General features: G+C 43.1%; 55 protein-coding genes, 1 other RNA gene and 1 pseudogene (2 of these 57 running past the window's edge). 31 read left to right on the top strand and 26 right to left on the bottom strand.

The annotated features are described in order from the left end of the window. On the top strand, positions 1–1,737 hold the 3' portion of the coding sequence (locus TI10_RS07445) for an oxidoreductase (protein ID WP_049582673.1). 282 nt of this gene lie to the left of the window's left edge; only the last 1,737 of its 2,019 coding nucleotides appear in the window; its start codon lies beyond the left edge, outside the window; it ends in the stop codon at positions 1,735–1,737. Between the two features lie 132 nt (positions 1,738–1,869). On the opposite strand, the gene sstT is transcribed toward TI10_RS07445, so the two are convergent. Further along, the gene (sstT, locus tag TI10_RS07450) at positions 1,870–3,117 is read right to left on the bottom strand and encodes a serine/threonine transporter SstT (RefSeq protein WP_049582674.1); all 1,248 of its coding nucleotides are present in this window, start codon (positions 3,115–3,117) and stop codon (positions 1,870–1,872) included. A gap of 416 nt (positions 3,118–3,533) precedes the next feature. Then, a complete protein-coding gene (locus tag TI10_RS07455; RefSeq protein ID WP_049582675.1) occupies positions 3,534–4,496 on the bottom strand; it encodes a TerC family protein in 963 nt (320 codons plus the stop codon). Between the two features lie 89 nt (positions 4,497–4,585). Between TI10_RS07455 and TI10_RS24900 the strand changes: the two genes are divergently transcribed. The 6 genes from TI10_RS24900 (at position 4,586) to TI10_RS07480 (ending at position 7,521) form a co-directional block, all read left to right on the top strand. Then, positions 4,586–4,735: a hypothetical protein gene (locus TI10_RS24900; RefSeq protein ID WP_162202228.1), complete on the top strand. Its 150-nt coding sequence runs from the start codon at positions 4,586–4,588 to the stop codon at positions 4,733–4,735. Positions 4,736–5,079: 344 nt separating this feature from the next. Next, on the top strand, positions 5,080–5,751 hold the full coding sequence (locus TI10_RS07460) for a DedA family protein (protein WP_049582676.1): 672 nt from the start codon (positions 5,080–5,082) through the stop codon (positions 5,749–5,751). A gap of 194 nt (positions 5,752–5,945) precedes the next feature. After that, the gene (locus TI10_RS07465; RefSeq protein ID WP_046396985.1) at positions 5,946–6,251 is read left to right on the top strand and encodes a DUF883 family protein; all 306 of its coding nucleotides are present in this window, start codon (positions 5,946–5,948) and stop codon (positions 6,249–6,251) included. Between the two features lies 1 nt (position 6,252). After that, on the top strand, positions 6,253–6,654 hold the full coding sequence (locus tag TI10_RS07470) for a phage holin family protein (RefSeq protein WP_049582677.1): 402 nt from the start codon (positions 6,253–6,255) through the stop codon (positions 6,652–6,654). Further along, on the top strand, positions 6,647–6,901 hold the full coding sequence (locus TI10_RS07475; protein WP_049582678.1) for a YqjK-like family protein: 255 nt from the start codon (positions 6,647–6,649) through the stop codon (positions 6,899–6,901). The genes TI10_RS07470 and TI10_RS07475 overlap by 8 nt, the downstream gene beginning before the upstream one ends. Positions 6,902–7,125: 224 nt before the next feature. Continuing rightward, on the top strand, positions 7,126–7,521 hold the full coding sequence (locus TI10_RS07480; protein WP_049582679.1) for a DoxX family protein: 396 nt from the start codon (positions 7,126–7,128) through the stop codon (positions 7,519–7,521). Between the two features lie 1,399 nt (positions 7,522–8,920). On the opposite strand, the gene TI10_RS07485 is transcribed toward TI10_RS07480, so the two are convergent. After that, positions 8,921–9,817: a LysR family transcriptional regulator gene (locus tag TI10_RS07485; protein WP_049582680.1), complete on the bottom strand. Its 897-nt coding sequence runs from the start codon at positions 9,815–9,817 to the stop codon at positions 8,921–8,923. Positions 9,818–9,927: 110 nt separating this feature from the next. Here TI10_RS07485 and TI10_RS07490 point away from each other — a divergent pair, with 110 nt between their 5' ends. Further along, positions 9,928–10,629: a pirin family protein gene (locus TI10_RS07490; protein WP_049582681.1), complete on the top strand. Its 702-nt coding sequence runs from the start codon at positions 9,928–9,930 to the stop codon at positions 10,627–10,629. Positions 10,630–10,681: 52 nt separating this feature from the next. Here TI10_RS07490 and rnpB read toward each other — a convergent pair. After that, an RNA gene (gene rnpB, locus TI10_RS23140) (RNase P RNA component class A) lies at positions 10,682–11,058 on the bottom strand. Positions 11,059–11,135: 77 nt separating this feature from the next. Beyond that, complete coding sequence (gene rsmI / locus TI10_RS07495; RefSeq protein ID WP_049582682.1) at positions 11,136–12,002, bottom strand: 16S rRNA (cytidine(1402)-2'-O)-methyltransferase; 867 nt, start codon at positions 12,000–12,002, stop codon at positions 11,136–11,138. A 63-nt stretch (positions 12,003–12,065) separates the two neighbouring features. Between rsmI and TI10_RS07500 the strand changes: the two genes are divergently transcribed. The 4 genes from TI10_RS07500 to dolP all read left to right on the top strand — a co-directional run bounded on the left by TI10_RS07500 (position 12,066) and on the right by dolP (position 15,467). Then, on the top strand, positions 12,066–13,808 hold the full coding sequence (locus TI10_RS07500; RefSeq protein WP_049582683.1) for a penicillin-binding protein activator: 1,743 nt from the start codon (positions 12,066–12,068) through the stop codon (positions 13,806–13,808). 77 nt (positions 13,809–13,885) lie between these two features. Continuing rightward, complete coding sequence (locus tag TI10_RS07505) at positions 13,886–14,266, top strand: YraN family protein (RefSeq protein WP_049582684.1); 381 nt, start codon at positions 13,886–13,888, stop codon at positions 14,264–14,266. A 24-nt stretch (positions 14,267–14,290) separates the two neighbouring features. After that, positions 14,291–14,881, top strand: coding sequence for a DnaA initiator-associating protein DiaA (gene diaA, locus TI10_RS07510; protein WP_036780324.1), 591 nt, complete (start codon positions 14,291–14,293; stop codon positions 14,879–14,881). Between the two features lie 10 nt (positions 14,882–14,891). Continuing rightward, positions 14,892–15,467 (top strand): division/outer membrane stress-associated lipid-binding lipoprotein, encoded by a 576-nt coding sequence (dolP, locus tag TI10_RS07515; RefSeq protein ID WP_049582685.1) that lies wholly within the window; start codon positions 14,892–14,894, stop codon positions 15,465–15,467. Positions 15,468–15,600: 133 nt separating this feature from the next. Here dolP and mtgA read toward each other — a convergent pair whose 3' ends face one another. From mtgA to arcB, 3 genes are all read right to left on the bottom strand, one after another. After that, positions 15,601–16,326, bottom strand: a complete 726-nt coding sequence (gene mtgA / locus TI10_RS07520) for a monofunctional biosynthetic peptidoglycan transglycosylase (RefSeq protein WP_049582686.1) — start codon at positions 16,324–16,326, stop codon at positions 15,601–15,603. 4 nt (positions 16,327–16,330) lie between these two features. After that, positions 16,331–16,984: an isoprenoid biosynthesis glyoxalase ElbB gene (gene elbB / locus TI10_RS07525; RefSeq protein ID WP_049582687.1), complete on the bottom strand. Its 654-nt coding sequence runs from the start codon at positions 16,982–16,984 to the stop codon at positions 16,331–16,333. 237 nt (positions 16,985–17,221) lie between these two features. Next, positions 17,222–19,567 (bottom strand): aerobic respiration two-component sensor histidine kinase ArcB, encoded by a 2,346-nt coding sequence (gene arcB / locus TI10_RS07530; protein WP_049582688.1) that lies wholly within the window; start codon positions 19,565–19,567, stop codon positions 17,222–17,224. 744 nt (positions 19,568–20,311) lie between these two features. Between arcB and gltB the strand changes: the two genes are divergently transcribed. The 3 genes from gltB to TI10_RS07545 all read left to right on the top strand — a co-directional run bounded on the left by gltB (position 20,312) and on the right by TI10_RS07545 (position 26,942). After that, positions 20,312–24,769 (top strand): glutamate synthase large subunit, encoded by a 4,458-nt coding sequence (gltB, locus tag TI10_RS07535; RefSeq protein WP_049582689.1) that lies wholly within the window; start codon positions 20,312–20,314, stop codon positions 24,767–24,769. Positions 24,770–24,778: 9 nt separating this feature from the next. Beyond that, on the top strand, positions 24,779–26,197 hold the full coding sequence (locus TI10_RS07540; RefSeq protein ID WP_049582690.1) for a glutamate synthase small subunit: 1,419 nt from the start codon (positions 24,779–24,781) through the stop codon (positions 26,195–26,197). A 238-nt stretch (positions 26,198–26,435) separates the two neighbouring features. Continuing rightward, positions 26,436–26,942 carry a hypothetical protein gene (locus tag TI10_RS07545; protein ID WP_049582691.1) on the top strand — a complete coding sequence of 169 codons (507 nt, stop codon included), beginning with the start codon at positions 26,436–26,438 and terminating at the stop codon, positions 26,940–26,942. Positions 26,943–26,992: 50 nt separating this feature from the next. On the opposite strand, the gene sspB is transcribed toward TI10_RS07545, so the two are convergent. The 5 genes from sspB to zapE form a co-directional block, all read right to left on the bottom strand. Then, complete coding sequence (sspB, locus tag TI10_RS07550) at positions 26,993–27,508, bottom strand: ClpXP protease specificity-enhancing factor (protein WP_049582692.1); 516 nt, start codon at positions 27,506–27,508, stop codon at positions 26,993–26,995. A gap of 3 nt (positions 27,509–27,511) precedes the next feature. Further along, the gene (sspA, locus tag TI10_RS07555) at positions 27,512–28,153 is read right to left on the bottom strand and encodes a stringent starvation protein SspA (protein ID WP_049582693.1); all 642 of its coding nucleotides are present in this window, start codon (positions 28,151–28,153) and stop codon (positions 27,512–27,514) included. Between the two features lie 348 nt (positions 28,154–28,501). Then, entirely contained in the window at positions 28,502–28,894 is a 393-nt protein-coding gene (gene rpsI, locus TI10_RS07560; RefSeq protein WP_011148146.1) for a 30S ribosomal protein S9, read from the bottom strand. 15 nt (positions 28,895–28,909) lie between these two features. Then, the gene (gene rplM, locus TI10_RS07565) at positions 28,910–29,338 is read right to left on the bottom strand and encodes a 50S ribosomal protein L13 (RefSeq protein ID WP_011148147.1); all 429 of its coding nucleotides are present in this window, start codon (positions 29,336–29,338) and stop codon (positions 28,910–28,912) included. Positions 29,339–29,719: 381 nt separating this feature from the next. Continuing rightward, positions 29,720–30,850, bottom strand: a complete 1,131-nt coding sequence (gene zapE / locus TI10_RS07570) for a cell division protein ZapE (protein ID WP_049582694.1) — start codon at positions 30,848–30,850, stop codon at positions 29,720–29,722. 218 nt (positions 30,851–31,068) lie between these two features. On the opposite strand from zapE, the gene zapG reads away from it, so the two are divergent. The 3 genes from zapG to degS all read left to right on the top strand — a co-directional run bounded on the left by zapG (position 31,069) and on the right by degS (position 36,203). Further along, entirely contained in the window at positions 31,069–31,473 is a 405-nt protein-coding gene (gene zapG, locus TI10_RS07575) for a Z-ring associated protein ZapG (RefSeq protein WP_049582695.1), read from the top strand. Positions 31,474–31,711: 238 nt separating this feature from the next. Further along, positions 31,712–33,088, top strand: coding sequence for a serine endoprotease DegQ (degQ, locus tag TI10_RS07580; protein ID WP_049582696.1), 1,377 nt, complete (start codon positions 31,712–31,714; stop codon positions 33,086–33,088). A gap of 2,053 nt (positions 33,089–35,141) precedes the next feature. Beyond that, complete coding sequence (gene degS, locus TI10_RS07585) at positions 35,142–36,203, top strand: outer membrane-stress sensor serine endopeptidase DegS (protein ID WP_049582697.1); 1,062 nt, start codon at positions 35,142–35,144, stop codon at positions 36,201–36,203. A 165-nt stretch (positions 36,204–36,368) separates the two neighbouring features. Here degS and murA read toward each other — a convergent pair whose 3' ends face one another. From murA to mlaF, 7 genes are all read right to left on the bottom strand, one after another. Then, positions 36,369–37,634: a UDP-N-acetylglucosamine 1-carboxyvinyltransferase gene (murA, locus tag TI10_RS07590; RefSeq protein WP_049582698.1), complete on the bottom strand. Its 1,266-nt coding sequence runs from the start codon at positions 37,632–37,634 to the stop codon at positions 36,369–36,371. 51 nt (positions 37,635–37,685) lie between these two features. Beyond that, complete coding sequence (ibaG, locus tag TI10_RS07595) at positions 37,686–37,940, bottom strand: BolA family iron metabolism protein IbaG (protein WP_011148158.1); 255 nt, start codon at positions 37,938–37,940, stop codon at positions 37,686–37,688. A 394-nt stretch (positions 37,941–38,334) separates the two neighbouring features. Then, positions 38,335–38,628 carry a lipid asymmetry maintenance protein MlaB gene (gene mlaB, locus TI10_RS07600; RefSeq protein WP_049582699.1) on the bottom strand — a complete coding sequence of 98 codons (294 nt, stop codon included), beginning with the start codon at positions 38,626–38,628 and terminating at the stop codon, positions 38,335–38,337. Between the two features lies 1 nt (position 38,629). After that, on the bottom strand, positions 38,630–39,259 hold the full coding sequence (mlaC, locus tag TI10_RS07605; protein WP_049582700.1) for a phospholipid-binding protein MlaC: 630 nt from the start codon (positions 39,257–39,259) through the stop codon (positions 38,630–38,632). A 33-nt stretch (positions 39,260–39,292) separates the two neighbouring features. Then, positions 39,293–39,799 carry an outer membrane lipid asymmetry maintenance protein MlaD gene (mlaD, locus tag TI10_RS07610; protein ID WP_049582701.1) on the bottom strand — a complete coding sequence of 169 codons (507 nt, stop codon included), beginning with the start codon at positions 39,797–39,799 and terminating at the stop codon, positions 39,293–39,295. A 4-nt stretch (positions 39,800–39,803) separates the two neighbouring features. Then, the gene (gene mlaE / locus TI10_RS07615) at positions 39,804–40,586 is read right to left on the bottom strand and encodes a lipid asymmetry maintenance ABC transporter permease subunit MlaE (protein ID WP_049582836.1); all 783 of its coding nucleotides are present in this window, start codon (positions 40,584–40,586) and stop codon (positions 39,804–39,806) included. Between the two features lie 10 nt (positions 40,587–40,596). Then, positions 40,597–41,400, bottom strand: a complete 804-nt coding sequence (mlaF, locus tag TI10_RS07620; protein ID WP_049582702.1) for a phospholipid ABC transporter ATP-binding protein MlaF — start codon at positions 41,398–41,400, stop codon at positions 40,597–40,599. A gap of 228 nt (positions 41,401–41,628) precedes the next feature. Between mlaF and TI10_RS07625 the strand changes: the two genes are divergently transcribed. From TI10_RS07625 to rnk, 12 genes are all read left to right on the top strand, one after another. Then, positions 41,629–42,603, top strand: coding sequence for a calcium/sodium antiporter (locus tag TI10_RS07625; protein WP_049582703.1), 975 nt, complete (start codon positions 41,629–41,631; stop codon positions 42,601–42,603). 23 nt (positions 42,604–42,626) lie between these two features. Next, positions 42,627–43,595 (top strand): arabinose-5-phosphate isomerase KdsD, encoded by a 969-nt coding sequence (kdsD, locus tag TI10_RS07630; protein WP_049582704.1) that lies wholly within the window; start codon positions 42,627–42,629, stop codon positions 43,593–43,595. Between the two features lie 17 nt (positions 43,596–43,612). Beyond that, the gene (kdsC, locus tag TI10_RS07635; protein WP_049582705.1) at positions 43,613–44,176 is read left to right on the top strand and encodes a 3-deoxy-manno-octulosonate-8-phosphatase KdsC; all 564 of its coding nucleotides are present in this window, start codon (positions 43,613–43,615) and stop codon (positions 44,174–44,176) included. 20 nt (positions 44,177–44,196) lie between these two features. Beyond that, positions 44,197–44,775 carry an LPS export ABC transporter periplasmic protein LptC gene (gene lptC, locus TI10_RS07640; RefSeq protein WP_049582706.1) on the top strand — a complete coding sequence of 193 codons (579 nt, stop codon included), beginning with the start codon at positions 44,197–44,199 and terminating at the stop codon, positions 44,773–44,775. Beyond that, positions 44,756–45,289 carry a lipopolysaccharide ABC transporter substrate-binding protein LptA gene (gene lptA, locus TI10_RS07645; protein ID WP_049582707.1) on the top strand — a complete coding sequence of 178 codons (534 nt, stop codon included), beginning with the start codon at positions 44,756–44,758 and terminating at the stop codon, positions 45,287–45,289. The genes lptC and lptA overlap by 20 nt, the downstream gene beginning before the upstream one ends. A gap of 6 nt (positions 45,290–45,295) precedes the next feature. Continuing rightward, positions 45,296–46,021 carry an LPS export ABC transporter ATP-binding protein gene (gene lptB, locus TI10_RS07650; protein ID WP_049582708.1) on the top strand — a complete coding sequence of 242 codons (726 nt, stop codon included), beginning with the start codon at positions 45,296–45,298 and terminating at the stop codon, positions 46,019–46,021. Between the two features lie 27 nt (positions 46,022–46,048). Then, positions 46,049–47,488 carry an RNA polymerase factor sigma-54 gene (rpoN, locus tag TI10_RS07655; RefSeq protein ID WP_049582709.1) on the top strand — a complete coding sequence of 480 codons (1,440 nt, stop codon included), beginning with the start codon at positions 46,049–46,051 and terminating at the stop codon, positions 47,486–47,488. A gap of 23 nt (positions 47,489–47,511) precedes the next feature. Then, on the top strand, positions 47,512–47,799 hold the full coding sequence (hpf, locus tag TI10_RS07660; RefSeq protein ID WP_036775988.1) for a ribosome hibernation promoting factor: 288 nt from the start codon (positions 47,512–47,514) through the stop codon (positions 47,797–47,799). Positions 47,800–47,924: 125 nt separating this feature from the next. Beyond that, entirely contained in the window at positions 47,925–48,392 is a 468-nt protein-coding gene (gene ptsN, locus TI10_RS07665) for a PTS IIA-like nitrogen regulatory protein PtsN (protein WP_049582710.1), read from the top strand. Positions 48,393–48,466: 74 nt separating this feature from the next. Then, positions 48,467–49,318, top strand: coding sequence for an RNase adapter RapZ (rapZ, locus tag TI10_RS07670; RefSeq protein WP_049582711.1), 852 nt, complete (start codon positions 48,467–48,469; stop codon positions 49,316–49,318). Positions 49,319–49,321: 3 nt separating this feature from the next. Further along, positions 49,322–49,594, top strand: coding sequence for a PTS phosphocarrier protein NPr (gene npr, locus TI10_RS07675; RefSeq protein WP_049582712.1), 273 nt, complete (start codon positions 49,322–49,324; stop codon positions 49,592–49,594). Between the two features lie 188 nt (positions 49,595–49,782). Continuing rightward, complete coding sequence (gene rnk, locus TI10_RS07680; protein WP_049582713.1) at positions 49,783–50,193, top strand: nucleoside diphosphate kinase regulator; 411 nt, start codon at positions 49,783–49,785, stop codon at positions 50,191–50,193. Between the two features lie 53 nt (positions 50,194–50,246). Here the strand turns inward: rnk and pmbA are convergent, their stop codons facing one another. Further along, entirely contained in the window at positions 50,247–51,587 is a 1,341-nt protein-coding gene (pmbA, locus tag TI10_RS07685) for a metalloprotease PmbA (protein ID WP_049582714.1), read from the bottom strand. Positions 51,588–51,788: 201 nt separating this feature from the next. Between pmbA and yjgA the strand changes: the two genes are divergently transcribed. Then, complete coding sequence (yjgA, locus tag TI10_RS07690) at positions 51,789–52,328, top strand: ribosome biogenesis factor YjgA (protein WP_049582715.1); 540 nt, start codon at positions 51,789–51,791, stop codon at positions 52,326–52,328. 30 nt (positions 52,329–52,358) lie between these two features. Here yjgA and TI10_RS07695 read toward each other — a convergent pair whose 3' ends face one another. The 5 genes and pseudogenes from TI10_RS07695 to yhdP all read right to left on the bottom strand — a co-directional run. Next, the gene (locus TI10_RS07695; protein WP_049582716.1) at positions 52,359–52,628 is read right to left on the bottom strand and encodes a barstar family protein; all 270 of its coding nucleotides are present in this window, start codon (positions 52,626–52,628) and stop codon (positions 52,359–52,361) included. Between the two features lie 4 nt (positions 52,629–52,632). Further along, positions 52,633–53,097, bottom strand: a complete 465-nt coding sequence (locus TI10_RS07700; RefSeq protein ID WP_049582717.1) for a ribonuclease domain-containing protein — start codon at positions 53,095–53,097, stop codon at positions 52,633–52,635. Between the two features lie 41 nt (positions 53,098–53,138). Beyond that, a pseudogene (tldD, locus tag TI10_RS07705) lies at positions 53,139–54,583 on the bottom strand (metalloprotease TldD). Between the two features lie 5 nt (positions 54,584–54,588). Beyond that, a complete protein-coding gene (nit1, locus tag TI10_RS07710; protein WP_049582718.1) occupies positions 54,589–55,446 on the bottom strand; it encodes a deaminated glutathione amidase in 858 nt (285 codons plus the stop codon). Then, positions 55,443–57,671: the 3' portion of an AsmA2 domain-containing protein YhdP gene (yhdP, locus tag TI10_RS07715; protein WP_049582719.1), read on the bottom strand. Its footprint extends 1,584 nt past the window's final position; only the last 2,229 of its 3,813 coding nucleotides appear in the window; its start codon lies beyond the right edge, outside the window; the stop codon is at positions 55,443–55,445. The genes nit1 and yhdP overlap by 4 nt, the downstream gene beginning before the upstream one ends.

Genomic DNA, 57,671 nt, shown 5'->3' on the forward strand with positions numbered 1-57,671 from the left:
GGTGGAAAAATTGCAATGCAAATCTTACACACCGGCCGTTACAGCTATCAACCAAACCTTGTTGCTCCTACTTCCATTCAGGCACCGATTAATCCATTCATGCCTCGTGAAATGACAGAAGAAGACATTCAGCAAACTATTGCTGACTTCGCTCACTGTGCTCAACTGGCACAACAAGCAGGTTATGATGGCGTAGAAATCATGGGTTCTGAAGGTTATCTGATTAACCAGTTCCTGACCGCTCGTACCAACCACCGCCAAGATAGATGGGGCGGAAGTTTCGAAAATCGAATGCGCTTTGCCGTAGAGGTTGTTAAAGCTGTCCGCCGAGCAACTGGACGAGAATTTATTCTAATCTACCGGCTTTCAATGCTAGATTTAGTAGAAGAGGGATCTAATTGGCAGGAAATCGAGCAACTCGCTGTTGCTATTGAGCAAGCGGGATCATCTATCATCAACACCGGTATCGGCTGGCACGAAGCACGAATCCCAACGATTGCCACTATGGTTCCCCGCGCCGGATTCAGTTGGGTAACGCAAAAGCTGATGGGGAAAGTTTCTATCCCATTGATTACAACAAACAGAATTAATGATCCTAACATTGCAGAGCAAGTGCTGGCGCAAGGTTGTGCCGATATGGTTTCTATGGCGCGACCTTTTCTGGCTGATGCTGAACTTGTTATGAAAGCCCAACAGGGACGAACCGATGAGATTAACACTTGTATTGGTTGTAATCAGGCATGTCTGGATCAGATTTTTGTCGGTGAAATCGCCTCTTGTTTAGTCAATCCTCGTGCCTGTCACGAAACAGAAATGACTGCCGAACCTGTTACCATGCCTAAAAAACTGGCGGTTGTTGGCGCAGGGCCTGCCGGATTGTCATTTGCAGTGACCGCTGCCAGTCGTGGTCATCATGTCACTCTGTTTGAACGTGCCGAACAGATTGGCGGACAATTTAATATTGCCAAGCAGATCCCAGGTAAAGAAGAATTCCATGAAACATTACGTTATTTTCAGCGTCAGCTAGCAATCCATCATGTTGATGTACGGCTGAATCAGACCGCCACAACAGAAGCACTTTCTGATTTTGATGAAGTGATTATCGCCAGCGGCATCGTACCTCGCCAACTCACGATCGATGGTATCCATCACGAAAAGGTACTGAGCTACTTAGATGTATTAAGGGATAAGAAAAATGTCGGTCAACGTGTCGCTATCATTGGCGCAGGTGGTATCGGTTTTGATACCGCAGAATATCTGAGTCAACCAGGAAAAAGTACTAGCCTTGATAGCACCGCTTTCAACGAAAAATGGGGTATTGACCATAATCTGACACATCGTGGTGGTTTATCTCCTGAAGGCCCTAAACCAAAACCTTCTCCCCGAAAAATTTATCTATTACAACGTAAACCGACAAAAGTGGGTGAAGGATTAGGTAAAACAACAGGTTGGGTGCACAGAACCAATCTACACTTGCGTGGTGTGAAAATGCTCAACAATATGCAATATTTGAAAATAGATGATCAAGGATTACACATTAGCAGCAATGGAGAACAGCGCTGTCTTGCCGTAGATAACATCGTTATTTGCGCCGGACAAGAGCCACTAAGAGAATTGTATCAGCCGTTACAGCAAGCGGGAAAAACTGTGCACCTCATTGGTGGAGCTGATGTTGCTGCCGAATTGGATGCTCGACGCGCTATCGATCAAGGTACTCGGTTAGGTCTTAAAATTTGATGATGAATAATAGCAGTCACAGACAATCGTAAAACAGAATAAATCCTCCAGCCGCGCCATTCCTGGCGCGGACATTGTTACTCTTTCTACCTACTTATCTGTATTTTTATTAAACCTGAATACTTAAATCAATTAATTACGCCGGGCTAGCTGATCCGACTCCAGACGGTGATCCTCAGCCTGGCAAACAGCGGCAGTGAACAATACATCGGTAGAAGAGTTCAGACTCGTTTCCGCAGAATCCTGTATTACACCAATAATCAAACCGACCGCCACAACCTGCATAGCAATCTCATTGGAAATGCCAAACATACTACAAGCCAGAGGGATCAACAGTAAGGAACCACCAGCCACACCAGAAGCGCCACAGGCACAAATTGCAGCAACCACACTCAGTAATAATGCAGTAGGCAGATCAACCGGCATACCAAGCGTACTGACCGCTGCCAGAGTCAATACCGTAATAGTCACCGCAGCGCCCTCCATATTAATGGTTGCTCCCAGCGGGATAGACACTGAATAAGTATCTTCATGTAGATTCATACGGCGGCACATCGCCATATTCACTGGAATATTGGCAGCCGAACTGCGAGTGAAAAATGCAGTTACGCCACTTTCACGCAGGCAAGCAAATACCAGTGGATAAGGATTACGACGAATTTTCCAGTAAACAATCAATGGGTTTACAATGAGTGCCATAACCAACATACAACTCAGTAATACCACCAACAATTGGACATATCCCAGTAAGGCGCCAAATCCCGTTTCTGCAATCGTTGAAGACACCAGACCAAAAATACCAATCGGCGCCAAACGAATGACCACTCGAACAATCTGAGTAACCGCTTCAGACATATCATGAATCAGAGATTTAGTTGAGTCTGTTGCATGACGCAAGGCGATACCCAAACCAATAGCCCAGGCAAGAATACCAATATAGTTACCATTCAGTAGTGCGTTTACTGGATTAGCGACGACATTGACCAGTATTCCTTTAATCACCTCCATAATGCTTTCAGGTGGAGACATCTGAGCATCATTGACAGCTAGCACCAGTTGTAACGGGAATATAAAACTACCGGCCACGGCAACCAGCGCAGCAAAAAATGTACCCAAGATATAGAGGATAAGAATTGGACGAATATTGGTTTTCTGACCTTCTTTATGGTTAGCAATAGAAGACATAACCAGAATCCATACCAATACTGGGGCTACTGCTTTTAAAGCGCCAACGAACAATGTCCCAAGCAAACCGACTGATTTAGCAACCGAAGGCGTCAACCACGCTAACAGTATCCCTGCAATTAAACCTACCAAAATTTGTTTAACCAGGCTCCCTTGTACAAGGTAATACACGAAGCCACGTTTTTGTTTTTCCATAGCTGATCCATTTTATTAACAGTTCTATTAAGCCTATACCCTATGGATTTCAAGATGCATCGCGACGGCAAGGGAGAGAATCCCCGGGAGCATAGATAACTATGTGACCGGGGTGAGCGAGTGCAGCCAACAAAGAGGCAACTTGAAAGATAACGGGTATATATTTTTCTGTGTTTGCTTCCTCAGTATAGGGAAGCCAAGAGTAGTGAAAAGCGGCGATAGTTAAAATATACAACCTCGCCAGCACTTATTAACAATACATTCACATTTGTGTGATCAAAACGGCAATTTACACATTTACAAAACACAATTATTTGTTTTTATGTTTAACCATTTCGCAGCAATTTAAGACAAGAAGAAACCATATCTTCCCATTCAAGAAAGATATGGTTATCTGTTAAAAAATAGTTACCTAATTACTGGATCTCTTTAGTTTTGTACTTATTTACCCAAACATTAATAATCATTGTTATTGTTAAAATACTCGCCACAGTTCCCAAAGAAATCCCCATAGGAATATGATAAAAATCCATTATTAGCATTTTAATACCGATAAATACCAGAATGACTGATAAGCCATATTTCAGCATTGTAAATTTCTCTGCCACACCTGCCAGTAAAAAATACATTGCACGTAATCCTAAAATAGCGAAAAGATTAGAGGTCAAAACAATAAAAGGATCTGTAGTCACGGCAAAAATAGCAGGAATACTGTCTACCGCAAAAATAACGTCGCTAATTTCAACCAAAATTAGCACTAAGATTAGTGGAGTCGCATATAACAAACCTTTTTCTTTCACAAAGAAACGTTCTCCGTGAAGATTATCAGTGATACGAATATGCGCTTTTAGCCAACGGACAAAAGGTTTATCGCCTATCGGGGAATCATCCTCTTTCGCCAACGCCATCTTAACGCCAGTAATCAGCAGAAAGATGCCGAACAGATAGAGTATCCAACTAAATTGAGAAACCAACCAACTCCCTGCAAAGATCATCACGGTACGCAGCACAATTGCGCCTAAGACACCGTAAATGAGCACCCGACGTTGCAAATTTGCCGGAATAGCAAAATAGCTAAATAACATCAGCCAAACAAATACATTATCAACAGCAAGTGCTTTCTCCAGTAAATACCCGGTAAGGAAAGCCATTGCCTGACTATTAGCAACAGCTTCCCCTACGGTTTCTCTGCAATACCACCATAATCCTAATGCAAATAAGAGCGACAAGCTTACCCAAATTACACTCCAGACAGCAGCTTGGCAAAACGACATTGCTTGCTCTTTCTTACGTCCCTGTAAGGATAGATCCAGCAACAACATAATCGTAATTAAGACAGCGAAACTTCCCCATAAAAGAGGATTACCCACAGAGTTCATTTTCTTTCTCTCACAAATAAAAACGGCTGAAGTCTCAGAAGACGCCAGCCGCTGCTATATTTCTTCCCCACATCGTGGAGATGGATGTATTGCAAGCAACCCTCGCCTTCTGGCAAGGTCTCACTTACAACACAGAAAATGTACCATCAGGTAAAGTTCAAGGTTGCCCGGCTACCGGATGCTGTTGCATCGTAATGACGATAAACCGACAAGGAAGTTACTCCCCTTTGCTGTGGTGAAAAATAAATCAAATTGATACAAGAATCAATCTACCACTGAAAAAATAATAAATTGGCAATAAAAACAGTAGGCACAAATGCAATTCATCTGAATTAAGAAGCCTAACAGGCCAACTTCATAGACTCATTTCCTATCCGATTTTAGTGAACGTTCAATTGATCACCAAAATTTTCTGTTTAGTCACTCTTGATTTTGTTACAGTGACGCAGGCCACGTTATTTGCCCTTTTCAATCGAGTAAAAAGGCATTAAAACCAGCCAAATAACGTAAAATAGGATGTAATTTAATCGGTTTAGCCTCATGCTTTCAGGATGAACGAACAAAGGCATTTTAGGAACACCTGATGGAAATAGTAAAAGAACTTATATATGCACTTTGGTACCAAGATTATGAAACTCTGGCCAACCCATCCCTATTATGGGCCATTTATATCATGCTATTTTTGATCCTCTTCCTTGAAAATGGCCTCCTCCCTGCCGCATTCTTACCAGGAGACAGCCTGCTTATACTCGTTGGCGTATTGATTGCCAAAGGCGCAATGAGTTTCCCTCTAACAATTGTAATATTAACTGCCGGAGCAAGCTTAGGTTGCTGGATCGGTTATCTACAGGGAAAATGGCTAGGAAATACCAAAATAGTGCAAGGCTGGCTTTCTCATCTCCCAACCTACTACCACCAAAGAGCTTACAGTCTTTTTCATCGTCACGGCCTGTCTGCTTTACTTATCGGCCGCTTCCTCGCATTTGTCAGAACCCTTCTACCAACATTTGCAGGTCTGACAGGTCTACAAAACAGCCGTTTCCAGTTTTTTAACTGGCTCAGTGGCTTCCTGTGGGTCATGATCCTTACCTCTTTAGGTTATGCACTTGGTAAGACCCCCATTTTCCGTCAGTATGAAGACTTGGTAATGAATTTCCTGATATTACTACCACTTGCTTTACTCATTATTGGTTTTAGCGGCAGTTTGTTAGTTGTGTGGCGTAAAAAAACCTGCCAATCCCCTCAAAAAAAGTAATTAATTCCAATAAAGCCTAATATTCCTCCCTGCTGTAGATAGAAGTATTGTTTGCAGCAGAACAGTGAAATATCTCTAATGTTTTTTATTCACCTTTCCAAATATAAGCTATATTTAAGGATAGTCTTTTCCGGCATCAGGAAAAGCGACTAACTAAGTCAAATATACACACCTTACATTGAGGAGTAATCTACATGTCACAGATGAAAAACACTGAAGATCTACGCATTGAACTAAAATCACTCGCAGAGACACTGGAAGAAGTGATCAAAAGCTCTGGTGATAAATCCAAAGTCGAGTTGGAAGAACTTCGCAACAAAGTAGAGGAAGTCATCAAAGATACTCGTTTTAAACTCGGTAATGCCAGCGATATGGTTGTTAAGAAAACAAAAGATATGGCGGGCCGTGCCGATCTCTATGTTCATGATAAGCCATGGACAAGCATCGGTATAGGTACTGTGGTCGGTGCCGTATTAGGTGTATTATTAGCTAAACGCTAATATGAGTAACTCATCCAAATCTCAAGGCCCCGGTAAAGGGGTCCTTGATATTCTCCAACGTATTGCCACTGTTGTTGTCGAGATAGTCGAAACTCGTTTGCAACTCATCGTTGTAGAGTTGGAAAAAGAAAAAGCCACTTTGATACAGCTGATAGTCATAGCCAGCCTGACATTACTGCTCACCGCTTTCGGCCTCATGTGTCTACTTGTTATGATTTTTTGGGCTATCGATCCCAACTGGCGTTTTACCGTATTAGCAAGTACTACTGGCACACTACTCGTTTTGGCGCTGATTGGCCTTATATGGACCATCAGGAAAGCGAGGAGTTCAACATTACTTAGCGCTACCCGCGAGCAACTTAAGATCGACCGAGAAATGCTGGAAGATTACAGTAATGAGTAAACAAAGTCAGGAAAAAAAGCTGAAAAAACAGCAGCTACTCAGAAATATCCAGCTACAACGACTTGAACTTTCCAACAATACACAGCTCTGGAAGAATTTCACTGAACCTTATGACAAAAGCTGGCAAAAGCTTTTGTCATTAAAACCCTATCTGCGACCCGCAATCCATGCGATCTCTTTATATAGCCTCCGTCATCCTGTGAAATTTTATCATTTGTCCCGCTATATCATTCGACTATTGAAATGAAAATGGTAATAATTCTTCATAATATCCCCCGTTGATGATCACTCTGGTTGCTTATATTCAAAAACTTTGTATAAAATTGTTAATAATCCTTGCTTACAACTAAGTTCATCTCTCTTTAGTATGCATTCCATCCGTTAATGATTAACAAATTGTGCTGTCTTCGGTTGGTACAAGTTAATCATCAAACAAATTATTATTACTTTTCTGTGCCTTAGGAGTTGTTAATGAAAAAATTTGAAGATAGTACCCTGTTACTGGCTCGCATTTTGATGCCAATTCTGTTCATCGTTGCAGGCTATGGAAAATTAGGTGATTCCTACGTGGGTACTCAGCAATATATGAATGCTATGGGCGTTCCTGGATTTCTATTACCACTGACGATCTTACTTGAATTAGGTGGTGGTCTGGCAGTTCTATTTGGTTTCTTAACTCGCACCACCGCGTTATTTACCTTTGGTTTCTGCATCTTGACTGCCATACTCTTCCACAACAATTTTGCGGAAGGCATGAACCAGACTATGTTTCTCAAGAACCTGACCATCGGTGGAGGTTATCTGTTACTGGCTACCACAGGTCCAGGTAAATTCAGTATTGACCGCCTGATGAAGAGAAACTGGTAATATCCTGCAATGACTATTATTTATCTGAAAAATAACAGTTTTCAGGTAAAAGGCGAAACGATCAAAATCCCCCTTTCGCTCAAGGATTTTATCCGCCAGATATCTAATATTCAGAAGATAAATAACAAGCCGAAAGATCTCGCAGATCTTTCGGCTCACTTTAATCAATAAACCAAACGTCTATTGAATCACAGTAACTCTGGTAAAATAGTTATTTTATCAAAATAAATAACCATCTCAATTTTCGGTGATAAATAATTAGACCCATGCTTGATAATAAATTAAATTTAATATATTTAGAGGTTATTTTGTCCAATTCAGTTTTTAATCACAATAATCAACTCATGTAAAATATAATAAAAACGCAAAAATAAATTATAATAACCACATAAACCAATAGCAAAAATACTATATCAATTGATTATACCCGTTATCTTTCAAGTTGCCTCTTTGTTGGCTGCGCTCACTCACCCCGGTCACATAGTTATCTATGCTCCCGGGGATTCACTCCCTTGCCGTCGCGATGCATCTTGAAATCCATAGGGTATATATTAAACATCATCACAATATAATTTCTCAAATTTATTTAATTTACTTTCATAAGATTGACTAAAATCACCACATATTAAATTAAAAAATAGTCATAAAACCCTGTAAATCATTCTGTTATTTCATGAAAACTATAATCATTCCAGTATTAAATTATTATTTGGATAGCGATTCAACTTAAAGAAAACACATTTTTATTATTCAATTTTATGATTAACACCTTTTCTCAATTAATTATCCATTCTTATATCAAGTCCAACACAAAAATAAAAAATCAACATTATTCACTTAAATTAAAACTACTCCAACAATAGCCGAATTTCTTATATCATAAAAACCACAACGGTAATTCAATATTACAACATTGGTTTTAAATATATAAAAATTTATTTTTTAAATTATAGCAAAAAATTAAAAACCACATGTTCGCTAATTAAGTAACTTTGTTTTCATCCCGCCCAAAATGCCTATGCCAGATATTCGCATAACTCTTCATTTAATAAGCAAATAGGTAAGGAAAATAAAATACAAATCAATTATTTATACCATTATTTATTTAATACCATCTTATGCTACTGGAGCCGAAAAATTAAAGGATATTTGCGATAGTAAATTAATTCCTAATACATCTATAAGCAGTATAAATATTACAAGCAACCAAAATAGAAATGGACCCGCCATAAATGTATTAATAGAGAAACAACGGTATAATACATATTGACTGCTCCCCGCCCTATCGAAACTATCGCAAAAGGCGAGGGTTGACGGCGTTTTTCGCTAAGCAATCATCAAATCATGTTCTTACAGCCTATATTCTAATTTGATTGCTCATATAATAGATAGCTTCTACTTACCGACTAACAAACAATTTAGGGATTTCCCGCAAACACCAAGACTTAGCTTCCCCCATACTGTCTCGTCGCCATGCCATAATGACATTTGTATCATGACTGTATTCAGAGCTAATCACCCGCAAACGGCCCTCAATAATATCTTGTTCCACCATAGGATAAGGCATGGTAGCAACTCCTAGCCCAGCTAAGAGAGCCCGGCGTTTATCTTCCAGAGAGCTTACTGTCAAACGCTGTTGCTTATCTAACAATTGAACCGTCAATACTGGGCGCTCCCTCGCTGTATCTGCTACAGCAATACCACGGTACTTCACCCTTGTGACATCGGACAAAGGCTCCGGCTCTTGATGTATAGGATGATCAGGGCTAGCGACATAAACATTGGTAATGCTATAAAGCTGACGTGAATTAATTTCTGCCGACGCGCGAAAATGCATATCTGGTGCAATAACAATATCCGCCCGACCAGTTTCCAACCTCTCCCATGCACCAGCCAAAACCTCCGTCAATAAAGAGAGCTGAGTATTCGATTTTTGAGCAAGTTTACCCACTAACGGGAATAATGAAGAAGCCGGAACTAATGCTTCACAAACAATTGTCATGTGAGTTTCCCAACCTCTCGCTAATGCTTCTGCATCAGCGGTTAATTTGTCAGCAGCTTCAAGCAATTGACGTCCACGCTCAAGCAACATACGACCAACATTGGTGAATTTAGTTCTGTGACCCGAACGGTCAAACAGTACCACATCCAACTCCTCTTCTAATTTTTGCATCGTATAGCTAAGTGCAGAAGGAACACGGCCAAGCTCATCAGCAGCCGCAGCAAAACTTCCCCGCCGGTCAATCGCATCCATGACCCGGAGAGATTCCAGTGTAAGCGCTCGTTCTTTGCTCATATTTTTCTCAATCAGGAAATTTGAATATGGTGACCAGATTAACTGGCTAACATTTCGCCGTCCAGATAATTACTATTCTTAGTGTGTGTTTTTTTAAGGTAACCGCCATCATGATTATAAATAGAACAGCAAAACAATGTGGGAAAGCTGACTATGGTTGGCTACAGGCTCGTTATACATTTTCATTTGGCCACTATTTTGACCCAAAGTTTTTAGGTTATGGCGCACTACGTGTACTCAATCAAGAAGTCATCGCCCCCAAAGCCGCTTTCCAACCGAAATCCTATCCACATGTGGATATATTAAATATTATTCTACAAGGTGAAGCAGAATACCGTGACAGCGAAGGCAACTACATCAGAGCCCGCAAGGGAGAATGTTTACTATTTTCTACCCGTCAAGGCATTAGTTACAGTGAACATAATGCCAGCACTAATAAGCCACTGACGCGCTTGCAGCTTTGGCTGAATGCCTTTCCTCAGCAGGAAAGCTTACCATTGCAACGAATGGAGTTACCAGAACAACCATTAGCTATGCTAGCTTCTCCAACCGCAGAAGATGGCAGTATGCAATTACGTCAACAAGTTTGGGTAAATCATATTTTCCTTACTAAAAATCAATCTCATCATCTGCAATTAAAAGGAAAGAATGCCTATCTGCAATCCCTAAACGGCAATATAAAAATAAGAGGCAATTCCAAGGATAATACTTTGATTAAATGCGGAGATGGCGCTTTTATTCATGAAGAAAGTCGCCTGGTTTTGAAAGCAGATACTGAATTTCAGGGGCTATTAATCGAGCTGGCCGCTTAAAAAGCTTAAAAAAGCGAAAGCCCCATCAGATTCAAACCTAATGGGGCTAAATTTTTGAAGTTGACCGATAAGCCGGGTTCTGTCGTGGACAGCCATTCATCTAGGCCAGCACTTACGCACTGGCTCAAGCAGCCTACCCGGGTTCGATACGGGCCGTACCTAATGAACCCCTATTTGGCCTTGCTCCGGGTGGAGTTTACCGTGCCACGGACTGTTACCAGCCGCGCGGTGCGCTCTTACCGCACCCTTTCACCCTTACCTGATCCTACATTAAATAGGCCATCGGCGGTTTGCTCTCTGTTGCACTGGTCGTGGGCTTTCACCCCCCAGACGTTATCTGGCACCCTGCCCTGTGGAGCCCGGACTTTCCTCTCCTCTACCCATCGTCCAAAGGATTAATGGTAAAGCAGCGACTGTCTAGTCAACTCCGCGGCGGATTATAAGGGGTTTACCTAACGATGTATAGACGTTTACTGATTATCTGCCCTGTTTATCAGCAATTACCATTATTCTTCACTCTGTCCCAACCCATGACGATAAAGTGCATTTTTCTTCACGCCATGAATCTCTGCCGCCAATGCAGCCGCTTTTTTCAATGGCAATTCTTGTTGAAGAAGCGCCAATGTTCTTAATGCCTCAGGAGGCAAAACATCATCATCCGGTTTTTTATAGCCTTCAACGATCAATACCATTTCACCGCGACGACGAGTTTCATCTCCCTTAACCCACGTCAAAAGTTCACCTACTGGCATTCCCTGGATGGATTCCCAAGTCTTTGTCAATTCCCGCGCCAAAACGACGTAACGCTCAGCTCCCCACACTTCAACCATGTCTTCCAAACTTTCGATCAAACGATGAGTAGACTCATAAAAAATTAATGTGCGCGACTCCTTTTCCAAAGCCCGCAAAGTATCACTCCGACTCTTACGTTTTGCAGGCAAAAATCCTTCGTAACAGAAACGATCTGATGGCAACCCCGCAGCAGACAAGGCGGTTATCGCCGCACAAGGCCCTGGCAGCGGGACAACATGAATACCGGCTTCACGACAACGGCGAACCAGATGATAACCAGGATCATTAATCAGGGGCGTTCCTGCATCAGAGACTAATGCAATACTTTGCCCTTGTTGAAGTTTTGTAATTAATTGATCTGCTTTCTGCTGTTCATTATGATCATGAAGTGCGAACATGCGCGCATTAATGGCAAAATGTTGAAGCAACAAGCCAGTATGTCGCGTATCTTCGGCAGCAATCAGATCGACATGCTCAAGAACTTCAAGCGCACGCTGAGTGATATCACCCAAGTTTCCAATGGGGGTTGGCACAACATATAGCGTGGATGTCGTAACCACTGCTCGATTAGGTTGATTCATTGTTTCATCCGAATAGCCGATTTAAAATTGAGCATCTTTGAAAAAAACATCGCTGGATACAGTATGCTTTCCTCAATTTTTGTGCGTATCAAAACTGGTTTAGTCTGTTCAGCTATGCTGGCAGTTATGATCATCGCAGGATGTACCGTGCCTGACCAACAGGGGCAACAACCTTCGCAAACTCAGGACAAAATCAGTACAGAAATCGCCCGTTATCAATCCATCATTGATGCCGCTCATGGCGAACCTTCTCTTGATGTTATCCGTGCTTATATCGCTCAGGAACCACTTCTGAAAGAGAATGCGATTCATCAAAAAAATGTTGATGATACCTGGCAAATGCTGACCCGTCTTTCACCACAAGAACGCCGTGGGTTAGTCATCAACGCTGATGAAAATGTTCTGCAAGGCTGGCTGGACTTACTCAGTGCCTATCAGGATAACAAACAGGACTCTGACAAACTACAGGCAGCTATCCATGACTGGAAAATTCGTTATCCACAAAACCCTGCCGCACTGTCACTCCCAACTCAGTTACAGCAGGCAGCCATCCAACAGCAAGATACAAATATCCGTATTGCTCTGTTCTTGCCATTAAGCGGTCAAGCAAAAGTATTCGGTGAAGCCATTCGCCAAGGTTTTCTTGATGCTCAGGCTGGTTTACCAAGTGCATCATTACCAACAGAAAACCCAGAAAATTTATCTATAGCAGACAACAATAGTGTGTCAGATGGCGTGGTTTCTACCGATATGTCCCTCAGTGAGGTATCGCCCATAGAATCAACAACGCCAACCCTTCAGACAACACCTGTCATAGCCAATGCGCCGATTAATACACAACAGGTCAAAATCTATGACACAGCAAGCCAGCCATTGGAAAATTTATTAATTCAGGCTAAGCAGGACGGCGTGAATTTAGTTGTCGGACCGTTACTGAAACCCGATGTGGTTAAACTCGTTCAGATAAATACTTCATTAAATATGCTAGTACTCAACGAGTTAGATAATGCTCAACCACAACCTAATATCTGCTATTTCTCCTTATCGCCAGAAGATGAAGCGAAAAACGCCGCGGAACACATTTGGCAGCAACAGAAACAGAATCCTCTGATTTTAGTCCCCAGAGGGACTTTTGGCGACCGCATTGCTAAAGCCTTTGCACAGGAATGGCAAAAACAAGGGGGGCATACTGTTCTGCAACAAACCTTTGGCTCCTCCGCCGAATTGAAACAATTAATTAATAGAGGTACGGGCATTCGCCTGACCGGAACAGCCGTCAATATTACAAGCAATCAACCTACATCAATCGCCATTGGTGATTTGGAAATCCCTCAGATAAACACCAATGTCGTTCCTGCCTCTACTGGCGGCCCAATAGATGCAGTTTATGTTGTTTCTACCCTGGATGAACTAACGCTGATTAAGACAATGATTGATATGGCAATCAGTTCCCGTGATAAGCCCGCCCTTTACGCCAGTTCCCGCAGTAATCAGGCTGGCGTTGGTCCCGATTTCCGCCTGGAGATGGAAGGAATGCAATTCAGTGATATTCCCTTAATCGCCGGCGCTAACCTGCCGCTGATGCAACAAGCAGCCAGTAAATTTGCAAATGATTACTCTTTGATGCGTCTTTACGCTATGGGCATTGATGCCTGGTCATTAGCAAATCAATTCAGTCAGGTTCAGCTTCAAAGTGATTTCCATCTCAATGGTGCTTCCGGGGTGCTGTCCGTTCAGGAAAATTGCACCATTTTCCGACAGCTCTCATGGATGAAATATCATCAAGGCCAAATTACGGCTATTTAATTAAGTAAATTGCCGCTTGTTACCAAGCGGCCTTTCAATTCAAGTGACTCATTTCAGAATGAAAATAAAAAAGCAGGATGAAAATAAAAAAACTGACAAGTTATTTGCTAGGACATCACTATGAAGCACAGGCAAAGTTGTTTTTACAAAAACAAGGATTATCTTTTATCGCCGCAAATGTGAAAGTTCGCGGCGGTGAAATTGACCTGATTATGAAAGACAAGCAAACTTGGGTTTTTATTGAAGTCCGCTTCCGCAAATCAGGACAACATGGAGATGCACTGGCGACAATCACCCATAGCAAGCGTAAAAAATTATTACACGCTGCCGCAATATGGCTGTTGCAACGGGGTGAATGTTTTGAAACCTCTTCTTGTCGCTTTGATATTTGTGCTATTACTGGTCAACAATTTGAATGGTTGCAAAATGCCTTCAATCAAGATGAGTTCACTCGTTAAAATGATACTGAGTAGGTTATAAACGTGCTGGATAGAATTAAAGTCTGTTTTACAGAAAGTATTCAAACTCAGATTGCCGCCGCGGAAGCATTACCTGATGCTATTTCGCGAGCTGCAATGATGATGGTTCAATCATTACTGAATGGTAACAAAATTCTTTGCTGTGGTAATGGCGGCTCAGCCGCAACAGCTCAACGGTTTGCTGCCAATATGATCAACCGGTTTGAGACTGAACGTCCAAGCCTGCCTGCATTGTCGCTTAACGCAGACAATGTGGTCATCACCGCCATTTCAAGCAATAAACAGCATGATGAAATTTATGCTAAACAGGTACGGGCATTAGGTCAGCCAGGCGATGTGTTATTAGCGATTTCCACGCATGGCAATAGCCGTGATATTGTTAAAGCCGTTGAAGCCGCTGTAACCCGCGATATGACGATTGTCGCCCTTACCGGCTACGACGGCGGCGAGCTTGCCGGCTTACTCGGGCCACAAGATGTAGAGATTCGTATTCCATCTCATCGTAGTGCCAGAATTCAAGAAGTTCATATGCTAACAGTTAACTGCTTATGTGACTTAATCGATAATACACTCTTTCCCCATCAGGATGACTAAGGAGCCAATAATGCGATTTTTCTCCCTATTAGCTACGATTTGCACTGCTGTGATGTTACAGGGGTGTATTGGCGCAGTCGTGGTAGGCTCTGCCGCCGTAGCGACTAAAACAGCAACCGATCCCCGAACAATTGGTCAACAAGTTGATGATAGTACCCTCGAAGCCCGTGTCAGTAATGCGCTTAACAAAGATAAGCAACTCAAAGAGCAAACCCGTATTATTACCACCGCCTATCAAGGAAAAGTTTTACTGACAGGTCAAAGCCCAGATTCAAACCTTTCAGACCGAGCTAAACAGATAGCATCGCGGGTTGATGGAGCACACACTGTTTACAATGAAATTCGTCAGGGGAAACCGGTTGCATTAAGTACGGCTTCTAAAGATACCTGGATTACAACTAAAGTACGCTCAAAAATCTTGGCTAGTGACTCAGTTAAGTCTTCTAACATAAAAGTCGTTACGGAAAACGGGGAAGTCTTTTTATTAGGCATTCTGACCAGACAAGAAGGTAACGCCGCTGCGAAAATTGCCAGCGAAACTAACGGTGCTAAGCGGATAACAACCGCATTCACTTATTTGAATTAAACACATTGATTGAAGATGATGACACGATAAATCTGTCAAACATCCAGGTATTAGGCCGCGTCATTTTTTGGCGCCGGCGTTTTACCCTTATTCATCATCCAACGTCAAACCGAATAATCTCCCGATTCTTCCCTCAATCATTTCTCATTAACCCATTTTTCTCCAGATAATTCACCCCGCCCAACAGCCGCATTTGCCGCAAAATCCATTGTTGACGCCGTAAAACATAAGCCGAAGGCGCATTAACTTTATAGCGGTGTGGATTAGGCAATACAGCAGCAAGTAAAGCAGCTTCTGATGCCGTCAATTTACTGGCTGATTTATGAAAATAGTGTCTGGATGCCTCTTCAACACCAAAAATTCCATCACCAAATTCTGCTATGTTAAGGTAAACAGTCAGAATTCTACTTTTTGACCATCCCAGTTCTATGACAAAGGTCATTCCGGCTTCCAACCCTTTTCTTAACCAGCTACGTCCATCCCACAAAAATAAATTCTTAGCCGTTTGCTGAGAAATCGTTGAAGCCCCTCTGAGCCTTCCAGAATTATTTTGATTACGTTCAAGTACGCTTTCGATAGCATCAAAGTCAAATCCCCAATGTTGTGGAAATTTTTGATCTTCCGCAGCAATAACAGCCAATGCGATATTTGGCGATATTTGCCCCTGCCCTACCCAGTCAGAACGAGATACATAAGAAAAATTAAATAATAACCAAGCGCTAATCTGGCGCTCAACCATAACCATAGAAAACGGCACTGGCAAAAATGAAAATGCAACAACAGAAACTATCCATAAGATAACAACTGAGATTACGATTTTTTTAAGCCAGTACCATAAAAATTGAAAAGGATTTCGCATCCAGTTACTCAGTCATTTCCAATACTTTTCTGACAAGTTTATCAATTCCAACTTCTGCCTGAGAAATAGATTCAGCAAGCATGTAGGCTGGTGTTGTCACAATTTTGTTTTCTAAATCAACAACAACATCATTTACCTCACAAATCATATGGGCACCTCCCATTGCCTCTATTTGAGCAACCGTTTCAGGATCATTGCCGACAGTTAGTTTCACCGGTTTATTAAGTAATTTTGGCAACATAACAGGCGCAATGCACATCAATCCCATTGGTTTATGTTGCTTATGCATAGCCCTTACCAAACTTAATAAATCCTTATTTATTTCGCAATCAACTGTCTTAACGGCAAAGTCACATAAATTCTTCGCGACACCAAATCCCCCAGGAATTATCAGGGCATCAAATTCATCCGCATTTGCTTGTGATAAAGGCTTAATTTTTCCCCGCGAAATACGGGCTGATTCCTGTAGGACGTTACGCTCTTCCCCCATTTCTTCACCGTTAATATGATTAATAACATGAAGTTGTGGTACGTCAGGTGCAAAAAAGCTCGTTTTAACACCTAAACGGTCTAAAGAAAGCATAGTTAATACTGACTCATGAATTTCGCTACCATCGAAGACACCACATCCACTTAAGACAACCGCAACTGATTTCATACCCCACTCCATTTGTAGTAGATTATTGCTTAACCCTTTAGGGGGTTAAACACCAATCTTCATCACAGATTTTAATGAATCTTGTAACAAAAAATCTTATCTTTGCTATGTTGGTACTTGTATGATGTACGGAGAATTCCCCATTTACTCGCCACAACCAAAGATCTATCAGATAGGCGTGTAAAAAGTTTTCCCTGGTGTTGGCGCAGTATTCGCGCACCCCAACCTCGGTTGGGGTTATTTTTTTTCAGCGTCCGCCAACCATTCTCTCAAAATTTCCGTATCGTTTCTCCATTCTTGCTTTAACTCATCAACCCATTCCTGAACATTGTCCCACCATGCAGGTAAATCAGGTGATTGAATCTGCTGAGCCAGTTGCTGTAAATGACGCAATCCAACCGATCCCGCAGCACCTTTTATCTTATGCGCTTCCTCGGTAATACCTTTCTGGTCTTTAGCTGTCATGTTCGAGTCAAGAACAGACAAGTAACCTGGCATCATCTTTTCAAACACACTCAGACTATTGCGAATCAATTGGGGCCCAACGAGCTCGATGTATTGGTTAAGCATTTCTGCATCAAGTAAATCTTCATCTTTTTTCATCAATCCTGACTCCTCTTCTGCCGATTGCATATGATGCACAGACTGTTCCCCCCAATATTGTTCAATAATGGCAGTTAACGCATTCACAGAAAGAGGCTTACTTAACACACCATTCATACCTGCATCCAGATACTCTTTTTTGTCTTTTAAAACATTTGCCGTCAGTGCAATCAATGGAGGCAGATCTTTTTTGGCATATCGCTGACGTAATTCACGGGCAATATCTAATCCAGTCATATCGGGTAACTGAATATCCAGCAATACCAGATCGAACTCTTCTGGCTCAAACATTTCTAGCGCATCTTTACCATTCATGGCGACTTCTACGCTGTTACCCAATTTCTCCAGTACAGAGCGAGCAACAATCACATTTAGCTCAATATCTTCTACCAATAAGATATGCAAAGCCGGAAGTGGGCAATCTTCTGTATCTTCTTCGCATAGAGGACTATCCTCCATAGCAGGCGCTATGATAGACAGCGTAAATCGAGAACCTTGTCCCGGCTCACTTTCCACCACAATATCCCCTCCCATACTTTGGGCTAAACGCTTAGATACCGCCAATCCAATACCGGTTCCTGTTGCAGGACAACCACCATGACTGCCTTTCACTTGATAATACATCGCAAAAATCTTCTCTTGCTCATCATATGGGATACCAATCCCCGTATCTGTGACTTCAAACAGCAAGAGTTCCCCTGCTTCGTACCAGATCCGCACATTAATCTCCCCTTTTTGGGTAAATTTCACTGCATTGCCAATCAAGTTCCACAGAATTTGGCGCAAGCGAGTACCATCTGTCATGATTCTGGCAGGCAGCGGCAGTTCTGGATTCATTACAAATTTAATATTTTTCGGTTGCGCCAGCAGCCCAGAGAGGTTTTCTAGATCGGATATAAAACCGGTAAAATCAATTGGCTGATTATCAATCTGCACTTTACGCCGTTCAATTTTATCCATTTCAATAATGTCATTGAAAATATTACCAAGCGTGATCGCACTGACATGTATCGTTTTCAGATAGTTATTTTGCTCAGACGTCAACTCAGTATCAAGCAGAATACGGCTCAAACCAACAATGCCATTTAAGGGAGTACGAAGCTCATGGCTAATCGTTGAGATAAAAGTCGTCTTATCCCTACTTGCATTCTCCAAAGCGTCCTGATAGCGCTTACGTTCCGTTATATCGCGCCCAAATCCCATAAGCCCGTGTCTTTTTCCCACTCGATCATAAAAAGGGACTTTCCGAAGCTCAAAACAGGCCTTTCGACCATCGGGATAAACCAGCCATTGCTCATAAGTGAGCGCAACATTATGACGGAATACTTTTTCATCGGTTTTCATCACTTTGCGAGCAACTTCTTTGTCATAAACGTCGTTTGGCGTCAGCCCGACAAGTTGTTTCTGACTTTTCCCCGTCAGCAACTCCATCGCCCGATTACAACCAGAAAACTTATTATTCTCATTGCGGTAATAAACCAAATCAGGGGAAGCATCGAGAAAAGATTTCAACAATATAGATTGCTGTTCCAATTCAATCTGCGTCTGCTCACGGTGTTTCATCTCTTCTTTGAGTTTATCCAACAAGATCAGATGCGCCTGCTCGGCTTTCTCCCTGACAGAGATCTCCTGATTAAGCTTAATAATGTTATCTTTTAATTGCTGGTTAAGTTCCCGATCACGCTGACGCATAACTTCCAACTTTTCAACTAACTTGGATAATCGTTGGCGGGACTCTTCAAGTTGCTCAACCACAACCGAAAGAAAATAGACTGCCCAAGGCGTAATCAACAAACCAAAAAAGATTGAACGAACTAAATCAATACTTTGCACTCCTCCTTGAAGCAGAAAAGTGACCACCATCTGTACACCCATCGCAAGAACGACCAATGCGGATGCAAGCAGTAATGAAAAGCGCACTAACCCCAATTTCATCATTAAATCAACATAATATTGGGCCAGGCCCCTGAGCAGCTTCATTTCATAAAGACTCCCTTAAAATATGACCATTCCAGATCATACCGTAAAAGACCGGCCACTTCGTTGAAGGAATAACAGAAATTGTTGACCTGGTAAAACAATAGTATTATTTAATAGTTTTAGTTATGACTTCCCAAACATTATTCTGGCTTTTTACTCCTGCCGGTCTTTTCGCACAAGCCAAATATGAATAAATAATCGAATACATTGATAAAATAAGCATAAAATTCTTTTTTACTCTGCTAATACCCCCAAAAAGATAAAACTTTATTCTTATAAAGGAACAAAAATATATATTTATTTGGTAAAGTTTACATTAGCAAGCCTTTAAATCTAATAAATGAAAGTTTAACAGCATATACAAAACAGATATTACACTAATATTAGTGATATAAATCACATTAAAATCCTAACATGATCTATATCACACAACTCTAATATTAATTTTTTTATTTATAAATCATAATATTAACTTTACTTACCACCTACCCTTATCTTATGCCGGTGATATTTGACCTGCTTTATATTTCTAGTTAACTTGGAAAGTCACTGGAAATCATCTGTCAGATTCTCATCTGAACCATAATTATGCAGTGACACAATATCATTTAAGTCACCACCTGTTTATCACAAATAAACAAGTGGTGGTTGATTGAGGGCGCAATTCAGACGCCAGTAAAAATATTAATCTCACAAATGTCTGTGAGTTTCTGTGAGAGTCGGACAGAACCTCGGGAGGTTCATATGCTATATAACAAATCTCAAGAAAAGGATAACTGTGGCTTTGGATTGATAGCCCATATTGAAGGGGAGCCAAGCCACAAAGTAGTACGTACCGCTATCCACGCCTTAGCAAGAATGCAACATCGTGGGGCAATCCTGGCAGATGGCAAAACCGGTGATGGTTGTGGTTTATTATTGCAAAAACCTGACCGTTTTTTTCGGATGGTCGCACAGGAGCAAGAGTGGCATTTAGCCCGCAATTACGCCGTCGGCATGCTCTTTCTTAGCCAAGATCATCAGGTTGCGCAAAACTGCCGGGAAATCGTCGAACAAGAGCTACAAAATGAAACTCTGTCAGTCGTCGGCTGGCGTGAAGTTCCTATCAACAGTGACATTCTGGGCGAAATAGCCCTTTCAAGCCTCCCCCGTATCGAACAGATTTTTGTTAACGCTCCAGCAGGCTGGCGTGCACGTGATTTAGAACGCCGTTTGTTCGTTGCTCGCCGCCGAATAGAAAAGCGCATTAACGACAACGATTTTTATGTTTGCAGTTTGTCCAATCTGGTGACTATCTATAAAGGGCTATGCATGGCGGCAGATTTGCCCCGTTTCTATCCCGATCTGGCTGATTTACGTTTGGAATCGGCAATTTGCCTATTCCACCAGCGCTTCTCAACCAATACCGTCCCACGCTGGCCATTAGCACAACCTTTCCGCTATCTTGCCCATAACGGCGAAATAAACACCATCACCGGCAACCGCCAGTGGGCACGAGCAAGAGCCTATAAATTCAAAACACCGCTTATTCCCGATCTGCAAACTGCCGCCCCTTTTGTAAACGAAACAGGGTCAGATTCCAGCTCGCTGGATAACATGCTGGAACTGTTTCTCAACGGCGGAATGGATTTAATCCGTGCTATGCGATTATTGGTTCCTCCCGCATGGCAGAACAATCCTGATATGGATGAGGATCTGCGGGCTTTTTTTGATTTCAACTCCATGCACATGGAACCGTGGGATGGCCCTGCGGGTATCGTTATGTCAGATGGACGCTATGCTGCCTGTAATCTGGATCGTAATGGCTTGCGCCCGGCCCGCTATGTTATCACCAAAGATAAGTTGATCACCTGTGCTTCCGAAGTCGGCATCTGGGATTATCAACCGGATGAAGTGGTGGAAAAAGGGCGAGTTGGTCCCGGTGAGCTTATCGTGATTGATACCCGCCAAGGCCGTATTCTTCATGCAGAAGAAACAGACAACGACTTGAAAAGCCGCCATCCCTATAAAGAATGGATGGATAAAAACGTCAAGCGCCTCACCCCATTTGAAGAATTATTGGAAGATCAAGCTGGTCACCGGGATCTGAACGATCAATCGTTAGCGATCTATCACAAACAATTTGCCTACAGCAACGAAGAGTTAGATCAAATCATCCGTGTCCTGGGAGAGAATGGTCAGGAAGCAACCGGCTCAATGGGGGATGATACACCGTTTGCCGTCCTTTCCAGCCGTCCACGGATCATTTATGACTATTTCCGCCAGCAATTTGCTCAAGTGACTAATCCGCCAATCGACCCACTACGCGAAGCACATGTTATGTCTCTCACCACCTGCATTGGGCGGGAGATGAACGTATTTTGTGAAGCAGAGGGGCAGGCACACCGATTAAGCTTTAAATCCCCGATTCTGCTCTACTCTGATTTTCATCAATTAATAACGCAACAAAGTCCACACTATCGCGCAGAACGATTAGACCTAACTTTCAATCCACAAGAAACTCATCTGCAAAATGCCCTGTTTGCATTGTGTGACCAAGCTGAACAACTCGCCAGAGATGGCACGGTATTGTTGGTATTATCTGACCGCAACATTACTTCGGAGAAGTTACCCATACCAGCGCCTATGGCTGTTGGCGCTATTCAACACCGTTTGGTAGAAAAAAACCTACGCTGTGATACTAACCTGATAGTAGAAACAGCAAGCGCCCGTGATCCACACCATTTCACTGTACTACTGGGATTTGGCGCAACAGCGATTTATCCCTACCTGGCTTATGAATCACTGGCCAAAATGGTCGATAATGGCACCATTAATAAACCCTACGCTGATGTCATGCTCAACTACCGCAATGGTATCAATAAAGGGTTATATAAAATCATGTCGAAAATGGGCATCTCGACTATCGCCTCCTATCGCTGCTCTAAACTATTTGAAGCTGTCGGCTTACATTCCGAATTAACTGAATTTTGCTTCAACGGCGTCGTCAGCCGAATTGGCGGTGCTAATTTCAGCGATTTTGAGCAGGATCTGCGAAACTTATCCAAACGTGCATGGCTTGCTCGTCAACCACTCGATCAGGGCGGATTGCTGAAATATGTTCATAACGGCGAATACCACGCTTATAACCCGGATGTTGTCAGCACTTTACAGTCTGCGGTTCATAGCGGCGAATATAACGATTACTTGAAATATTCTCGTCTGGTTAATCAACGCCCAATTACCACAATCCGTGATTTACTGGCGCTAAAAACAAAAGCTGAACCGATACCTATTGAAGAAGTAGAACCTGCCGAGGAGTTGTTTAAACGCTTTGATACCGCTGCGATGTCGATTGGCGCATTAAGCCCCGAAGCACACGAAGCTCTGGCGGAAGCCATGAATACGCTAGGTGGTTTTTCCAATTCCGGCGAAGGTGGAGAAGATCCCGCACGTTATGGAACAAAAAAAGTTTCCCGTATCAAACAAGTTGCTTCCGGTCGATTCGGTGTGACACCTGCTTATCTGGTCAATGCTGATGTGATTCAGATTAAAGTCGCGCAAGGTGCTAAACCTGGAGAAGGCGGGCAATTACCGGGTGATAAGGTAACACCATATATTGCAAAACTGCGTTATTCCGTACCCGGCGTAACACTTATTTCTCCACCACCACACCACGATATTTACTCGATTGAAGATTTGGCTCAGTTGATTTTCGATCTAAAACAGATCAACCCCAATGCACTGATCTCAGTAAAACTGGTTTCAGAACCCGGTGTTGGTACTGTTGCCACTGGCGTTGCCAAAGCTTATGCCGATTTAATTACTATCGCAGGTTATGATGGCGGTACCGGAGCCAGTCCATTGTCATCGGTGAAGTATGCCGGGTGCCCTTGGGAATTGGGGCTGGTGGAAACCCAACAAGCGCTAGTTGCTAACGGATTACGCCATAAGATCCGCTTACAAGTTGACGGCGGTTTGAAAACAGGCACAGATATTATTAAAGCAGCCATTCTTGGCGCTGAAAGTTTCGGTTTCGGTACCGGCCCAATGGTTGCTCTTGGATGCAAATATCTGCGTATTTGCCATCTCAATAATTGTGCCACCGGGGTTGCCACTCAGGATGAGAAATTACGTCGCGACCACTACCACGGATTACCTGAACGAGTAATGAATTATTTCCGCTTTATCGCCCGTGAAACCAGAGAGATTATGGCTGCATTGGGTGTCAAAAAGCTAACTGATTTAATAGGCCGAACTGACCTGCTTGAAGTACTGGAAGGTATTTCAGCAAAACAGAGCAAACTCAATCTTGACCCGCTCTTGGCAACCGCAGAACCCCATCAGGGCAAAACATTATATTGCACTGAAAACAATCCACCATTCGATAATGGGGCATTGAATAAAAACTTATTGGCTCAAGCCTCTAGCTATATTGAGAACCAACAAAGTAAAACTTTCTATTTCGATATCCGTAATACTGATCGTTCAGTGGGCGCTTCCCTTTCCGGTTTTATCGCTGCTCGATATGGTAATCAGGGGATCGCCGCAGCGCCAATAAAAATTCATTTCAATGGTACTGCCGGTCAAAGTTTTGGTGTCTGGAATGCCAGCGGTCTGGAGCTAACACTTATCGGCGATGCCAATGATTATGTCGGTAAAGGTATGGCTGGCGGCCGTATTGTCATACACCCACCGGTGGGTTCTGCCTTCAAAAGCCATCAAGCAACCATCATTGGCAACACATGCCTCTACGGCGCAACCGGGGGCAAACTGTTTGCTGCCGGGCGAGCAGGAGAACGCTTCGCCGTTCGTAATTCAGGGGCGATTACAGTTGTAGAAGGTATCGGAGATAACGGCTGTGAATATATGACAGGAGGTATCGTCTGTATTCTCGGACGCACTGGAATAAATTTTGGCGCAGGAATGACTGGCGGCTTTGCTTATGTCCTGGATGAAAATGATGATTTCCGCAAACGGGTTAACCCAGAGTTAGTCGAAGTACTGGCAGTAGCTACCTTAGCTATCCACGAAGAACACTTGCGAGGGCTTATCACTGAGCACGTCCTCCTGACCGGCTCCCAGCGCGGTGAAGATATTCTTGCTAACTGGCAGCAATGGCTGAGCAAATTCGCGCTTGTAAAACCAAAATCCAGTGATGTGAAAGCCCTACTGGGACATCGCAGTCGTTCTTCCGCAGAGTTGCGAATTCAAGCGCAATAAGGAGCCAAGATGAGCCAGAATGTATATCAATTTATCGACTTACAACGCGTCGATCCGCCTAAAAAGCCGCTGAAAATCCGCAAAATAGAATTTGTGGAAATCTATGAACCATTTTCAGCAAATCAGGCACAGACACAGGCTGATCGCTGCCTTTCTTGTGGTAATCCTTATTGCGAATGGAAATGTCCCGTTCATAACTACATTCCCAATTGGCTTAAACTTGCCAATGAAGGACGTATTATGGAAGCGGCTGATTTATCCCATCAAACAAACAGCCTGCCGGAAGTTTGTGGTCGTGTTTGTCCACAGGATCGCCTTTGTGAAGGCGCTTGTACTCTGAATGATGAGTTCGGCGCAGTGACTATTGGTAATATTGAACGTTACATCAATGATAAAGCGATTGCTATGGGCTGGAAGCCCGATATGTCACAAGTTCAGCCAACAGGCAAACAAGTTGCGATTATTGGCGCAGGCCCCGCGGGACTAGCTTGTGCTGATGTATTAACCCGTAATGGCGTACAAGCCGTTGTTTTTGATCGTCATCCAGAAATCGGCGGCTTACTCACCTTTGGCATACCGGCGTTTAAACTGGAAAAAGAGGTCATGATACGCCGCCGTGAAATTTTCTCTGAAATGGGAATTGAATTCCGGCTTAATACTGAAATAGGCAAAGATATTGCCTTATCTGAACTGACTGAACAGTTCGATGCGGTATTCCTCGGTGTAGGAACCTATCAGTCAATGCGTGGAGGGCTGGCAAATGAAGATGCTGATGGCGTTTATGATGCTCTACCATTTCTGACTGCCAATACCCGGCACTTGATGGGTTATCCCGCCCTACAATCGCAACCTTTCATCAATATGCAAGGTAAGCGGGTCGTGGTGCTTGGCGGCGGCGATACTGCAATGGATTGTGTCAGAACCTCTATTCGCCAAAAAGCGGCTTCGGTGACTTGTGCTTATCGTCGTGACGAAATCAACATGCCAGGCTCCCAGCGCGAAGTCAAAAATGCCAAGGAAGAAGGCGTAGAATTTCTGTTTAATCTGCAACCTATCAATATTGAAATCAATCATTCAGGTCAAGTTTGCGGTGTAAAAATGGTACGGACTCAGTTAGGTCAACCTGATGAAAACGGGCGTCGCCAAGCTGAAATTATCGTTGGCTCGGAACATCTGCTCAAAGCCGACGCAGTGATTATGGCATTCGGCTTTAAACCACATACAATGAACTGGCTAAATGATCACCAAGTCGCCTTAGATAAACAGGGACGTATCATCGCGCCAGAGTACTCAGATATTCCTTTCCAAACCAGTAATCCACAAATATTTGCCGGCGGGGATGCCGTTCGTGGCTCAGATCTGGTTGTAACCGCAATTGCCGAGGGGCGTAAAGCCGCGCAAGGCATTCTTGACTACCTCAATATCTAATCAACCAAGGGAGCTTTTCAGCTCCCATCTCTTTCTATTATCAGTTCGATAACTTATATTAATTGGATTTCACTTAGACAAAAAAGTAAGTGAATTTAATGAACATTCCACATTTATTACTGTCATACATAATATTTTGGAATATTCTTTTTCATTAAGATGAGTATTAAATAAAGTATTCCAACTAACCGACACAAGTATCACGATGCTTATTCAACTATAAATACTGGAAATATTAATGCAGCTAATGAAAACCCTAATTTTATTATCTCCAATGCTGTTTATCAGCCACACGGCACTTGCTTTATCACAGCCATTGACTCCCCAAAACATTACTAAAGAAATTATAAACAGAGGTACCAATTCTGTAGCGGCAGAATTAGGGGAAATGGGGGCCAGGCAAGAAATCACTCACAACATCACTACTGGTGACAGCAACTGGATAAAACTGGCTTTTAAATTAACGCAAAGCACACACCTGGGTTTTGCCAAAGAGATACGCTACGCATTATCCCTAGCATTAATTAATAATCCTGTTGAGGTCCTTGCTAACACAGATAAAGAAAACAATATATCATTGGCTGATATCTGCACAATTCCACCAGAACTGGGGACCAAAGAGAATAAAATAGAGTTTATAAATAAGGTCAAAAAAAGCTTAGGCGCTATCGCAGATAGCGAAGCTAAAGGCAGAGCTGAAGAGTGTTTCTGGGCGTTAGAAAAAGCCTACAATACAGAATTCTAATCAATAAATTTGAAAAAAATAAGGAGGCAAATCGCCCCCTCTTTTAACGCTTATTTTACTACCCGTAAAGCAGGGCGACCTTTCGTCGGTTTGGGCGGCTCATCATCAGGTGAAGTTCCACTATCATCTTCAACATCGTGCAATGTATCCGTAACTAATACCAGATTATCGGCCACGGATGCAGAGGTATCGGCCCTATCCTGATCTGAAGCGGATTTAAAAAGATATTCATCTTTATAAGCTGCTTCAGGCTCAAACATCATTCCCGCCCCATTTTCACGGCCATAAATCGCTATAACTGCCGCCATCGGTACATTAACCCGACGGGGAACGCCGCCAAAACGGGCATTGAAGCGTACTTCATCATTGGTTAACTCAAGATTACCAACAGCTCTCGGCGCTATATTCAGCACAATTTGTCCATCGCGGGCATATTCCATTGGTACATTAACTCCACGTAAAGTCACGTCTATAACCAGATGAGGAGTCATATCATTATCGAGTAACCACTCGTAGTGAGCACGCAACAAATAAGGACGACGGGGAGACATTTGAGACAGCTCCATAAATCAGCTCCTGGATTGCAAGCGCATTTCACGTTCAACTTCGGTTAATGAAGCCAAGAATGCATCACGCTCAAAGACACGCTGCATGTAAATTTGTAAATCTTTGGTACCAGAGCTCGGTAACTCTATCCCCAATACCGGTAAACGCCATAGTAAAGGAGCAAGATAACAATCAACTAAACTGAATTCTTCGCTCATAAAGAATGGCATCTCTTTAAATATTGGCGTCACTGCCAGCAACTCTTCTGCTAATCGTTTACGGGCAGCATTGGCTTCTTGAGAATTGCCTTCCTCAATAGTATACATCAGGGAGTACCAGTCTTTTTCGATGCGGTACATCATCAAACGGCTGGAAGCACGGGCAACCGGATACACAGGCATTAATGGCGGATGAGGAAAGCGTTCATCCAGATATTCCATAATGATGCGGGAATCATATAGCGTCAGCTCACGATCAACCAAAGTCGGAACTGTCTGATAAGGGTTCAGATCGATAAGGTCCTGTGGCAGGTTACCCGCCTCAACCTGCTCAACTTCAACGCTGACACCTTTTTCCGCCAATACAATTCGCACTTGATGGCTAAAAATGTCGGCCGGGCCTGAAAACAGAGTCATTACCGAACGTTTGTTGGCAGCGACAGCCATGAAAACCTCCAAGTTTATCTAAAAAAGGAATGAATAGCCCCACACGACCACGACTATTCTTATTCATTCATTCTCACCCCTTATGTTTCTGCGCCGCAACGGTGAATACGGAATGCGTTACTCAACACAATGACTATCGTTTCAACACATATTACCGTTCCAACACAATTATTACCGTTTCAACGCAATTACTATCGTTCAGATAGTCGGCAGACAAATGGGTGAGGCAAAAATTGGCACTAGTTTACCAGATTTTGTACATTTTGGGGGAAGTGTATGGATAATTAAGTAAAAAACCCGCCGCAAAGACGGGTTTGCACATTAAATAATTGCCATAAAGACAAAAAATTAACGCTTGGAGAACTGTGGACGACGACGTGCTTTACGCAGACCAACTTTCTTACGTTCAACTTCACGAGCATCGCGGGTAACGAAGCCAGCTTTACGAAGATCAGAACGCAGAGTTTCGTCATACGCCATCAGTGCGCGGGTGATACCGTGACGGATTGCACCTGCTTGACCAGAAATACCACCACCTTTAACGGTGATGTACAGATCCAGTTTACCCAACATATCAACCAATTCCAGCGGCTGACGAACAACCATGCGCGCTGTTTCACGGCCGAAGTAAACTTCAAGGCTGCGTTTGTTGATGACGATATTGCCGCTACCTGGCTTAATAAAGACACGTGCGGAAGAGCTTTTGCGGCGACCAGTGCCGTAGTATTGATTTTCAGCCATTGCCTATAATCCCGATTAAATGTCCAGAACTTGCGGTTGCTGTGCCGCATGGTTGTGCTCGCTACCGGCGTAAACTTTCAGTTTACGGTACATTGCACGGCCCAGTGGCCCTTTTGGCAGCATGCCTTTAACCGCGATTTCAATTACACGCTCAGGACGGCGAGCAATCATCTCTTCAAAGGTCGCTTGCTTGATACCACCGATATGACCGGTGTGGTGATAGTAAATTTTATCAGAACGCTTGTTGCCGGTGACTGCAACTTTTTCTGCATTAACGATGATGATGTAATCACCGGTATCAACATGCGGAGTATATTCCGCTTTATGCTTGCCGCGCAGACGACGAGCCACTTCAGTTGCAAGACGGCCTAAAGTTTTGCCATCTGCGTCAACAACATACCAGTCGCGTTTTACGGTTTCTGGTTTAGCTGTAAAAGTTTTCATTAAAGCTTACCCAATAATAAGTTACACGTTGGTGAACACTCACGGTTCAGAAACTTGCTGAGGTTCACACGACTCTTGTCCAGCAAACCTACCCCTTCGAATAGCCTATGCCGGCACTATATACCCTTCATCTTTCAAGCTGCTGCTTTGTTGGCTGCTTTCACTCACCCCAGTCACATAGTTATCTATGCTCCTGGGGATTCGTTCACTTGCCGCCGCGCTGCAACTCGAAATCTATTAGGTATATGCAAGTTTTTTGGGAAAAAAAACATTGCTGTAACGTGGGGTCGCAAGATTATAGAGAAGTCAAAAATAAAAATCGACCCCAATTTAAATATTTCAAACCAATTCTGAATCTGAAATATACGGGTAAACACAAAATTAAGGTAAATGAGGTAATTTCAGATACTCTTCGCTTTGCATCTCTTGCAAACGGGATAAGCAACGCTGATATTCGAAAGTCAACAACACCCCTTGGTAAATTTGCTCCATCGGCACCGCCGCATTAATGATCAGTTTTACTCGACGTTCATAAAACTCATCAACCAGCGCCAGGAAACGACGAGCGGCATTTTCATTACCCGGCATTATCGCTGGAACCTGATATAACAAAACAGTGTGATAAAGTTTTGATAAAACAATGTAGTCCATCTGACTACGCGCATCTTCACACAAAACTTTAAATCCAATTGCCAATACTCCGTCAGCGTTACGAATCACGGGCATCTGCCGATGGTTAATTTCCAACACCGAAGTTTGTTCACTGTTGTTACCAGTCAAAAGAATAAACATTCGATTCATCTCTCGTTCATTATCTTCATTCAGCGGTTCGAAATAGAGATGAGCTTGTGTCAATGTGCGCAACCGATAGTCAATACCCGAATCCACATTCATAACGTCACAATATTTTTTGATCTGCTCAATAGCAGGCAAAAAGCGAGCTCGCTGTAAGCCATTACGATAGAGTTCATCAGGAGGAATATTGGACGTTGCAATCAAGGTAATCCCCCTGGCAAACAGCGCTTCCAACAATGTACCAAGAATCATAGCATCAGTAATATCGGAGACAAAAAATTCATCAAAGCAAAGCACATCTGTTTCCGCTTTAAAACTATCCGCCACAATATCCAGTGGATTTTCATGCCCTTGCAATGTCTTTAACTCTTCATGCACCCGCAGCATAAAACGATGGAAATGCAAACGTAATTTTCTTTCACCGGGTAAGCTTTGGTAAAACATATCCATTAACCAAGTTTTCCCTCTACCAACGCCTCCCCACATATAAAGCCCTTGAGCAGGTGTACAACTCATTGAAACCTGCTTTCCTAGCAGTTTACTTAGACGCCCTTTCAAGCTTTGGCGTCTCACCGGATTGCCGAGAGAAGCATTAATCAGAGCATGGTGTATAGTATCCAATTGAGCAACGACTTGACGCTGAACCTCATCTGGTTGGTATTTACCCTCGGAAAGGGCTTTTTGATAGTATGATGAAGGGGTAATCAATGATGGCATGACAATAACAATCCTTAAAATAATCGCCCATTTTTTATCGTTTTTATGATTCAGATTGACCTTATTACCGGATCAGTTGTCTACAATAAGGTTCAGAATAAGATCGACAAACAAATGTAAATCATGATCAATATTCCACTCTAACTAGATTAACGGTTATAGTGACGATAATTAAGTGAAACATTCTGCGGAACAACGATGTTGATGAAGGAGTAGCTATGACTTGGGAGTATGCACTGATTGGATTGGTAGTTGGTTTTGTTATCGGAGCGCTAGTTATGCGCTTTGGCAACACTAAGCTGCGCCAGCAGAAAGCCTTACAAACCGAACTGGAGAATAATAAATCAGAACTGGAAGAGTATCGTAAAGAATTAGTTGGTCATTTTGCCCACAGTGCAGAATTACTCGACAACATGGCTCGCGATTATCGTCAGTTATATCAGCATATGGCTAAAAGCTCTCATGAACTGATGCCGAATATGCCAGTACAAGACAATCCATTTAATTATCGATTGACTGAATCAGAGGCGGATAATGATCAAGCTCCGGTTAAAATGCCGCCAAAAGATTATTCCGATGGCGCTTCCGGCCTGTTTCGTCCGATGAATGAAAAAAACCAGTAAAAACTCTCGCTGTGGCATGCTCTGTGCCACAGCATTAATTCAAATGTAAAACCTATTATCTACCCGCAAGTTTTGTTTTTTTATTTTTCAATCATGTAAATCCCTGTAAAGAATCATGCTAAATCTGTCTGCCAGATGAACTTTATTTAATAATTAACAGTCATAGAGTAATCATGGCTGCTTGCCGGAATTAACTTCATTGGCCTTCTGGCTTAGGTATACAAGAGAACAAAATTAGATGAAAAGAAAACACTTACTTCTTAGTGCGTTAGCAATCAGTATCGGATTGTCTACAATTTCAGTCCCTGCTACCAGTAGCGCTGCCTTACCTGCGGCTATCGCCGGTCAGGCGTTGCCAAGCCTCGCGCCGATGCTTGAGAAAGTCCTGCCAGCCGTTGTCAGCGTGCATGTTTCCGGTACGCAAGTACAACAGGAACAGAGTATACCTGAAGAATTCAGGTTCTTCTTTGGTCCAAATCTACCAATGGGCCGTGAAAGTACCCGCCCATTCCAAGGGCTTGGCTCAGGCGTCATCATTGATGCAGCCAAAGGTTATATATTAACCAACAATCACGTTATTGAGAATGCAGATAAAATTCGTGTCCAATTGAATGATGGACGTGAATATGAAGCCAGATTATTAGGCCGCGATCCTCAGACGGATATTGCCCTGCTGCAACTGAAAGATGCTAAGAATTTAACTGCAATTACTATGGCCGATTCTGATAAGCTCCGAGTTGGCGATTTTGCTGTTGCGGTTGGTAATCCATTCGGCCTTGGTCAAACTGCAACCTCCGGCATTATCTCTGCGTTAGGACGTAGCGGTCTGAACCTGGAAGGATTAGAAAATTTCATCCAAACGGATGCCTCTATTAACCGTGGCAACTCCGGTGGCGCGCTGGTTAATTTGAATGGTGAATTAATCGGTATCAATACCGCTATTCTGGCTCCAGGCGGCGGTAACATCGGTATCGGCTTTGCAATCCCAAGTAATATGGCAAAAACCCTGAGTGAACAGCTTATTGCTCATGGTGAAGTCAAGCGCGGTATTCTTGGCATTAAAGGCATGGAAATGAATTCCGATATCGCCAAGGCATTCAATATTGATGCCCAACGCGGGGCATTTGTCAGTGAAGTATTACCAAAATCCGCCGCAGCGAAAGCAGGTATTAAATCCGGCGACATTCTTGTTTCCGTTGATGGCAAAAAAATTAGTAGCTTTGCTGAGCTGAAAGCCAAAATCGGCACAACGATACCAGGTAAAGAAATTAAAATTGGTTTATTGCGTAAAGGTAAGCCAATGGAGGTTTCTGTTACGCTGGAAAACAGTGAAGGTCAAACAACCAAAGCCGGGAATTTAACCCTTGCCCTGCAAGGTGCAACCCTGAGCAATGGTGAAGTCAAAGGAACTTACGGTGTGAAAATCGATAGTGTTGCTCAAAACTCACCGGCGGCGTTATCTGGCTTACAGAAAAATGACCTGATTGTTGGGATCAATAATGAACGGATACAGAATATTAATGAACTGCGTAAGGTCATTGATTCTAAACCGCCAGTCATAGCGCTGAACATTCTTCGCGGTGAAGAGAGTATCTATCTGTTGCTGAGAAATTAATACTTTTAGTAAAAATCGATCCAATTCCATTTAAGACACAGCGTAATGCTGTGTCTTATGGTGCTGATCAACCTATTTAAAATAATGAGATTTGTTTTTCCATTAGTAAAAATGCTTTATACTTGGCTACCCCAATTTCTAAGGAGTGAATGTATTGGGAATTATTCGTGAAAGCGATACCATTATTTTGCAACCAGCTAAACCCAGTTGAAATTCCTTTTTGCAACAAGAAAAAGCTGACTCTGACTTTTTAACCGAACGACTGGATATTGTGGAAGAAGGACGCATTAAGTTATGAAAAAATATAAACCATCGTTTTAACCGCTGCTTTTAATCGGCATCAGGTTTTAAACGTTGTTTTTACCACTTTTAACACCTGATTTTTATTAAGTTTAATCATCATGGCATATCGTATTTTACATTTAACCAACGTTAATCATATCCGCTTTTTTATCTCTTCTGATACTGTTCACTCTCAATTCTGAGAGCTTTTTATAGGCCGCCAACCTTTACTTTCCGCATAAATTATGCCAGTAAATAACCTGATAATGTTAAAGATACCTCTTTATATTTTTTCCGATAATTAACTTTCTGTTTAGCAGTTAAATCCTACCACATTAACCGTTTTATCCCTCTTTTTATTGCGTTATGCTTATAATTTTCTCAGTAAAATAACGGTTAGAAAATACTTTAATATCAACATGCTGAATAATATTCTTTTACCTGCTGATTTCTTTTCAACTCTCAGTTAATGGTTAATAGCATTTGATTAAATGTAATTAACTGCCTTTATAAAAAGTGCATCTATTGAGTTAAACCTGCCTTCTCCTTTTATATAAAATCTCTAATTTCTCTATATACTCACTTTTAAATGATTATTGCAAAGAATAGACCATCTTTATTTACTTTTTACTTTTTAAAAAGCTGGCATTAATAGGATACCTACTTTTTAATTTTTAGCCCGATAAAAAAGCGCCTACGATTGCTAAAAGCGAGAAATACAAGTAAAAAGAGCAAGTTAACCATGTTAAAAAGATGGAACCTGTAAAACGATTCTCATGTTTAGAGTTTTCCTATTTTTTAATCAAAAATACATCCAATAAATGATTTTCATTAAGCAGCTTTTATAAACCTAATGTTATTTCTTTTCCTACCAAATAGTTAACTTCCTCTTTTCCATTAAACTGATTATGAGGTTTTCTCTTTTTTCTGTATTTAATTTTTTAGTTTTAAAACCAGAGTAGATAAAAGATATGCTAATAATATTAAGATCAATACCTATTTCTTTAATCATTTTTAATACTGCTAATCTAGTCAACCTAAAAAGTTATCGGCTCCCTTTAATGATTGTCTCTGACTTTTCGTAAACTCCTTACAGGCCATGTAAAATCTCTTATTTAAGAAAATTAGTTTAGCACGGTTAATAATATTAAATATTTTTATTCTAATTATTGGGTTAATATTGTCACTTTGTTAATCAATTCAAGACCGGTTTTTCCTGATGTTTTCTCTTCCAATGTCAGTATAGCATTGAATTTTTTACCCGTCTTAAAAAAGCCTTAATCACTTATTTTTACCTTTAATGATTAAAGCTTTCACCTATTTTTTCCAGATTTTAAAACTACACTGACAGACCATAAACAGTTTTTTAACTACTGTTTTATCATATGCAGATAAAGCGTATCTCATCTTACCTGAATGAGTGGAAGTTTCTGTCACTCCTTGCTTTCAGATCACATAAAAAACGACACCCCACATGATTTAATCTGAGTGAATCTCAATGTTACGAAGTAAATAAAAAGCACTAAAACGAAAAGTTAAAGACAGTAAAAACAGCGTTAAAATCCCCCCGGTTTTAGCAAAATGCGATAAAAAAGAGTTTAATACCCATTCAAACTATCAGTACAATTTTTTTTCGTTTTATTATTAATGAAAACTCAACAGTGATAATCGAAGCGTTAAAAGCTAGTAATCCGAGATACAGCATAATGCGGTCTCTGTTAATTTCTATGCTATCCTGCAATGACTCATTAACTCACACTGAATAATACCCATGATTGCCAAGTTGCTGCGCTCTGCTTTTTTAGGATTACTTGTAGCTGTAATTTTACTCATTACCATTCCATCACTGCGCCCCGGCGGGCTGATATCTGTAATTACCAGCAACAGTAATGACGAAGTTCCATTCAGCTTCAATAAAGGTGTCCGTAGGGCGGCGCCCGCCGTGGTCAACGTCTACAGCAGCAACATGGGAAGTTTTTCTCATCAAGGCCGAGAAAACCATACCCTTGGTTCTGGCGTCATTATGAGTGATAAGGGCTACATTCTCACCAATAAACACGTCATTAATAATGCAGGACAAATTATTGTCGCACTGCAAGACGGTCATTTTTATGAAGCTCTGGTCATAGGTTCTGATAGCTTAACGGATCTTGCGGTCCTGAAAATTGATGCCGAGAACCTGCCTGTCATAACGATTAATCCAAATAGAGTAGCGCATGTGGGAGATGTTGTTTTAGCTATTGGTAACCCTTACAACTTGGGGCAAACCATTACTCAAGGGATTATAAGCGCTACCGGTCGCGTCGGATTAAGCCCTACCCGCCGCCAAAACTTCCTCCAGACCGACGCTTCCATTAATCAGGGTAACTCTGGCGGTGCATTAATTAACACCCTTGGCGAGCTGGTGGGTATCAATACATTATCATTCGATAAAAGTGAAAATGGTGAAACCCCAGAAGGATTGGGGTTTGCTATTCCGACTGAACTCGCCACCAAGATTATGCAGAAACTTATCCGTGACGGACGGGTTATCCGAGGTTTTATCGGCATAACGTCACAAGAGCTGCCGCATATTCGCTCTTCTAACGGCAATATCAACCAGCTTCAAGGGTTACGAGTATTTCAGGTGACTGCAAACGGGCCAGCGCAAAAAGCCGGTATCAAAGTGGGTGATATCATTACCAGTGTCAATAATAAACCCGCTATTTCTGCGGTTGAAACAATGGATCAAGTGGCTGAAATACGCCCCGGAAGCGTTGTTCCTGTCACTTTATTGCGCGATGGGAAAATATTATCTCTGCAAGTGACTATTGAAGAATATGATGAATATTAATCATCCAGTAAAAATCTTTTAATCACCATAGTAATGGTGGGTAGATTGTCATGGCATATCAATCCTTGCTTATCGGCTTGTGTTTGCACTTTACTTCTTCTACCCATCATTCTTTACTTTACTAAAACTACAGTACTTCCTATTTCCAACAATAAGAAAACAAAATTACTTTCCCGTTGATTTCACTCGTTCAATATTTGCGCCAAGTCCACGCAACTTATCTTCGATATGTTCATAACCCCGGTCAATATGATAAATACGGTCAACAACCGTTACTCCCTCGGCAATACAACCTGCCAGAACCAAACTTGCCGATGCGCGTAAATCCGTCGCCATGACCTGAGCACTGGATAATTTCTTAACACCATGACAAAGCACGGTATTACTTTCAATTTCCGCATGAGCCCCCATCCGAATTAATTCAGGAATATGCATGAAACGGTTTTCGAAAATAGTTTCAGTAATCATCCCTGCACCTTCAGCAACCAAATTCAACAAGCTGAACTGTGCCTGCATATCGGTCGGGAAACCGGGGTGCGGAGCAGTACGTAATGTCACAGCTTTAGGGCGCTTACCGTGCATATCGAGGCTTATCCAATCTTTACCTATTTCAATATCAGCCCCCGCCTCACGCAATTTAGCCAATACTGCATCCAGCGTATTAGGCTGAGCATGACGGCAAACCACCTTGCCACCGGATATCGCCGCCGCAACAAGAAATGTCCCCGTTTCAATCCGATCAGGTAGTACACGATATACACCACCACCAAGGCGTTCTACACCTTCAATGATGATATGGTCAGTGCCAGCGCCCGTGATTTTTGCACCCAAGGTATTGAGAAAATTAGCCGTATCTTCGATTTCAGGTTCACGTGCCGCGTTCTCAATAACGGTTGTCCCTTCAGCCAACGTTGCCGCGGTCATAATCGTGACTGTCGCTCCAACGCTGACTTTATCCATCACAATGCACGCCCCTTTCAGACGCCCATTAACGGAAGCCTTAACGTAGCCCTCTTCCAGAACAATTTCAGCACCTAACTGTTCCAAGCCGCTGATATGCAGATCAACCGGGCGAGCGCCAATCGCACATCCCCCCGGCAAAGAAACTTGCCCTTGACCAAAACGCGCTACCAAAGGACCTAACGCCCAAATAGATGCACGCATGGTTTTCACTAGCTCATAAGGCGCACAATATTGATTCACATCGCGGGCATCCACAAATACAGAACCATTACGTTCAACTTTGGTCCCAAGGCGATTCAATAATTTGATAGTGGTATCAATATCTTTCAATTCTGGAACATTTTGCAACTCAACAGGCTCTTCAGCCAACAACGCGGCGAACAGGATTGGCAGCGCAGCATTTTTTGCCCCGGAAATAGTAACCTCACCCGACAGACGAGTGGGCCCTTTCACACGAAATTTATCCATCTGTGACGACTCTCTTTATATAATTTGCTGTTCGCGGCGAGGCAAACAACGTTAAAAACCGTTGAGCTTGCGATCCCGTTTCCAGTCATCCGGTGTGTAGGCTTTAATTGATAAGGCATGAATACGATTATCAGCAATGTATTCCATCAAAGGCGCATAAACGGCTTGCTGCTGTTTTACCCGGCTCATACCGGCAAACATTTCACCAACCACAATAACCTGGAAATGGCTGCCATCTCCGTTAACGATGACTTCATCCAGCGCTAATTTATCCATCAGCACTTGCTTAATCTCATTAGTATCCATAATTGCTCAATGTTCTGTAGTTATACCCGTTATCTTTCAAGTTGCCTCTTTGTTGGCTGCACTCGCTCACCCCGGTCACATAGTTCGCTATGCTCCCAGGGATTCACTCCCTTGCCGCCGCGATGCATCTTGAAATCCATAGGGTATAGAAATAATAGACAGCCATCTATCCTAATAGAATCCTGCTTATTCTTAAACTATGAAAACGCCCTTGTAATATTTCTGCTTACAAGGGCGCTGATTATACCCGTTATCTTTCAAGTTGCCTCTTTGTTGGCTGCACTCACTCACCCCGGTCACATAGTTCTCTATGCTCCCGGGGATTCGTTCCCTTGCCGTCGCGATGCATCTTGAAATCCATTGGGTATGTACAGATAATTAATGAGATTATCGGTTAGCTATCAATGATCATTGCTTGCAGATCATAGAGCGTAATCAGGGTATTAAGTCGTTCATCAATGCCAGAAAAGCGCAATTTATCCCCTCTTTTTTGCATATGATGTTTGAAACGGACTAAAAGAGCTAACCCGGTAGAATCCACATATTCAAGTTGTGACACATTGATGCTGTTGATATCAGACAATAATTTCTCTTTTTGCTGCCAAAGAGGAAGCAAACTATCACGATCCAAAGCGCCCTTGAGAATCAATGTTTGCCCTGTTTTTTCCCAGATCAAACTCTCACCCATCTTATTTTTTCTCTTCCAATGTGATTGGCTGACGGGCACTGATTTCAAGCTGCTTAGTCAGGCCATCAACACCTTGCTGACGCAAGATAGAAGCCCATTCACCCTGTTTAGTCGTAATCATACTGACGCCTTCAGCAATCATATCGTATGCCTGCCAGTAGCCAGTTTTGCTGTTTTTGCGCCACTGGAAATCAAGACGGACAGGAGGACGGCCATTCGGATCGATAATGGTGACACGAATAGCAATAACATCACTGTCCCCCAACGGCTTTTCAGGGTCAATCTGGTAAGTTTGATTGTGATACATTGCTAAAGCCTGCCCATAAGCCTGCTCAAGATAGGATTCAAATGCAGCGAAATAAACTTTGCGCTGCTCTGGCGTCGTATCTTTATAGTATTTCCCCAGAACCAATGCGCCAGCATATTTAATATGGACATAAGGCAGTAGTTCTTCTTTCACCACTTGACGCAGATAATCTGGATTTTGACGAATTTGTGATTGGCTGTTTTTCAAACGAGTAAAAGTCTTTTCCGCCGCATCCTGCATCAACTTATAAGGATTCGTCTGATCAACCGCGCTCGCTAATGGCGCAACAACTAACAGCGCCGCCATTAATAATCTCTTCAACATAATGGATTCCTCTTAATGATATTCAATTGCTGGCTAAGGTGTCGGCTTATGTTCTGCCCCACTTTGGGCATTATCGCCACTCTTATACAAGAACTGGCCGATAAGATCCTCAAGCACCATTGCTGATTTGGTATCCTGTACGCGGTCACCCTCTTTCAGAATACGGGTGTCCATATCGGGATCTTCAAACCCTATATTCAGGGCAATATATTGTTCACCTAATAGGCCAGAAGTACGGATGGAAAGAGAACTGGTATCAGGGATATGGTCATACTGCTTCATAATATCCAGTGCCACTTGCGGCGTATAAGTTTTTTCATCAAGAGAGATACTTGCAATTCGGCCAATTACCACCCCCCCGATTTTTACCGGCGAGCGCACTTTCAGACCGCCAATATTGTCAAAAGTAGCATACAAACGGTAAGTTGGCTGGTTGCCTACCGATTTAATGTCTGCCACTTTTAGGCATAAAAAGACGATTGCAGCCAGTGCAATCAAGACAAAAAACCCAACCCAAATTTCACTTTTCTTGCTTTGCATTGACTTAGTTCCCGAACATAAGTGCTGTCAGCACAAAATCCAAACCTAAAACGGCTAACGACGCATGAACCACCGTTCTGGTCGTCGCTCGGCTGATCCCTTCAGAAGTCGGGATCGCATCATAACCATTGAATAAGGCAATCCAGGTCACAGTAATGGCGAAAACGACACTTTTAATAAAACAATTCAGCAAATCTTTCTGCCATTCGATAGCAGACTGCATTGAAGACCAGAAGAAGCCACTGTCAATCCCCTTCCAATCAACACCAACCATCGCGCCGCCCCAAATACCTACCGCCACAAAAATCAAAGATAATAGCGGCATACTGATAAACCCTGCCCAGAAACGGGGAGCGATCACACGCCGTAATGGATCTACCGCCATCATCTCCAGGCTGGAAATTTGTTCCGTGGCTTTCATCAAACCGATTTCTGCGGTCAAGGCTGATCCAGCGCGGCCAGCAAACAACAGCGCCGTGACCACCGGCCCCAACTCACGCAACAGAGATATCGCCACCATCATACCAAGACTGGCTTCCGCACTGTATGTTGTCAGTACCAGATACCCCTGTAGGCCAAGCACCATGCCAATAAACAGCCCTGAAACCATAATAATCAACAATGACCGAACACCCACGCTGTAAAGTTGCTGTCGGAGTAACGGCCACTGTCTGGCGGGTTCTGGCCTGCCAATTATCGCGCGGAAAAGCATAAAACCTGCACGGCCAAAAGAGGCAAATACCTCAATAGCCCGTCGGCCAAGTGCCGCCAGCGCCTGTGTTAACATTAACATCCCATTATCCTAATAACTCAGTTTTATAATCTCCGGCCGGGAAACGGAAAGGTACCGGCCCGTCAGCAATACCATCAAGAAATTGCCGTACTCGCCTATCAGAATTAGAGTGCAACTGCTGAGCAGTACCCTCAGCAATAACCTGTTGTTCAGCGATAATATAAGCGTAATCCGCAATGCTCAGAACTTCCGGCACATCGTGGGAAACCACCACACAAGTCACACCAAGCGCCTTATTCAGTTCATCAATCAACTTCACCAAAACCCCCATCGTAATCGGGTCCTGACCAACAAAAGGTTCATCAAACATAATCAGATCAGGATCAAGCGCGATAGCGCGAGCCAGAGCTGCGCGCCTTGCCATACCGCCGGAAAGTTCAGAAGGCATCAAATTAGCAGCGCCACGTAACCCTACAGCCTCTAATTTCATCATTACAGTCGTCTGTATAATTTCCTCAGGCAGGTTCGTATGTTCACGCAGCGGAAAAGCGACGTTCTCAAAGACACTGAGATCAGTGAATAACGCCCCAGATTGAAACAACATACTCATCTTCTTGCGAGCAGCATACAAGCGAGAGCGGGATAAAGCAGGAATATTGTCGCCATCAAACCAGATTTCTCCGCGTTCAGGACGTAGCTGACCGCCAATCAATCGTAATAGTGTCGTTTTCCCTATCCCAGAAGGCCCCATAATTGCAGTGACTTTTCCTCTAGGCACAACTAGATTAATATCAGCAAAAATCGAACGGTTACCACGGGTAAAATACATACCACGGATCTCGATGAGATTTGCTGTCTGTTGGTTCATTATTGATAGCCCTTAACGGTTAATAAATTGGCTTTAATATTTGGTTCACATATTAATCACATATACTACAAAAAAACCGGGGAATTTTCGCCATTAATGTGATGACAAATTTTACTTTTCTATCCGCCGCCGTCAGAATATACCCCATCTAACTGGGCAGACAGTTTTTGTTTAGAAAATCAACCGGCGTTAACATTAATTCGGAATATACCTTACAAGGGACGCTTCATGCTTCTGACCTTTTTACTTTTAATTACCGGATTGATTTTACTGGTATATGGTTCCGATAGATTAGTATACGGCGCTGCAATTTTTGCCCGTACTCTGGGGCTGCCTCCATTTATTATTGGTATTACCATTGTTGGCATTGGAACTTCCCTGCCCGAATTAATGGTTTCAGTTACTGCAATGCTAGATAGTCAACCTGATATGGCGGTGGGTAATGTTATTGGTTCCAACATTACTAATCTGCTGCTGATAACCGGCGCTGCTGCATTTATTCGCCCAATGGAAGTAAAATCAGGTATTCTACGACAAGAACTGTTGTTGATGTTACTGCTCACCGCCTTCTGTGGTTATTTGATGAGTGATTACTATCTCAGCCGGATGGATGGGTTGGTATTACTCACTTCCGCCATAGTGTATATTTTATTGATGATAAAAATGGTTGCTCTACCACACCGTGCCGAAACAGATATTTACACGCAAGAACAGGCTGCTGAATTACCGGTAGAAGGCAATAAACACATTGCCCTACTTTGGATTCTATTAGGGTTACTTATTTTACCTATGGCAACCCGCATGGTTATTGATAATGCAACGGTTATTGCCCGTATTTATGGCATCAGTGAATTAGTTATTGGGCTTACGGTACTTGCGGTCGGTACCAGCCTGCCAGAATTAGCAACCTCTATTGCCGCAGCGTTCAAAGGCGAAGACAACATTGCATTCGGGAATATTATAGGTTCGAATATATTCAATATATCAACTGTTTTGGGCCTTCCCGCATTACTCTCGCCAGCAGCCATTTCGCCTGAATCTTTCCATCGTGACTTTTGGGTAATGATGGTAGCCAGCATAATATTTACTGCATTTTGTTTGGGTCGTAAACACCGATTAAACCGATTTAAAGGTGTCCTGTTATTAAGCTGCTTTATCGCTTATTTTATCGTACTGTTTATTTCTAATTACAGCATTGAATAAACACAAATAAGTAGGAAAAAGAAATGCCTAAGATTGATTTTCAGCAAGCGGGTAAAAAAGTATTACGCATAGAACGTGATGGATTGACAGAACTTGAACAACATATAAACGAAGATTTTGACCGTATATGTGAATTGATATTCAACTGCGAAGGTAAAGTGATTGTCATGGGGATGGGTAAATCCGGCCATATTGGGTGTAAAATTGCTGCAACTTTCGCCAGCACCGGGACGCCATCCTTTTTCGTTCATCCGGGAGAAGCCAGCCACGGCGACCTCGGCATGATTACGCCTAAAGATATTGTTTTAGCCATCTCAAATTCTGGTGAGTCCAGCGAAATTTTGTCTCTGATCCCGGCATTAAAACGCCAAAAAATTCCGCTTATCTGCATGACTAACAATTACCACAGTAATATGGGGAAAGCCGCAGATATCCATCTGTGTATCAAAACTCCACAGGAAGCCTGTCCGCTAGGTTTGGCTCCTACAACCAGTACCACTGCAACGTTGGTTATGGGCGATGCTTTAGCAGTTGCATTGCTCCAGGCGCGTGGCTTTACCGCTGAAGATTTCGCCCTATCACATCCAGGCGGCGCCCTTGGACGCAAACTTTTGCTACTGGTGAGTGATTTGATGAATACAGGCAATGATATTCCAAAAGTTAATCGTGATGCATCCTTACGCGAAGCACTACTCGAAATCACCCGGCAAAAATTGGGTATGACCGTCATTTGCGATGAAAATATGTATATTGATGGTATTTTTACTGATGGTGACTTACGGCGAGTGTTTGATATGGGCGTCGATTTGTACAATGTCAAAATTTCAGATGTTATGACAACAGGTGGTATCCGTATCAAACCGAATGCCCTTGCCGTTGATGCGTTGAACTTAATGCAGTCACACCATATCACCTCGTTACTGGTCGCAGAAGAAAATAAATTACTTGGTGTATTACATATGCATGACCTGCTACAAGCGGGTGTGGTTTAACCGGAGAAAACGCCTTAATGAGCCAATTAGTTTATTTGGACACCTGTTATGGTCCAGTTAGTAAAGATGTTATTGAAAAAGCCCGTAAAATCCGCTTGTTGATTTGCGACGTTGACGGTGTTCTATCCGATGGCCTGATATATATGGGCAATAGCGGTGAAGAGCTAAAAACATTTAATGTCCGAGATGGTTATGGAATTCGCTGCTTAATTACTTCAGGAATCGAAGTCGCTATTATTACCGGCCGTAAAGCGAAATTGCTGGAAGATCGAGCAAACACACTGGGGATTACACATCTTTACCAAGGACAAAGTGATAAGGTTTTGGCGTACAAAGAATTGTTAGATAAACTGGGATTAAAACCAGAACAGGTTGCTTACATCGGTGATGATCTGATTGATTGGCCGGTCATGGAACAAGTGGGTTTATCTGTCGCTGTGGCAGATGCACATCCATTACTCTTACCAAAAGCGCATTATGTCACCCAAATTGCGGGGGGACGCGGTGCGGTAAGAGAACTTTGTGATTTGGTGCTTTTTGCTCAGAATAAGCTGGAAGAGGCCAAAGGATTATCAATATAGTAGGTTGAAGTGAAACGAGAATGGATAGAATCAAATCCTGGTTGGTGATAACTCTGGTATTAATCATCCTGGCGCTAATTGGCTGGAACTTGTCTGATTCAGATGGGATTAAATCATCTTCTGCTACAGATAACAGTCAGCCAACCTATCAAAGTCAGGATACCATAACTTTTGTTTATGACCCTACGGGGAAACTGACGTATAAACTGGTCGCTGATGACGTCCAAAACTATGCAGAGTCAAAACTTACCTGGTTTACCAAACCAGTGTTAATTACCTATGACTCAAATGCCATTGCTACATGGACAGTTCGTGCTAACAAAGCCAAACTGACTAACGACAAAATGCTCTATCTTTACGGAGACGTACAGGTTGACAGTCTGACTAATACGTCACAATTACAACGTATTACCACAGAGAACGCTATCATCAACTTGGTGACTCAGGATGTTTCATCTGACGATCAGGTCACACTGATTGGTGTCGGACTAAAATCCGTCGGTATGAAAATGCGTGGCAATCTGCGGAACAAAACCGCTGAACTGATTGAAAAGGTTAACACCTACTATGAAATCCAACATGAAAAACAGAATCCGTAATGCCTTTATCGCCAGTGCCATCTTTGCGGTCAGCCTTCCCGCTCTGGCGCTGAAAGATGACACACAGAAACCCATTTCTATCGATTCTGTTAAACAGGCCCTTGACATGACAGGGAACACTGCCACATTTACAGAAGATGTGATCGTTAAACAGGGTTCTATTGATATCCGCGCTGACAAAGTTGTTGTGACTCGTCCAGATGGCGATTCTAAAAAAATGATTATTGAAGCATTTGGTAATCCGGTCACTTTCTATCAGCTACAGGACAGTGGCAAACCAATCAAGGGCCGCGGTTCTAAAATGCGTTACGAAATGGATAAAGAGCTGGTGACACTCACTGGCAACGCCTATTTGGAACAGTTAGACAGCAATATAAAAGGCGATCGTATCACCTACCTAGTCCCAACTCAGCAGATGGAAGCGTTTAGTGACAAAGGTAAACGAGTGACAACTGTCCTGCTGCCTTCTCAATTACAAGAAGAAGGCACTGGGGTTAATAACAAGAGTAAATAACGATATATGGCAATACTAAACGCAGAAAACCTGGCAAAAGCTTACAAAGGCCGTAAGGTCGTTGAAAATGTCAGCCTAAACGTGAACTCCGGCGAAATTGTCGGCCTGCTTGGTCCGAACGGCGCAGGGAAAACGACAACTTTCTATATGGTCGTCGGTATCGTTTCACGGGATGCCGGGACAATTACCATTGATAATGAAGATATCAGCCTACTGCCGCTTCACGAACGGGCACGCCGCGGTATTGGTTATTTGCCTCAGGAAGCTTCTATTTTCCGCCGTCTAAGCGTATTCGACAACCTGACGGCTGTATTGGAGATCCGCCGGGATCTGACTCAAGAACAACGAAAAGAGCGTGCCGAAGAGCTGATGGAAGAGTTCCATATCAGCCATCTACGCGACAATCTTGGTCAATCACTTTCCGGCGGTGAGCGCCGCCGCGTAGAGATTGCCAGAGCGCTGGCAGCCAATCCTAAATTTATTTTGCTGGATGAACCTTTTGCCGGCGTAGATCCTATCTCAGTTATCGATATCAAGAAGATCATTCAGCATTTGAGAGATTATGGACTAGGGGTCCTGATCACCGACCACAATGTCCGTGAAACATTGGATGTATGCGAACGTGCTTATATTGTCAGCCAAGGGCAACTGATTGCTCACGGCACACCTAATGATATTCTTAATAATGAACAGGTGAAGCGCGTTTATTTAGGCGAAGGTTTCCGGCTCTAATTTAGCCAGGAGAATTGATTTAGCGCTATGAAGCAAAGTTTGCAACTCAGGCTTAGTCAGCAACTGGCTATGACACCACAGCTCCAACAAGCTATTCGTTTGTTGCAACTTTCTACGCTTGAACTCCAACAGGAAATACAACAAGCGTTAGAAATGAACCCTTTGCTTGAACAGGACGAAGATCATCAGGAAATCGGCAATCAGGAACTTCCCGATAACGAAACGGAAGTTATGGATACGCTTGATGCCTTGCAACAAAAGGATATGCCAGACGAGTTACCCCTGGATGCCAGTTGGGATGAAATTTACACCGCCGGCACACCTTCCGGGACACGTAGTGACTATAATGACGACGAGCTGCCGCTTTACCAAGGTGAAACCGTTCAAACCCTGCAAGACTACTTGATGTGGCAAGCAGAACTCACCCCTTTCACGGAAACAGAAGCCGCCATTGCGACATCAATCATTGATGCTGTAGATGACACCGGCTATCTGACTGTGCCACTAGAGGATATTCTTGCCAGCATTGGCGATGATCAACTCACTCTGGCAGAGGTGGAAGCAGTGCTAAAACGGGTACAACATTTCGATCCTATCGGTGTCGCTGCTCGTGATTTAAAAGATTGTCTACTGGTCCAGCTATCAATGTTTCCGCCAGAAACACCTTATCTGAAAGAGGCAAACTTGATCGTTTGCGAACATCTGGAGCTATTAGGTCATCGGGATTTCCGCAACTTAACCCGCCTGAGTCGTTTGAAAGAAGATGAACTGAAAGAGGTCATAAATTTAATCCAGTCACTTGAACCGAAGCCCGGTCTGGCAATAAACACCAGCGAATCAGAATACGTCATCCCTGATGTACTGGTTCGAAAAGAGAGTGAACACTGGCAAGTAGAATTAAATACAGATAGTATCCCCCGTTTACACATTAATCAGCATTATGCAGAACTTGGGCAACATACGCGCAATGAAAGTGACGGTCAGTTTATCCGTCATAACCTACAAGAGGCTAAATGGCTTATCAAAAGCCTGGAAAGCCGAAATGATACTCTGCTGAAAGTTGCGCGTTGCATTGTAGAGCAACAACAGGAATTTTTTGAACATGGTGAAGAACACATGAAACCTATGGTTTTGGCAGACATTGCTTTCCAGGTTGATATGCATGAATCCACCATTTCCAGGGTGACTACCCAGAAATTCTTGCACAGCTCACGTGGTATTTTTGAATTGAAGTATTTTTTCTCCAGCCATGTCAATACAGAAAGTGGAGGCGAAGCCTCTTCAACTGCAATACGGGCTTTGGTGAAAAAACTGGTAGCAGCGGAGAATCCCGCCAAACCATTAAGCGACAGTAAACTGACGAGCATGATAGCCGATCAAGGCATCATGATTGCCCGACGGACTGTCGCAAAATATCGAGAGTCGTTATCCATTCCGCCATCAAACCAACGTAAGCGTCTGGTTTGAAATGAACAGAGAAGGAAGACAATATGCAACTCAAAATAACCGGCCACAATATTGAAATTACTGATGCATTACGCGACATTATCACTGCAAAATGCAGCAAACTGGATCAATATTTCGACAGGATCAACCTGACTCAGGTAATCCTCCGAGTGGAAAAGGTACAACAAATCGCCGAAGCTACTGTACACATTAACGGAGGTGAGTTGCACGCATCATCAGAACATGAAGATATGTATGCAGCAATTGATGGACTGGTCGATAAACTAGCGCGTCAATTAACCAAACATAAAGACAAACTGAGACATCATTAACAGTCATTTAACAAAGAATGTAGTAACAACAGCAGAGTATTGCTGTAAAACAGTGCGCAAATACCGGATGCCACAGATAACCTATGGCATCCGGTATCAATTAGGCACATAAGTGAATAGAAAAAATGAATAATCAAGCAGATTTACTACTAAGTTCTGTGCTTTCTCTCGCATGTACGCGCAATAATGTACATTGTTCGAGCAAAAAACGGGCTTTAGAGATTATCAGTGAGCTAGCATCTCAGCAGCTTAAGTTGCCAGAAAATGTCGTATTCGAAGCAATATTAACCAGAGAAAAAGTAGGTACTACTGGAATTGGCAGTGGTATTGCTATCCCTCACGGTAAGTTAGATGCAGAACGCTCAGATCAAGCAGTCGGCGTTTTCCTAAATCTGGAACAGCCCATTGCTTTTGATGCGATTGATAATCAACCAGTTGATTTGCTGTTTGCTTTACTGGTTCCAAATGATCAATGCCAGACACACTTACACACATTGTCATTGATCGCCAAACGTCTTGCAGATAAAAACCTCTGCCGCCGTTTAAGATCGGCACAAAGTGATGAAGAATTGTACTCAATTATCACTAAATAACTGTTGCAGTGCATGGAGAGCAACAGATAAGAGTGGCTCATGATAACCACTGAGAAATTAAGGGGAGTCGCCTCATGGTGCTGATGATAGTCAGTGGCCGTTCCGGTTCAGGTAAATCCGTTGCCTTGCGCGCACTGGAAGACATGGGTTTTTATTGTGTAGATAACTTGCCGGTAGTATTACTACCGGAATTAGCAAATACGTTAGCTGAGCGCGATATTTCCGCCGCGGTTAGTATTGATGTAAGAAACATGCCGGAATCTCCTGAGGTTTTCGAAGAAGCCTTGACTAAACTACCAGCGAGTTTCTCACCGCAATTACTGTTTCTTGACGCTGACCGTAACACGTTGATCCGCCGTTATAGCGACACCCGCCGTCTGCATCCGCTGTCAAGCAAAAACCTTTCTCTGGAAAGCGCGATTGATCAAGAAAGCGATCTGCTGGAACCCCTTCGTTCAAGAGCAGATCTAATTATCGACACTTCCGAAATGTCAGTCCATGAATTGGCTGAGATGCTAAGAACGCGTCTGCTAGGCAAACGGGAACGTGAGTTGACAATGGTCTTTGAATCTTTCGGCTTCAAGCATGGCATTCCAATTGATGCTGACTATGTTTTTGACGTACGTTTCCTACCAAACCCACACTGGGACCCTAAATTACGGCCAATGACCGGCCTTGATCGTCCCGTAGCCGCTTTCCTCGACCGTCATACGGAAGTGCATAACTTTATCTATCAAACCCGCAGTTATCTTGAACTCTGGCTGCCTATGCTTGAAACCAATAACCGCAGCTATCTGACCGTCGCTATTGGCTGTACTGGCGGTAAACATCGTTCTGTTTACGTGGCAGAACAGTTGGCCGATTATTTCCGCTCCCGAGGAAAAAACGTACAGTCTCGCCACCGTACTCTCGAAAAGCGAAAATAAATAATGACTGTCAAGCAGAAGCTTGAAATCAAGAATCGGCTAGGAATGCACGCCCGGCCAGCAATGAAGCTGTATGATCTAGTACAGCTCTTTGAATCTCGTGTTGTTTTACGCAATGATAGCCATGTTGAAGCCGAAGCCAGCAGTGTAATTGCTATGCTGATGCTGGATTCAGAAAAAGGCAGCTATATTGAAGTTGAAGCCAGCGGCCCAGATGAAGAACAGGCTCTTGCCGCCATTATTAGTCTATTTAATTCGGGATTTGACGAAGAATAACGTCGCTCACTCACCTGTGGATTATCATGTTCTTTACTGTTTTCATTAGCGACGCAAAACAGTTCGTGATCATGATCTCTTTCTTTTCCAGTAAGAACAGCCTACTATCAAGTTAATCATTTTAAATAACACCCCCCTCCTCATGGTGCGGGGTGTTATTTTGTGTTGGAATCCATTTGGAGTGTGGTATGACTAAACCAGCAATTATCATCAACGAATTAGACGCAGAACGTTTAGATTCCCTGTTGGAACAGCCAGCGTTTGCAGATACTAGTATCGCTGACGCTTTGAATGAGGAGCTGGATCGTGCAGAAATTGTACCTCCAGCAGAAATTCCATCAGATGTTGTAACAATGAACAGCCGGGTCCGTTTTCTTGACCTGACAAGCAATGAAGAGCGGGTACGTACTCTAGTTTATCCCGCGTCACTGCAAGACAGTTCCGATCAGCTTTCTGTTATGGCTCCTTTAGGAGCTGCATTATTGGGCCTTCGTATCGGTGATGAAATCAGTTGGGAATTGCCAAACGGCGAAGAAACCCGAGTCAAAGTACTAGAATTACTTTACCAACCAGAAGCTGCCGGTGAGCTCCACCGTTAATTCAGCCAGCCCATTTGTCCGGGCTGACTAAAATAATCGGAAACGAGTATCTCTTATTGACCAGCGATACTCATTTCCGGTAGTAAGACTGAACCGCACTGGATATTACTGCGAGTTTCAATATCATTCCCGATAGTAACCATATTGGCCCACATATCTTTTAGATTTCCCGCAATAGTAATCTCACTGACAGGATACTGAATCTCACCATTTTCTACCCAAAAACCAGCGGCGCCACGGGAATAGTCGCCGGTTACTGCACTGACTCCCTGCCCCATCAGTTCAGTGACCACTAACCCTGTTCCCATCTGACGCAGCAAACCTGCAAAATCCTGACCTTGCCCTGCAATGCACCAGTTATGAATTCCACCTGCATGGCCGGTACTTGCCATTCCTAACTTACGGGCAGAATAACTTGTCAGAAGCCAAGTCTGTAATACTCCATCCTTAATAATATTCCGATTACTGGTAGAAACACCTTCACTATCAAATGGAGAAGAGGCTAAACCTGCCAGCAAATGCGGCCGCTCTTCAATTGTCAGCCATGATGGCAGGATTTGTTTGCCCAGATGATCAAGTAAGAAAGAGGATTTCCGGTAAATACTGCTACCACTAATAGCACCGACCAGATGACCGAAAAGGCCTGTTGCAACTTCCGCAGCAAACAACACCGGCGCTTTCATGGTTGGTAATTTACGTGGCGACAAACGAGATAACGCACGGCGAGCACATTCCTGCCCAACCCATTCCGGCGATTTTAAATCTTCAAAACGACGACTAATGGTATACGCATAATCCCGTTCCATATCGCCATCAAGTTCAGCAATCACACAACTCGACATAGAATGACGACTCGAGCAATAGCTTTGCAACATACCGTGGCTGTTACCAAATACTCTGATGCCATAATGGCTGTTAAAACTGCCACCTTCGGTATTGGTAATACGGTTATCTGCCTGTAATGCAGCTTGTTCCGCACGAGCAGCTAGTTCAATCGCGTTATCAGCATCCAATTCTGTTGGATGGAACAGATCAAGATCTGGCGCTTCAAACGCCAGTAGCGCTTTATCTGCCGGGCCAGCACATGGGTCCTGAGAGGTATAACGAGCGATATCAATCGCAGCCTGAACAGTACGGGCAATGGCATCCGGGCTTAAATCTGTTGATGATGCGCTACCTTTACGTTGCTGATGGTATACAGTAATTCCCAACGCGCCATCACTATTGAATTCTACATTTTCTATTTCACCAAAGCGGGTACTGACACTAATACCCGTTGTTTTATTAACCGCAACCTCCGCAGCATCACAACCCGCTTTTGCCAGCTCTAGTGCCTGTGAAACTGCATTTTCCAGTTGTTTGCGTTGTTCCGCAATTTGATCCGTGATTTTCATTAATTACCCGTAATTTGATGAATAAAGGGAAAATCTGTCGGGAAAACAGGGCCGTTTCATCCACACAATCAATGCCGAGTGGTAATCAGGCGTTTTTCCCAGTTACAATACACAATATTAGGATGTTAACACCCACCGGGCTACAGGTCATGCACCAAAAATCAACCTGACAGCTCCGGCCTTTTTAAAAGGAAAACCACTATGGCGAAGCAGCCTGAAGATTGGCTCAATGATTATCCTGCTGAAGAGGAAGAAGAAGAGATAATTTGGGTCAGTAAAAGTGAAATTAAGCGTGATGCCGAAGCATTGAAAAAGCTGGGTACAGAATTGGTTGAGCTCAGCAAAAGCGCGCTTGAACGCGTTCCGTTAGATGAGGATCTGCTGGCCGCCATTGAACTTGCACAGAAGATAAAAAGAGAGGGACGCCGTCGCCAATTACAATTTATTGGCAAATTGCTGCGTACCCGGGATGTCGAACCCATTACCACCGCGCTTGATAAACTGAAAAATCGTCATAATCAGCAAATCACTCTGCTCCATAAATTGGAAGAATTACGTGATAAATTAATTGATGGCAATGATGATGTTATTGATGAGGTTGTAACGTTATTCCCACAAACTGATCGCCAGCAATTGCGTACCTTGATCCGCAATGCTAAAAAAGAAAAGGCGGCAAATAAGCCACCTAAATCTTATCGTCAGATTTTCCAGTATCTTAGAGATATGGCCGAATCCGATTAACAATCTAAAACTCATAAAGTTCTAATTCTGTTAGGGGAAAATATTAAAACTAAGTTCCCCTTCCAGCTCTTCTTCAGCTTCTTCAAACAAGAGTACTAATGAGGCAAAATCGTGTCTTTTCTGCTGCGTAAAATGGATAAAATTGACCTCTACAGGTAAATCAATTCCTCCTGTCACAACATCCCACAGAGCATCCAGATTACTACCAAACTCGTCTCCTAACTCAAATTGCTCAGAAAACTGCTGATAGAACATTTTCAGATCAGGGATACGGTCAAAATCAAACTCCACTTTATGCATAGAATTACTCCATTAAGGTAAAACTTCTGTAATGATCCAACGTCAGATAAATCAGACCATCAGATGAATAAAGCAATCTGTCACTTCCTCTGTGCCCACAACGGTAGTTAACATCTGCTTCAAACCACTGACGTTTCGGTTTCATTGGTAGCTTCTTTTCACGATTAGTAAATTTGTCACCACCAATCGCTCTACCCGGTAGAACCTGACATAAATTTCCCTGTTTTGCACTCCAGCCAAGATCGCGGGCCTGCATCTTAGTAATATAAATATCGGGCAATTTATTATTCTGTCGTAAGTAAGCCACCACATTATTCTGTTCAGTTAGCCCTTCAATCCGTTGTATTGCTGAGGTATTCCTACCTGTTTCTGGAGCCTGCAACAGTGTCTTATCAACACCTTTAGCAAAAGTACCACAAGTCACAGCCAAAACAGTCAGTAACACACCTGCTAGCCAAGTCTTCTTCATGACTATCCTTATATGATCTATCTCGGATAAACAGCCAAAAATCAGGCTGTTCCTCCAACGGTCAAGTTGTCCAGTTTCAAAGTAGGCTGACCAACACCAACAGGTACGCTCTGGCCCTCTTTGCCACAAACCCCGACACCTTTGTCTAGATCAAGATCGTTTCCTACCATAGAGATCTGTTGCATAGCCTCAATACCGGAACCGATAAGAGTTGCACCTTTTACTGGTTTGGTAATTTTACCGTTCTCAATCAGATAAGCCTCAGATGTCGAGAACACGAATTTACCGGAAGTGATATCCACTTGACCACCACCAAAATTTGGCGCATATAAACCATTTTTCACACTACCGATGATATCTTCCGGTGTGGAATGACCCGCCAACAAGTATGTGTTAGTCATACGAGGCATTGGTAGATGGGCATAAGATTCACGGCGACCATTGCCAGTCGGCGCGACTCCCATCAGGCGCGCATTCATTTTGTCCTGCATGTAACCTTTCAGAATGCCGTTTTCAATCAATACATTGTATTGTCCAGGAACGCCTTCATCATCAATTGCCAATGACCCACGGCGACCTTTTATCGTGCCATCATCAACCACAGTACAGAGTTCAGACGCGACCTTCTCACCAATCTGACCAGAAAACACCGAAGTACCACGGCGGTTAAAATCACCTTCCAGCCCATGACCAACAGCTTCATGCAGCAATACTCCCGGCCAACCAGCCCGAGAACAACCGGCATAGTACCCGCAGGCGCAGCAACAGCGGAAAGATTCACCAGCGCCATACGAACAGCTTCGCGCGCAAATTGTTCTGCACGGATCTGACCACTAACCACTTCCAGAAAATATTCATAACCGTAACGGCCGCCGCCGCCGCTGGAGCCATGTTCACGTTTGCCGTTATCTTCCACCAGTACCGTGACAGATAAGCGAATGAGAGGACGAATATCAGCCGCCAAAGTCCCATCGGTCGCCGCGACCAACACCCGCTCATAGATCCCTGTCAGACTAGCATTGACTTCTTGCACCCTTGGATCTTCGGCACGAGCCACCTGATCTACACGCTGTAATAATGCGATCTTTTCTTCACGGGAAAAACTTTGTAGCGGATCAATTGCTGCATAAAGCGGAGAATAGGCCACTTCGCCAAAGGTATGGACTTTACCATTCCCTTTTTCATGGACGATGCTACGGGCAGCCAGCGCGCTTTGTTGCAACGCATTCAACGTGATCTGGTCTGCATAAGCAAAACCCGTTTTTTCACCACTGATTGCCCTAACGCCAACCCCTTGATCAATATTATAGGAGCCATCCTTAATAATCCGATCTTCCAACACCCAAGATTCATGGTAACTGGACTGAAAATAGAGATCGGCATAATCCAACTGACGTTCAGTCAGTTGACCGAGTACTGAAAACAGATCTTGATGGCTTAATTTATTTGCAGCCAGTAAGTGTTCACTGACAGAAGTTAAACTCATAATTGCTACTCTTTAATTTGCGATATTTTTTCAATCAAGGAAGTTAACTGCGGCCGGAAGCGGTTATGTTTCACCACTTTCATCTGCTCACGCATAACCTTCAAACTATCTGCCCTGACATTCAGTTGCAATGCACTGACTGCATCGGGGTTTTTCTTAATCACTTTCCCCCAACCATCCACTGCCATTGAGTGACCCCATGTCTGACGGGTTCCATGTACACCAACCTGAGCTGGCGCTAACAGAATACATTGGTTTTCAATAGCGCGAGCTCGTAACAGTGGCTCCCAATGTGCTTTTCCTGTTAAACGAGTAAATGCCGCCGGAACAGATATCAACTCAGCGCCCTGCTCACGTAGCGCCTGAAACAACCCAGGAAAGCGCAGATCATAACATATGGTCATCCCGAGACGGCCAACAGGGGTGTCTACAACAGTAATATGTTCCCCTCGTTGGAAAACAGATGATTCGTTATATGATCCATGTTCATCATTAATATTGACATCAAACATATGGATTTTGTCATAACGGGCGCAAATCTTACCTTGATCATCAAACAACAGGCTACTACTGGTGAGCCGTTCAGAATTTTCACGACTGATAAGCGGCATAGAACCGATTAATAACCAAACACCATAACGGCGCGCAATCTCACTGACAGCCTGCTGTAAAGGCCCATTCCCTTGTTGCTCCGCATGCTTACGATAGCTATCAGCATTAGCAAACAACAATGCATTTTCCGGGGTCATGACAAACTTGATAGTATCTGGCAACTGCTTAATTTGCTGTTCAATTTGCGCCAAATTATGTTTGATATTCTCACCGCTACATAACTGCAAGAGTGCAACATTGACGTTTCTCATGTTCCTCTATTCTCCTTAAGCTGACGCAGAACTTCATCAATTTTCGGTTGTTCAAGATTACCAGTAATCCGGTAACGAATAACGGATATCTTATTCCATAACGGCCCCAAAACCTTGGTCGCTGCGAATAATGCAGCACCTGCCATCGGATTGATGACAAAAGCCGTCGCTACTCCCACAGTAGCAGAAATCTCCGGCGTGACGATGGCTTCTATATTTATCTGTTGGCGAACAAGGTCGATCTCACCTTTCGTTATCACATCGGCAATCAACCCATCGACCCGTAAGTTTTCTGTCTTGAGTATCCCATTTTTTACTGAAACATCACCACGAATTGAATCAAATTCAAAATCCTGGCTAAAGGTATCGCTGAAATCGAGCTGTAATTTACGTAACAGAGCATCAAAACTGACTAATTTTAGTAACTGACCAGCACTTCCCCCACCCAATTTTTCAATAGCGCCTTTGCCTAAGTCGCTTTTAAGATTGCCATTCAACGTCTGAAAATTGGGTTTCCACGGTGTATCCCACCAATTAAAATCAAAGCGGAAGGTAAACGGTGAATTTACAATCGGTACGACTATACCAAGGTAAGATGCCATCTCATCAAATTTTTCACCAGAAAATTGCCCCATAATACGAGTATTATTCCCTACAGCGCCTTCTTGCCAACGACCTGCCAAATTTAATTTACTGACACTGTTTTCTACTATTCCATCCCTTAATACCAGCGAATTACCTTCTGGAATCAAGGAACCAGACACCTTCCCAAGCTTCAATCCCATCATCCAACATTCAGAACAGATGATATCTAATGAAGGCCATTGGTTCAGCGAATAACGCAGAGTTGTACCTGTCTGAGATTGCTTCGGTAAATCCGATTCAGCTTGCTGAGGGCTATCTTGCAGAGGACTGTTTTGTAAAGGACTATAATAAAGATAGCTCAAATTCACTTGCCAAGGGCCACTATTACGGATATTAAGTTTACCGTTGATTTCCTGACTATTGGCTGTGATCTGCGTTCCCCAAGACTGTTTTTCCACATCCAACGATAACTGATTCCAACGTTGTCCCCCCGCATCCAGTGATGGAAGTGATATATGCAGATGCTGCGGCAACATTGACATTCCTGCCAATGAAGAACCTGAAGTCAAAGGTGCAATCAGCCCTAACCACTCTTCCCCTTCAACTGCCGGAAGATTCAATTCCAATAAGGATTTTTCAGGTAAGTCAGGAATGTTGTTACTGTTACTTTGTAAAATTCCCCGTAACAATTGAGTGCTTTTCCCTGCTAAACGCCATTGAGTATTAAATGTATACTGCTTATCTAAAATGCCTTTTACTCGCAACTGCTCCATATCACCATCAGCCAGTATATGAAGAGCGCGTCGTTCATCCGCTTTCAAAGCAGATAAATGACTATCCACTTGTGATAAGTCAGCGTCGATTTTCACATCATATTGAGGCTTACCCTGAAACGGCAAATTGATACCAACCTTTCCTTCCCAATCAACAGAGCCAGAAAACACTTTAGCAATCACCGGTGAAAATCCAGATAATTTTGCAATAGCCCAACGCGCATTCAGACCAACATTTACTCGATAGCTTTTGAGTAAATTCTCGGTAGAAAAATCAACCGTAACAGGCTGTCCAAGCCATTGGGCTGATAATTCGCCGCTCTGTAAATTGCCATTATCAAAGCGGAATCGGCCATTCACACTTTTCATTTCGCTATCTAAGGGTTTAATCAACAAGTGATTATTTTTTAAAGTCACCTCACCGCGAGCATTTACATTACCGCCATTAAGTGGAATATCCAAATGTAAATTACCCGCGATTTGACCGCCAACCTGCAATGTATCCAACGTTTCACCAACAGAATTTGCTAACGGGCTGCGGGTAAAATATTCATGAATATCTTTGCCATCTCCCAGCAGATCAGCGTCGATTAACAATTTCTTGCTATGATAATTAGGAATTACTGCTGAAAGATTACTGGCTTTCACTTTACCAAGTGCCGTTTGCGGAGCAAGCATCCATAGACCGTTATTCTGGAAATTAAGATCAATATTGAGATCCAGCAATGCCGGCCAATTTGGTTGGTACTGGAACGTCGCATAACGCAATGGAGCAAAAACTTGAAACTGCCCATTATTCTTTGCAAATGGGAAATCTTTTGGATTGCCCTGAAAAACAAAAGTCGCGTTTTCTATCTGCCCTTTAAT

This window comes from Photorhabdus luminescens subsp. luminescens, assembly GCF_001083805.1.
Classification (GTDB): domain Bacteria; phylum Pseudomonadota; class Gammaproteobacteria; order Enterobacterales; family Enterobacteriaceae; genus Photorhabdus; species Photorhabdus luminescens.

Excerpts from the sequence above, each read along its gene's own strand:
- mlaD (WP_049582701.1), bottom strand. The coding sequence starts at position 39,799 with ATGCAAAGCAAGAAAAGTGAAATTTGGGTTGGGTTTTTTGTCTTGATT.
- mtgA (WP_049582686.1), bottom strand. The coding sequence starts at position 16,326 with ATGCGAAATCCTTTTCAATTTTTATGGTACTGGCTTAAAAAAATCGTA.
- TI10_RS07480 (WP_049582679.1), top strand. The coding sequence starts at position 7,126 with ATGAAAAAATTTGAAGATAGTACCCTGTTACTGGCTCGCATTTTGATG.
- arcB (WP_049582688.1), bottom strand. The coding sequence starts at position 19,567 with ATGAAGCTGCTCAGGGGCCTGGCCCAATATTATGTTGATTTAATGATG.
- degS (WP_049582697.1), top strand. The coding sequence starts at position 35,142 with ATGATTGCCAAGTTGCTGCGCTCTGCTTTTTTAGGATTACTTGTAGCT.
- pmbA (WP_049582714.1), bottom strand. The coding sequence starts at position 51,587 with ATGAAAATCACGGATCAAATTGCGGAACAACGCAAACAACTGGAAAAT.
- TI10_RS07485 (WP_049582680.1), bottom strand. The coding sequence starts at position 9,817 with ATGAGCAAAGAACGAGCGCTTACACTGGAATCTCTCCGGGTCATGGAT.
- lptB (WP_049582708.1), top strand. The coding sequence starts at position 45,296 with ATGGCAATACTAAACGCAGAAAACCTGGCAAAAGCTTACAAAGGCCGT.
- TI10_RS07465 (WP_046396985.1), top strand. The coding sequence starts at position 5,946 with ATGTCACAGATGAAAAACACTGAAGATCTACGCATTGAACTAAAATCA.
- TI10_RS07490 (WP_049582681.1), top strand. The coding sequence starts at position 9,928 with ATGATTATAAATAGAACAGCAAAACAATGTGGGAAAGCTGACTATGGT.
- TI10_RS07505 (WP_049582684.1), top strand. The coding sequence starts at position 13,886 with ATGAAAATAAAAAAACTGACAAGTTATTTGCTAGGACATCACTATGAA.
- TI10_RS07540 (WP_049582690.1), top strand. The coding sequence starts at position 24,779 with ATGAGCCAGAATGTATATCAATTTATCGACTTACAACGCGTCGATCCG.
- hpf (WP_036775988.1), top strand. The coding sequence starts at position 47,512 with ATGCAACTCAAAATAACCGGCCACAATATTGAAATTACTGATGCATTA.
- rnk (WP_049582713.1), top strand. The coding sequence starts at position 49,783 with ATGACTAAACCAGCAATTATCATCAACGAATTAGACGCAGAACGTTTA.
- TI10_RS07700 (WP_049582717.1), bottom strand. The coding sequence starts at position 53,097 with ATGAAGAAGACTTGGCTAGCAGGTGTGTTACTGACTGTTTTGGCTGTG.
- nit1 (WP_049582718.1), bottom strand. The coding sequence starts at position 55,446 with ATGAGAAACGTCAATGTTGCACTCTTGCAGTTATGTAGCGGTGAGAAT.
- rsmI (WP_049582682.1), bottom strand. The coding sequence starts at position 12,002 with ATGAATCAACCTAATCGAGCAGTGGTTACGACATCCACGCTATATGTT.
- TI10_RS07460 (WP_049582676.1), top strand. The coding sequence starts at position 5,080 with ATGGAAATAGTAAAAGAACTTATATATGCACTTTGGTACCAAGATTAT.
- TI10_RS07470 (WP_049582677.1), top strand. The coding sequence starts at position 6,253 with ATGAGTAACTCATCCAAATCTCAAGGCCCCGGTAAAGGGGTCCTTGAT.
- ibaG (WP_011148158.1), bottom strand. The coding sequence starts at position 37,940 with ATGGATACTAATGAGATTAAGCAAGTGCTGATGGATAAATTAGCGCTG.
- TI10_RS07455 (WP_049582675.1), bottom strand. The coding sequence starts at position 4,496 with ATGAACTCTGTGGGTAATCCTCTTTTATGGGGAAGTTTCGCTGTCTTA.
- degQ (WP_049582696.1), top strand. The coding sequence starts at position 31,712 with ATGAAAAGAAAACACTTACTTCTTAGTGCGTTAGCAATCAGTATCGGA.
- TI10_RS07500 (WP_049582683.1), top strand. The coding sequence starts at position 12,066 with ATGCTTTCCTCAATTTTTGTGCGTATCAAAACTGGTTTAGTCTGTTCA.
- TI10_RS07545 (WP_049582691.1), top strand. The coding sequence starts at position 26,436 with ATGCAGCTAATGAAAACCCTAATTTTATTATCTCCAATGCTGTTTATC.
- rpoN (WP_049582709.1), top strand. The coding sequence starts at position 46,049 with ATGAAGCAAAGTTTGCAACTCAGGCTTAGTCAGCAACTGGCTATGACA.
- sstT (WP_049582674.1), bottom strand. The coding sequence starts at position 3,117 with ATGGAAAAACAAAAACGTGGCTTCGTGTATTACCTTGTACAAGGGAGC.
- sspB (WP_049582692.1), bottom strand. The coding sequence starts at position 27,508 with ATGGAGCTGTCTCAAATGTCTCCCCGTCGTCCTTATTTGTTGCGTGCT.
- rplM (WP_011148147.1), bottom strand. The coding sequence starts at position 29,338 with ATGAAAACTTTTACAGCTAAACCAGAAACCGTAAAACGCGACTGGTAT.
- kdsC (WP_049582705.1), top strand. The coding sequence starts at position 43,613 with ATGAGCCAATTAGTTTATTTGGACACCTGTTATGGTCCAGTTAGTAAA.
- rapZ (WP_049582711.1), top strand. The coding sequence starts at position 48,467 with ATGGTGCTGATGATAGTCAGTGGCCGTTCCGGTTCAGGTAAATCCGTT.
- lptA (WP_049582707.1), top strand. The coding sequence starts at position 44,756 with ATGAAAAACAGAATCCGTAATGCCTTTATCGCCAGTGCCATCTTTGCG.
- rpsI (WP_011148146.1), bottom strand. The coding sequence starts at position 28,894 with ATGGCTGAAAATCAATACTACGGCACTGGTCGCCGCAAAAGCTCTTCC.
- gltB (WP_049582689.1), top strand. The coding sequence starts at position 20,312 with ATGCTATATAACAAATCTCAAGAAAAGGATAACTGTGGCTTTGGATTG.
- TI10_RS07475 (WP_049582678.1), top strand. The coding sequence starts at position 6,647 with ATGAGTAAACAAAGTCAGGAAAAAAAGCTGAAAAAACAGCAGCTACTC.
- yjgA (WP_049582715.1), top strand. The coding sequence starts at position 51,789 with ATGGCGAAGCAGCCTGAAGATTGGCTCAATGATTATCCTGCTGAAGAG.
- mlaE (WP_049582836.1), bottom strand. The coding sequence starts at position 40,586 with ATGTTAACACAGGCGCTGGCGGCACTTGGCCGACGGGCTATTGAGGTA.
- kdsD (WP_049582704.1), top strand. The coding sequence starts at position 42,627 with ATGCCTAAGATTGATTTTCAGCAAGCGGGTAAAAAAGTATTACGCATA.
- dolP (WP_049582685.1), top strand. The coding sequence starts at position 14,892 with ATGCGATTTTTCTCCCTATTAGCTACGATTTGCACTGCTGTGATGTTA.
- zapG (WP_049582695.1), top strand. The coding sequence starts at position 31,069 with ATGACTTGGGAGTATGCACTGATTGGATTGGTAGTTGGTTTTGTTATC.
- murA (WP_049582698.1), bottom strand. The coding sequence starts at position 37,634 with ATGGATAAATTTCGTGTGAAAGGGCCCACTCGTCTGTCGGGTGAGGTT.
- npr (WP_049582712.1), top strand. The coding sequence starts at position 49,322 with ATGACTGTCAAGCAGAAGCTTGAAATCAAGAATCGGCTAGGAATGCAC.
- zapE (WP_049582694.1), bottom strand. The coding sequence starts at position 30,850 with ATGCCATCATTGATTACCCCTTCATCATACTATCAAAAAGCCCTTTCC.
- TI10_RS07695 (WP_049582716.1), bottom strand. The coding sequence starts at position 52,628 with ATGCATAAAGTGGAGTTTGATTTTGACCGTATCCCTGATCTGAAAATG.
- elbB (WP_049582687.1), bottom strand. The coding sequence starts at position 16,984 with ATGAAATCAGTTGCGGTTGTCTTAAGTGGATGTGGTGTCTTCGATGGT.
- mlaB (WP_049582699.1), bottom strand. The coding sequence starts at position 38,628 with ATGGGTGAGAGTTTGATCTGGGAAAAAACAGGGCAAACATTGATTCTC.
- lptC (WP_049582706.1), top strand. The coding sequence starts at position 44,197 with ATGGATAGAATCAAATCCTGGTTGGTGATAACTCTGGTATTAATCATC.
- mlaC (WP_049582700.1), bottom strand. The coding sequence starts at position 39,259 with ATGTTGAAGAGATTATTAATGGCGGCGCTGTTAGTTGTTGCGCCATTA.
- mlaF (WP_049582702.1), bottom strand. The coding sequence starts at position 41,400 with ATGAACCAACAGACAGCAAATCTCATCGAGATCCGTGGTATGTATTTT.
- sspA (WP_049582693.1), bottom strand. The coding sequence starts at position 28,153 with ATGGCTGTCGCTGCCAACAAACGTTCGGTAATGACTCTGTTTTCAGGC.
- TI10_RS07625 (WP_049582703.1), top strand. The coding sequence starts at position 41,629 with ATGCTTCTGACCTTTTTACTTTTAATTACCGGATTGATTTTACTGGTA.
- ptsN (WP_049582710.1), top strand. The coding sequence starts at position 47,925 with ATGAATAATCAAGCAGATTTACTACTAAGTTCTGTGCTTTCTCTCGCA.